Annotated in this window: 59 protein-coding genes and 4 pseudogenes (1 of these 63 only partly in view); 26 read left to right on the top strand and 37 right to left on the bottom strand. The window is 51.7% G+C overall.

The genetic code is table 11. The features are described 5' to 3' along the window. The 7 genes from ACN0R1_RS12460 to ACN0R1_RS12430 all read right to left on the bottom strand — a co-directional run. Nucleotides 1-124, bottom strand: partial view of an acetaldehyde dehydrogenase (acetylating) gene (locus ACN0R1_RS12460; RefSeq protein WP_417583309.1) — the start only. 788 nt of this gene lie to the left of the window's left edge; only the first 124 of its 912 coding nucleotides appear in the window; its start codon is at nt 122-124; the stop codon falls past the left edge of the window. A gap of 99 nt (nt 125-223) precedes the next feature. After that, nucleotides 224-1,801, bottom strand: coding sequence for an aldehyde dehydrogenase (NADP(+)) (locus ACN0R1_RS12455; RefSeq protein ID WP_417583307.1), 1,578 nt, complete (start codon nt 1,799-1,801; stop codon nt 224-226). Nucleotides 1,802-1,817: 16 nt separating this feature from the next. Further along, complete coding sequence (gene araD1, locus ACN0R1_RS12450) at nt 1,818-2,819, bottom strand: AraD1 family protein (protein WP_417583305.1); 1,002 nt, start codon at nt 2,817-2,819, stop codon at nt 1,818-1,820. Nucleotides 2,820-2,848: 29 nt separating this feature from the next. Then, complete coding sequence (locus tag ACN0R1_RS12445) at nt 2,849-4,591, bottom strand: IlvD/Edd family dehydratase (protein ID WP_417583303.1); 1,743 nt, start codon at nt 4,589-4,591, stop codon at nt 2,849-2,851. A gap of 65 nt (nt 4,592-4,656) precedes the next feature. After that, nucleotides 4,657-5,955 (bottom strand): TRAP transporter large permease, encoded by a 1,299-nt coding sequence (locus ACN0R1_RS12440; RefSeq protein ID WP_417583301.1) that lies wholly within the window; start codon nt 5,953-5,955, stop codon nt 4,657-4,659. A gap of 19 nt (nt 5,956-5,974) precedes the next feature. Next, nucleotides 5,975-6,568 (bottom strand): TRAP transporter small permease subunit, encoded by a 594-nt coding sequence (locus ACN0R1_RS12435; protein ID WP_417583299.1) that lies wholly within the window; start codon nt 6,566-6,568, stop codon nt 5,975-5,977. 51 nt (nt 6,569-6,619) lie between these two features. After that, nucleotides 6,620-7,648: a TRAP transporter substrate-binding protein gene (locus ACN0R1_RS12430; protein ID WP_417583297.1), complete on the bottom strand. Its 1,029-nt coding sequence runs from the start codon at nt 7,646-7,648 to the stop codon at nt 6,620-6,622. Nucleotides 7,649-7,809: 161 nt separating this feature from the next. On the opposite strand from ACN0R1_RS12430, the gene ACN0R1_RS12425 reads away from it, so the two are divergent. Next, nucleotides 7,810-8,904, top strand: coding sequence for a LysR substrate-binding domain-containing protein (locus ACN0R1_RS12425; RefSeq protein ID WP_417583295.1), 1,095 nt, complete (start codon nt 7,810-7,812; stop codon nt 8,902-8,904). A gap of 112 nt (nt 8,905-9,016) precedes the next feature. Then, on the top strand, nt 9,017-9,151 hold the full coding sequence (locus ACN0R1_RS12420; protein ID WP_417583293.1) for a hypothetical protein: 135 nt from the start codon (nt 9,017-9,019) through the stop codon (nt 9,149-9,151). 6 nt (nt 9,152-9,157) lie between these two features. Here the strand turns inward: ACN0R1_RS12420 and ACN0R1_RS12415 are convergent, their stop codons facing one another. The 3 genes from ACN0R1_RS12415 to ACN0R1_RS12405 all read right to left on the bottom strand — a co-directional run bounded on the left by ACN0R1_RS12415 (nt 9,158) and on the right by ACN0R1_RS12405 (nt 12,191). Next, a complete protein-coding gene (locus ACN0R1_RS12415) occupies nt 9,158-10,426 on the bottom strand; it encodes an MFS transporter (protein WP_417583291.1) in 1,269 nt (422 codons plus the stop codon). Nucleotides 10,427-10,473: 47 nt separating this feature from the next. Then, nucleotides 10,474-11,067 carry a TetR/AcrR family transcriptional regulator gene (locus tag ACN0R1_RS12410; protein ID WP_417583289.1) on the bottom strand — a complete coding sequence of 198 codons (594 nt, stop codon included), beginning with the start codon at nt 11,065-11,067 and terminating at the stop codon, nt 10,474-10,476. A gap of 245 nt (nt 11,068-11,312) precedes the next feature. Then, a complete protein-coding gene (locus tag ACN0R1_RS12405; protein WP_417583287.1) occupies nt 11,313-12,191 on the bottom strand; it encodes a GntR family transcriptional regulator in 879 nt (292 codons plus the stop codon). 507 nt (nt 12,192-12,698) lie between these two features. Here ACN0R1_RS12405 and ACN0R1_RS12400 point away from each other — a divergent pair. Next, nucleotides 12,699-13,667 carry a Bug family tripartite tricarboxylate transporter substrate binding protein gene (locus ACN0R1_RS12400; protein WP_417583285.1) on the top strand — a complete coding sequence of 323 codons (969 nt, stop codon included), beginning with the start codon at nt 12,699-12,701 and terminating at the stop codon, nt 13,665-13,667. On the opposite strand, the gene ACN0R1_RS12395 is transcribed toward ACN0R1_RS12400, so the two are convergent. The 6 genes from ACN0R1_RS12395 to ACN0R1_RS12370 all read right to left on the bottom strand — a co-directional run bounded on the left by ACN0R1_RS12395 (nt 13,590) and on the right by ACN0R1_RS12370 (nt 19,659). Further along, the gene (locus ACN0R1_RS12395; protein ID WP_417583283.1) at nt 13,590-14,537 is read right to left on the bottom strand and encodes an IS30 family transposase; all 948 of its coding nucleotides are present in this window, start codon (nt 14,535-14,537) and stop codon (nt 13,590-13,592) included. The two genes, ACN0R1_RS12400 and ACN0R1_RS12395, sit on opposite strands and share 78 nt — an antisense overlap. A 270-nt stretch (nt 14,538-14,807) precedes the next feature. Beyond that, a complete protein-coding gene (locus ACN0R1_RS12390) occupies nt 14,808-15,668 on the bottom strand; it encodes an alpha/beta fold hydrolase (protein ID WP_417583281.1) in 861 nt (286 codons plus the stop codon). A gap of 64 nt (nt 15,669-15,732) precedes the next feature. Further along, nucleotides 15,733-16,284: a flavin reductase family protein gene (locus ACN0R1_RS12385; RefSeq protein WP_417583279.1), complete on the bottom strand. Its 552-nt coding sequence runs from the start codon at nt 16,282-16,284 to the stop codon at nt 15,733-15,735. Nucleotides 16,285-16,371: 87 nt separating this feature from the next. After that, nucleotides 16,372-17,568, bottom strand: a complete 1,197-nt coding sequence (locus tag ACN0R1_RS12380) for an acyl-CoA dehydrogenase family protein (RefSeq protein ID WP_417583277.1) — start codon at nt 17,566-17,568, stop codon at nt 16,372-16,374. Nucleotides 17,569-17,615: 47 nt separating this feature from the next. Further along, nucleotides 17,616-18,554, bottom strand: a complete 939-nt coding sequence (locus ACN0R1_RS12375; protein WP_417583275.1) for a 3-carboxyethylcatechol 2,3-dioxygenase — start codon at nt 18,552-18,554, stop codon at nt 17,616-17,618. 295 nt (nt 18,555-18,849) lie between these two features. After that, entirely contained in the window at nt 18,850-19,659 is an 810-nt protein-coding gene (locus tag ACN0R1_RS12370; RefSeq protein ID WP_417583273.1) for a DNA-binding transcriptional regulator, read from the bottom strand. Between the two features lie 122 nt (nt 19,660-19,781). Between ACN0R1_RS12370 and ACN0R1_RS12365 the strand changes: the two genes are divergently transcribed. The 5 genes from ACN0R1_RS12365 to ACN0R1_RS12345 all read left to right on the top strand — a co-directional run bounded on the left by ACN0R1_RS12365 (nt 19,782) and on the right by ACN0R1_RS12345 (nt 23,985). Beyond that, nucleotides 19,782-20,003: a hypothetical protein gene (locus ACN0R1_RS12365; protein ID WP_417583271.1), complete on the top strand. Its 222-nt coding sequence runs from the start codon at nt 19,782-19,784 to the stop codon at nt 20,001-20,003. Between the two features lie 48 nt (nt 20,004-20,051). Beyond that, nucleotides 20,052-20,849: a 2-keto-4-pentenoate hydratase gene (gene mhpD / locus ACN0R1_RS12360; RefSeq protein ID WP_417583269.1), complete on the top strand. Its 798-nt coding sequence runs from the start codon at nt 20,052-20,054 to the stop codon at nt 20,847-20,849. 22 nt (nt 20,850-20,871) lie between these two features. Further along, nucleotides 20,872-21,804 carry an acetaldehyde dehydrogenase (acetylating) gene (locus tag ACN0R1_RS12355; protein WP_417583267.1) on the top strand — a complete coding sequence of 311 codons (933 nt, stop codon included), beginning with the start codon at nt 20,872-20,874 and terminating at the stop codon, nt 21,802-21,804. Nucleotides 21,805-21,815: 11 nt separating this feature from the next. After that, a complete protein-coding gene (gene dmpG, locus ACN0R1_RS12350; protein WP_417583265.1) occupies nt 21,816-22,838 on the top strand; it encodes a 4-hydroxy-2-oxovalerate aldolase in 1,023 nt (340 codons plus the stop codon). Between the two features lie 100 nt (nt 22,839-22,938). After that, nucleotides 22,939-23,985 carry a TRAP transporter substrate-binding protein gene (locus ACN0R1_RS12345; protein WP_417583263.1) on the top strand — a complete coding sequence of 349 codons (1,047 nt, stop codon included), beginning with the start codon at nt 22,939-22,941 and terminating at the stop codon, nt 23,983-23,985. Between the two features lie 530 nt (nt 23,986-24,515). Here ACN0R1_RS12345 and ACN0R1_RS12340 read toward each other — a convergent pair. Then, nucleotides 24,516-25,583 carry a site-specific integrase gene (locus tag ACN0R1_RS12340; RefSeq protein ID WP_417583261.1) on the bottom strand — a complete coding sequence of 356 codons (1,068 nt, stop codon included), beginning with the start codon at nt 25,581-25,583 and terminating at the stop codon, nt 24,516-24,518. 1 nt (nt 25,584) lies between these two features. After that, on the bottom strand, nt 25,585-26,109 hold the full coding sequence (locus tag ACN0R1_RS12335) for a hypothetical protein (protein WP_417583259.1): 525 nt from the start codon (nt 26,107-26,109) through the stop codon (nt 25,585-25,587). A 218-nt stretch (nt 26,110-26,327) separates the two neighbouring features. On the opposite strand from ACN0R1_RS12335, the gene ACN0R1_RS12330 reads away from it, so the two are divergent. From ACN0R1_RS12330 to ACN0R1_RS12320, 3 genes are all read left to right on the top strand, one after another. Continuing rightward, nucleotides 26,328-27,071 (top strand): DNA-binding protein, encoded by a 744-nt coding sequence (locus ACN0R1_RS12330; RefSeq protein WP_417583257.1) that lies wholly within the window; start codon nt 26,328-26,330, stop codon nt 27,069-27,071. Nucleotides 27,072-27,091: 20 nt separating this feature from the next. Next, nucleotides 27,092-27,304 (top strand): hypothetical protein, encoded by a 213-nt coding sequence (locus ACN0R1_RS12325; RefSeq protein ID WP_417583255.1) that lies wholly within the window; start codon nt 27,092-27,094, stop codon nt 27,302-27,304. 218 nt (nt 27,305-27,522) lie between these two features. Further along, entirely contained in the window at nt 27,523-28,077 is a 555-nt protein-coding gene (locus ACN0R1_RS12320) for a hypothetical protein (protein WP_417583253.1), read from the top strand. A gap of 1,237 nt (nt 28,078-29,314) precedes the next feature. On the opposite strand, the gene ACN0R1_RS12315 is transcribed toward ACN0R1_RS12320, so the two are convergent. Next, complete coding sequence (locus tag ACN0R1_RS12315) at nt 29,315-30,100, bottom strand: aspartate/glutamate racemase family protein (protein WP_417583251.1); 786 nt, start codon at nt 30,098-30,100, stop codon at nt 29,315-29,317. 17 nt (nt 30,101-30,117) lie between these two features. On the opposite strand from ACN0R1_RS12315, the gene ACN0R1_RS12310 reads away from it, so the two are divergent. After that, nucleotides 30,118-31,002 carry a LysR substrate-binding domain-containing protein gene (locus tag ACN0R1_RS12310; RefSeq protein WP_417583249.1) on the top strand — a complete coding sequence of 295 codons (885 nt, stop codon included), beginning with the start codon at nt 30,118-30,120 and terminating at the stop codon, nt 31,000-31,002. 222 nt (nt 31,003-31,224) lie between these two features. Here the strand turns inward: ACN0R1_RS12310 and ACN0R1_RS12305 are convergent, their stop codons facing one another. Together ACN0R1_RS12305 and ACN0R1_RS12300 are read right to left on the bottom strand one after the other, a co-directional pair. Further along, a complete protein-coding gene (locus tag ACN0R1_RS12305; RefSeq protein ID WP_417583247.1) occupies nt 31,225-31,533 on the bottom strand; it encodes an AzlD family protein in 309 nt (102 codons plus the stop codon). Further along, complete coding sequence (locus tag ACN0R1_RS12300) at nt 31,523-32,239, bottom strand: AzlC family ABC transporter permease (protein ID WP_417583245.1); 717 nt, start codon at nt 32,237-32,239, stop codon at nt 31,523-31,525. Before ACN0R1_RS12300 ends, ACN0R1_RS12305 begins: the two co-directional genes overlap by 11 nt. A gap of 136 nt (nt 32,240-32,375) precedes the next feature. On the opposite strand from ACN0R1_RS12300, the gene ACN0R1_RS12295 reads away from it, so the two are divergent. Both ACN0R1_RS12295 and ACN0R1_RS12290 read left to right on the top strand, forming a co-directional pair. After that, nucleotides 32,376-33,212 carry a LysR family transcriptional regulator gene (locus tag ACN0R1_RS12295; protein WP_417583386.1) on the top strand — a complete coding sequence of 279 codons (837 nt, stop codon included), beginning with the start codon at nt 32,376-32,378 and terminating at the stop codon, nt 33,210-33,212. A gap of 229 nt (nt 33,213-33,441) precedes the next feature. Then, entirely contained in the window at nt 33,442-33,699 is a 258-nt protein-coding gene (locus ACN0R1_RS12290) for a type II toxin-antitoxin system ParD family antitoxin (RefSeq protein ID WP_417583243.1), read from the top strand. Nucleotides 33,700-33,817: 118 nt separating this feature from the next. Here the strand turns inward: ACN0R1_RS12290 and ACN0R1_RS12285 are convergent, their stop codons facing one another. After that, nucleotides 33,818-34,369 carry a hypothetical protein gene (locus ACN0R1_RS12285; protein WP_417583241.1) on the bottom strand — a complete coding sequence of 184 codons (552 nt, stop codon included), beginning with the start codon at nt 34,367-34,369 and terminating at the stop codon, nt 33,818-33,820. A gap of 374 nt (nt 34,370-34,743) precedes the next feature. Further along, a pseudogene (locus tag ACN0R1_RS12280) lies at nt 34,744-34,889 on the bottom strand (IS30 family transposase); the annotation flags it as partial. A 582-nt stretch (nt 34,890-35,471) separates the two neighbouring features. On the opposite strand from ACN0R1_RS12280, the gene ACN0R1_RS12275 reads away from it, so the two are divergent. The 3 genes from ACN0R1_RS12275 (at nt 35,472) to ACN0R1_RS12265 (ending at nt 36,902) form a co-directional block, all read left to right on the top strand. After that, nucleotides 35,472-35,720 carry a type II toxin-antitoxin system RelE/ParE family toxin gene (locus ACN0R1_RS12275; protein WP_417583384.1) on the top strand — a complete coding sequence of 83 codons (249 nt, stop codon included), beginning with the start codon at nt 35,472-35,474 and terminating at the stop codon, nt 35,718-35,720. 129 nt (nt 35,721-35,849) lie between these two features. Then, nucleotides 35,850-36,050, top strand: a complete 201-nt coding sequence (locus tag ACN0R1_RS12270) for a HigA family addiction module antitoxin (RefSeq protein WP_417583239.1) — start codon at nt 35,850-35,852, stop codon at nt 36,048-36,050. A gap of 357 nt (nt 36,051-36,407) precedes the next feature. Next, on the top strand, nt 36,408-36,902 hold the full coding sequence (locus tag ACN0R1_RS12265) for an antitoxin Xre/MbcA/ParS toxin-binding domain-containing protein (protein ID WP_417583237.1): 495 nt from the start codon (nt 36,408-36,410) through the stop codon (nt 36,900-36,902). A 107-nt stretch (nt 36,903-37,009) separates the two neighbouring features. Here ACN0R1_RS12265 and ACN0R1_RS12260 read toward each other — a convergent pair whose 3' ends face one another. Next, on the bottom strand, nt 37,010-37,240 hold the full coding sequence (locus ACN0R1_RS12260; RefSeq protein ID WP_417583235.1) for a helix-turn-helix domain-containing protein: 231 nt from the start codon (nt 37,238-37,240) through the stop codon (nt 37,010-37,012). Nucleotides 37,241-37,256: 16 nt separating this feature from the next. After that, nucleotides 37,257-37,496: a DUF2442 domain-containing protein gene (locus ACN0R1_RS12255; RefSeq protein ID WP_417583233.1), complete on the bottom strand. Its 240-nt coding sequence runs from the start codon at nt 37,494-37,496 to the stop codon at nt 37,257-37,259. Nucleotides 37,497-37,594: 98 nt separating this feature from the next. On the opposite strand from ACN0R1_RS12255, the gene ACN0R1_RS12250 reads away from it, so the two are divergent. Continuing rightward, entirely contained in the window at nt 37,595-37,771 is a 177-nt protein-coding gene (locus tag ACN0R1_RS12250) for a hypothetical protein (RefSeq protein WP_417583231.1), read from the top strand. Between the two features lies 1 nt (nt 37,772). Here the strand turns inward: ACN0R1_RS12250 and ACN0R1_RS12245 are convergent, their stop codons facing one another. After that, the gene (locus ACN0R1_RS12245) at nt 37,773-38,021 is read right to left on the bottom strand and encodes a type II toxin-antitoxin system Phd/YefM family antitoxin (RefSeq protein ID WP_417583229.1); all 249 of its coding nucleotides are present in this window, start codon (nt 38,019-38,021) and stop codon (nt 37,773-37,775) included. Nucleotides 38,022-38,861: 840 nt separating this feature from the next. On the opposite strand from ACN0R1_RS12245, the gene ACN0R1_RS12240 reads away from it, so the two are divergent. The 4 genes and pseudogenes from ACN0R1_RS12240 to ACN0R1_RS12225 all read left to right on the top strand — a co-directional run. Beyond that, nucleotides 38,862-39,698 carry a Fic family protein gene (locus tag ACN0R1_RS12240; RefSeq protein ID WP_417583227.1) on the top strand — a complete coding sequence of 279 codons (837 nt, stop codon included), beginning with the start codon at nt 38,862-38,864 and terminating at the stop codon, nt 39,696-39,698. A gap of 120 nt (nt 39,699-39,818) precedes the next feature. Beyond that, nucleotides 39,819-40,615 (top strand): annotated as a pseudogene (locus ACN0R1_RS12235) (IS5 family transposase); the annotation flags it as partial. A 681-nt stretch (nt 40,616-41,296) separates the two neighbouring features. Next, the gene (locus ACN0R1_RS12230; RefSeq protein ID WP_417583225.1) at nt 41,297-41,524 is read left to right on the top strand and encodes a hypothetical protein; all 228 of its coding nucleotides are present in this window, start codon (nt 41,297-41,299) and stop codon (nt 41,522-41,524) included. 66 nt (nt 41,525-41,590) lie between these two features. Further along, nucleotides 41,591-41,871: pseudogene (locus ACN0R1_RS12225) on the top strand (transposase); the annotation flags it as partial. A 177-nt stretch (nt 41,872-42,048) separates the two neighbouring features. Here the strand turns inward: ACN0R1_RS12225 and ACN0R1_RS12220 are convergent. The 8 genes from ACN0R1_RS12220 to ACN0R1_RS12185 all read right to left on the bottom strand — a co-directional run bounded on the left by ACN0R1_RS12220 (nt 42,049) and on the right by ACN0R1_RS12185 (nt 47,231). Beyond that, complete coding sequence (locus ACN0R1_RS12220; protein WP_417583223.1) at nt 42,049-42,258, bottom strand: hypothetical protein; 210 nt, start codon at nt 42,256-42,258, stop codon at nt 42,049-42,051. Between the two features lie 118 nt (nt 42,259-42,376). Then, complete coding sequence (locus ACN0R1_RS12215; RefSeq protein WP_417583221.1) at nt 42,377-42,793, bottom strand: NIF family HAD-type phosphatase; 417 nt, start codon at nt 42,791-42,793, stop codon at nt 42,377-42,379. 85 nt (nt 42,794-42,878) lie between these two features. Further along, nucleotides 42,879-43,094 (bottom strand): hypothetical protein, encoded by a 216-nt coding sequence (locus tag ACN0R1_RS12210; RefSeq protein ID WP_417583219.1) that lies wholly within the window; start codon nt 43,092-43,094, stop codon nt 42,879-42,881. A gap of 288 nt (nt 43,095-43,382) precedes the next feature. After that, nucleotides 43,383-43,664, bottom strand: coding sequence for a hypothetical protein (locus tag ACN0R1_RS12205; protein WP_417583217.1), 282 nt, complete (start codon nt 43,662-43,664; stop codon nt 43,383-43,385). 94 nt (nt 43,665-43,758) lie between these two features. Next, entirely contained in the window at nt 43,759-44,010 is a 252-nt protein-coding gene (locus ACN0R1_RS12200) for a helix-turn-helix domain-containing protein (protein WP_417583215.1), read from the bottom strand. A gap of 104 nt (nt 44,011-44,114) precedes the next feature. Then, a complete protein-coding gene (locus ACN0R1_RS12195; protein ID WP_417583213.1) occupies nt 44,115-45,383 on the bottom strand; it encodes a HipA domain-containing protein in 1,269 nt (422 codons plus the stop codon). Next, entirely contained in the window at nt 45,359-45,670 is a 312-nt protein-coding gene (locus ACN0R1_RS12190) for a helix-turn-helix domain-containing protein (RefSeq protein WP_417583211.1), read from the bottom strand. Before ACN0R1_RS12190 ends, ACN0R1_RS12195 begins: the two co-directional genes overlap by 25 nt. A gap of 400 nt (nt 45,671-46,070) precedes the next feature. Continuing rightward, complete coding sequence (locus ACN0R1_RS12185; RefSeq protein ID WP_417583382.1) at nt 46,071-47,231, bottom strand: UvrD-helicase domain-containing protein; 1,161 nt, start codon at nt 47,229-47,231, stop codon at nt 46,071-46,073. 427 nt (nt 47,232-47,658) lie between these two features. Between ACN0R1_RS12185 and ACN0R1_RS12180 the strand changes: the two genes are divergently transcribed. Both ACN0R1_RS12180 and ACN0R1_RS12175 read left to right on the top strand, forming a co-directional pair. Beyond that, complete coding sequence (locus ACN0R1_RS12180) at nt 47,659-48,270, top strand: hypothetical protein (RefSeq protein WP_417583209.1); 612 nt, start codon at nt 47,659-47,661, stop codon at nt 48,268-48,270. Between the two features lie 149 nt (nt 48,271-48,419). Continuing rightward, nucleotides 48,420-48,980 (top strand): hypothetical protein, encoded by a 561-nt coding sequence (locus tag ACN0R1_RS12175; protein WP_417583207.1) that lies wholly within the window; start codon nt 48,420-48,422, stop codon nt 48,978-48,980. On the opposite strand, the gene ACN0R1_RS12170 is transcribed toward ACN0R1_RS12175, so the two are convergent. Continuing rightward, a complete protein-coding gene (locus tag ACN0R1_RS12170) occupies nt 48,965-50,290 on the bottom strand; it encodes a UvrD-helicase domain-containing protein (protein WP_417583205.1) in 1,326 nt (441 codons plus the stop codon). The genes ACN0R1_RS12175 and ACN0R1_RS12170 overlap by 16 nt on opposite strands. A gap of 278 nt (nt 50,291-50,568) precedes the next feature. On the opposite strand from ACN0R1_RS12170, the gene ACN0R1_RS12165 reads away from it, so the two are divergent. Further along, complete coding sequence (locus tag ACN0R1_RS12165) at nt 50,569-50,880, top strand: NINE protein (RefSeq protein WP_417583203.1); 312 nt, start codon at nt 50,569-50,571, stop codon at nt 50,878-50,880. 566 nt (nt 50,881-51,446) lie between these two features. Next, nucleotides 51,447-52,196: pseudogene (locus ACN0R1_RS12160) on the top strand (IS30 family transposase); the annotation flags it as partial. Between the two features lie 443 nt (nt 52,197-52,639). Here ACN0R1_RS12160 and ACN0R1_RS12155 read toward each other — a convergent pair. Further along, on the bottom strand, nt 52,640-53,032 hold the full coding sequence (locus tag ACN0R1_RS12155) for an antitoxin Xre/MbcA/ParS toxin-binding domain-containing protein (protein ID WP_417583201.1): 393 nt from the start codon (nt 53,030-53,032) through the stop codon (nt 52,640-52,642). 845 nt (nt 53,033-53,877) lie between these two features. Then, nucleotides 53,878-55,029, bottom strand: a 1,152-nt coding sequence (locus ACN0R1_RS12150; protein WP_417583199.1) for a type II toxin-antitoxin system HipA family toxin, incomplete at its 5' end; no start/stop codon positions are given.

The following is a 55,029-nucleotide window of genomic DNA, read 5'->3' as shown; positions in this document are numbered from 1 at the left end:
CGGAGGTCGGGTCGATACCCACCATCCAGACCGGCTCGATCCATTCGGAACGTTTCATCTTCATCAGCAGGTCGGTGCCGATGTTACCCGGGCCAATAATGGCCGCTTTCAGTTTTTTACTCATCTGCTCACCTCAAAAGGTAAAACGGAGCCTACACACCAGCAATACTGGTGTGTCAGGGTCGTAAAGTTAGGTAGGGCACTGCTTTTGCCCAATGAACTCTCAGGCGATCGGGTCGGTACTCGGTGTGCCGTTAACCAGCCTGAGAATACCTAGGGGGTTCGCGTTTTTCAGCGGTTCGGGTAGGCACACGTCAGGCATATCTTGGAAGCTGACCGGACGTACAAAGCGCTCGATGGCACGTGTGCCCACGGAGGTGGAACCCGCGACGGAGCAGGCAGGGTAGGGGCCGCCATGCGTCATGGAGTCACACACTTCCACGCCAGTCGGCCACCCGTTAACCAGAATGCGCCCTACTTTGTGGGAAAGGTCATTCAGCAGTTGCTGGTAAGATTCGAGCTCGGAGTCAGCGCCCCAGATAGTAGCGGTCAGCTGTCCCTCGAGTTTTTGCGTAGCTTCAACAAACTGTGCCTCATTTGCGGTTTCTACCAGAAGTGAACAGGGGCCGAAGGCTTCCTCGTGAAGGGTTTCATTACCCTCCCAGTCGGCAAGGTCGGCTCCGAAGAGGCTGGCGCGGGCTCGATTTTCAGCGCTGGGGCCTTCACCGATCAGTGCCGCTTCGTTGCGGTATTTATCTTGCTGTTTGTTAAAGCCGCTCAGTGTACCGGCGTTGAGCATAACGCCTGCGGGGGCGTTGATGATCAACTCTGCAACTTTCGCCTTGAAGCGGTTTAAACCTTCACTTTTTGCGGCAATAACTAATCCTGGATTGGTACAGAACTGCCCAGTGCCCATGGTTAGAGAGGTAACGAAACCTTCTGCCAGCTTCTCTGCGTTGACTTCCAGTGCGTGTGGTAGCAGATATACCGGGTTGATGCTGCCCATTTCAGCGAAAACAGGGATCGGCTCAGGGCGGCTGGCCGCAGCGTCGCAGAGCGCACGACCACCACCGAGAGAGCCGGTAAAGCCTACTGCTTTGATGGCAGGATGTTTAACCAGCGCGCCGCCGATATGGTGGCCTTTGCCTTGAATCAGGGAGAAAACTCCGGCTGGCAGCCCGCATTTTTCAACGGCGCGTACCATCGCTTTGCCGACCAATTCTGCGGTACCCGGGTGGCCGGAGTGAGCGCGGGTCACGACAGGGCAGCCTGCAGCAAGTGCTGATGCGGTATCGCCACCGGCTACTGAAAACGCCATCGGGAAGTTACTGGCACCAAACACGGCAACCGGGCCCAGGGCCTGATTGTATTGGCGGATATCCGGGCGCGGTAGCGGTTGACGCTCCGGCATGGCGGTATCGATGCGCGCCTGAAGATAGTCGCCGCGGCGCAATACTTTGGCGAACAGGCGAAGCTGACCGGTGGTGCGGCCTGTTTCGCCGCGGACGCGAGCTTCTGGCAGGCCGGTCTCTTCACCTATGCGGACTACCAGATCATCGACGATGCCATCTATTTCAGAAGCGGCGGTCTCGAGGAAGAGTGCGCGGTCTTCGAGGCTCAGCTCCGAGTAGATCGGGAAAGCCTTGGATGCCAGTTCGCAGGCTTTGTTCACGTCGCTTTCCAGCGCCATGACGAATTCTCCGCTCAGTGTTTCGGTGGTCGCTGCATTTGCAACCTGGAAGGTCTCGTTACCCTCGGCTTGAAATTGTCCGTTAATCAGGTGTCTGCCGTCGAATTGCATAGTTTCCTCCTAGGATTCAGAGCGTTTTTACAGTGACGCAGTCCGGTTCCTGGACCACTTCCCAGTTGTTGCGTAGCGGTTTACCAAATGCATCGGCACGGATTTCAAACTGATCGCCTGCTTCTGTACGCATATCCGCAAAACTCAGGGTCGCGGTACCGAAGTAGTGCAGGTGTATATCGCCTGGGCGGCAGAACAGTTTGTATTTGAAGTGGTGGTGTTCCAGGTTGGCAAAGGTGTGCGACATGTTTGCTTCACCACTGGCGAAGGCCTTCTCCCAGACCAGCTCACCATTTCGGCGGATGCGGCTGGTGCCCTGAATATCCTCGGGTAGCTCACCGATCAGCAGCTCGGGTCCGAATGAACAGACTCGCAGCTTGGAATGGGCCAGAAACAAGTAGTTTTCGCGCTCGGTGATGTGGTCGGACAATTCGTTACCCAACGCATAGCCGATGCGATAAGGCGTTCCGTCCGGTCCATTCAGATAGCAGCCGACCAGCTCAGGTTCTTCGCTCGCATCCAAGCTGAATGAGGGGATCGCGAAGGTGTGCTCAGGGTGCACGACAATGCTGCCGTCACCCTTGTAGAACCATTCCGGCTGAACACCGGCTTCGCCAGTGGCGGGTTTACCACCTTCCAGGCCCATGCGAAACATTTTCATGGAATCTGACTGCTGTATCTCTGCACTGTCGGCGGTGTGCATCTTGTCACGAGTATCGGCGCTTCCGGTATGGGTGAGGCCGGTACCGGTGACATAAAGGTGAGCAGGATCCGGGTGGTCTAAAGGTGCCAACACGCATTTGGCTTCAAGCAAGGAGCTGAGCGAAGCTTCCTCGGTACTGGTTGGGAGGCTTTTGATCAATGTTTCAAGATCGCTGGAATTCTCGATAGCTTGCTGCGCCAGTGAGTAAACACTGACAGCGCCCTGGATTCGCTGAATCTGCTCGCCGCCAACGGTATCGACGATACCGACGCGGCGCTGGTTGTCTGAATCCATATACTGAATAAGACGAATCATTGTGCGTTCCTCGATGTTGGAGTCAGACATCAGTGAGAGTGGCGCGGCACGTCGGAACCGCGGCAACCGACAAGGAAATCAAAGTCGCAGCCATCGTCTGCCTGCATCACATGCTCGATGTAGAGGCTGCGGTAGCCGCCCTGGGCGATTAGTGGGTTTACCGGTTTTTCTGCATTGTGTTTGTCTAGCCGTGCCTGCAGCTCTTCATCGGAGATATCGATGTTGAGTGCGCCGTTGGCGGAATCCAGCTCGATCCAATCGCCGTTTTGCACAATGGCAATCGGGCCGCCAACGGCTGTTTCCGGCGCGGTGTGTAGTACAACGGTACCGTAGGCGGTACCACTCATGCGGGCGTCTGAGATACGGACCATGTCGGTGATGCCACGTTCCAGCAGCTTAGGCGGAAGGCCCATGTTGCCGACCTCTGCCATGCCAGGATATCCGCGCGGGCCGCAGTTCTTCAGGACCATGACGGAGTTTTCATCCACATCCAGATCCGGATCAGCGATGCGGGCTTTGTAATCGTCAAAGTCTTCAAACACTACGGCTTTACCGCGGTGCTGCATCAAGTGCGGGCTGGCTGCAGACGGTTTGAGCACGGCGCCGCGGGGTGCCAGGTTGCCGCGTAGAATACAAAGACCACCATCATCGACCAGCGGGTTGTCGAGTGTGCGGATCACCTCGGTGTTGTAGTTGTCCGCGTTGCAGACGTTTTCCCACAAAGTCTTGCCGTTTGCGGTCAAGGCGTCTTTATGCGGCAGAAGATCGGCATCGCCAAGCGTGCGCAGTACTGCCGGGAGACCACCTGCGTAACAGAAGTCTTCCATCAGAAAACGGCCTGAGGGCATCAGGTCGAGGATGGTTGGGGTGCCGCGGCCGATACGGGTCCAGTCATCCAGTTCCAGATCCACACCGATGCGCCCGGCAATGGCCTTAAGGTGGATAGCGGCGTTGGTGGAGCCGCCGATGGCTGCATTAGTGCGGATGGCGTTCTCGAATGCTTCACGGGTCAGCAGCTTGGAGAGACGCAGGTCTTCCCAGACCATGTCGACGATACGCATGCCGGATAGGTGCGCTAGGGTGTAACGAGAGGCATCAACGGCTGGAATAGCTGCGTTATAAGGCAGAGTAACGCCCAAGGATTCTGCCATGCAGGCCATGGTGGATGCGGTACCCATAGTATTACAGGTGCCTTCTGAGCGGGACATGCTGCGCTCAGCGCTGAGGAACTCTTCAATGGAGATCTTGCCGGCTTTTACCTCTTCATGAAGCTGCCATACCGCGGTGCCGGAACCGATGGTTTTTCCCTTGTGCTTGCCGTTCAGCATCGGCCCTCCGGTGACGAGAATGGCCGGAATATCGCAGCTTGCAGCCCCCATCAGTAGGGCCGGAGTGGTTTTGTCACAACCAGCCAGCAATACAACAGCATCAACTGGGTTGCCGCGGATCGCTTCCTCCACATCCATACTTGCGAGATTTCGGGTGAACATGGCGGTGGGGCGCAGGTTGGATTCACCGTTGGAGAATACTGGGAACTCCACCGGGTAGCCGCCGGCTTCCAGTACACCCTGTTTTACGCGGTCGGCAATACGACGGAAGTGAGCATTACAGGGTGTCAGTTCAGACCAAGTATTGCAGATGCCGATGATCGGCTTGCCCTGGAACTCATGATCAGGAGTACCTTGGTTTTTCATCCAGGAGCGGTACATAAAGCCGTTTTTGTCGATGGTGCCAAACCACTGTGCTGAACGCAGGTCTGTCTTCTTTTTCATGATTATTGCCTCTTATTCGGGATCACCCGCCCGTGCTGGGCCGGGGTAAAAGTTGGGGTACAGGGTTAAAGTGCCCAGGTTGTCATCTCGGGATAGGCGAGCATCAGACCGAGGACGCAGAGCTGGATGACGATGAAGGGCACCATCGATCCGAAGATGTCTTTCAGGGATATGTCTGGTGGCGCCACGCTCTTGAGATAAAAGGCGGCAGGGCCAAAGGGCGGGCTGATGTAGGACACCTGCATGTTGATGGCGAACAAAATGCCGAACCACACCGGGTTGAAGCCAAGCTGCACTACGATCGGTACAAATATCGGCAAGCAGAGCATGGCAATGCCGATCCAGTCCAAGAACATACCGAGTAGAAGGAAGATCAGCATCATTACCATGATGATGAGGATCGGTGCGACGTCGAGCCCAAGAATGGCGTTGGATACAAAGCGGTTACCGCCCATCAGGTTATAGACGCCGACCAGGCAAGCCGCGCCGATACCGATCCAGACGATCATGCCGCAGGTTTCCAGCGTCTGAGTCAGGCTGTCTCTCAGCAGCTTGAAGCTGAACTCGCCGCGCAGTTTCACTGCTGCCAGTACACCTGCCGCGCCCATAGCTGCAGCCTCTGTTACTGAAGCGATACCACCGTAAATTGAACCAAGCACCATGCCAGCAATGATTAGCGGACCGGAGATCCCTTTTACCGCTTCCTTAAAACTGATTTTGGGCTGATCTTCTTCAGTGATGTGAGCTCCGCCCATAGCAGGGTTTCTGGCGCACATAAAAATAACGTAAGCCATATAAGCACCCATCAGGATGAATGCCGGGATAAATGCGGCTTTGAACAGATCTGCAATCGAGACGCTGGAAATCAAGCCGTAAATAATCAGGACGATAGACGGTGGAACCATGGTGCCAAGGGAGCCGCCAGCACAAACTACGCCGATGGCTATCCGTTTGTCGTAGCCTAGACGGAGCATCTGCGGAAGGGCGAGGACGCCCAATAGGACGATTTCACCGCCGATGATGCCGGAGATGGCTGCAAGGAAGAATGCCACTACCAGTGTTTGTACCGCTACACCGCCTGGGAGGCGGCCGGAGAAAACCCGCATAGAGTTGAATAGATCTCTGGCCATGCCGGAACGGTCGAGAAGACCTGCCATAAAGACAAACATCGGTACGGCCACCAGGGAGTACTCAGTGATAAATCCGTAGATCCGGCTGCCAACCAGCGGAATCGCATTAGGGCCGAACCAACCCAGTGTAAACAGAACCGCGACCAAGCCTGTTACGAAGGCCAGCGGAATACCGATAATGAGCAAGCCGAATATCGACGAGATCAGTAGGTAAGTTGCTATTTCGATAGTCATCGGGAATTACTCGCAGCTATCAGGGTTTGCGGCGGAAAAACGCGCCGAACCGGACCAACAGCTGGACAGCCATCAGTACAACAGAAAGAAGCACGATCAATTTGGTGAACGCAGGCAGTGGTGAGTTCCAGGAAGAGCCGGATGTCTGCAGACGCCATTCACCACCCGGTGTGTGGGTTGCGTTCCAGGCAAGTACCCAGGCGGCATAGCCGATCGCCACACAGAAACCGATGCCGAGCAGCAATTGCACCAGCTTCAACCAGCGGCGTCCGCCCTGTGGCAGAATGTCGTGCAGCACGTTGATCTGGATATGTCGATTACGCGCCAGCGTGTAGGGGCCGCCAAGGGCAAAGATCGCTGCGACCAGGAAAGTCGTAGTTTCGTGTACCCAGGTCGTTGGCGAATTGAAGACATAGCGCATGATTACTTCGTAAACGCTGATTGCCATTGCAATCAGCACCAGCCAGGCACAGAGCTTTCCAGCCTTTTCTACCAGCCGGTCCATTGCTGTGATCTCCTGATCAGCATCGGGAAGTGGCGAGTCCAGCTCACTACTGGCGTGCAGGCCGCTCAGCTCCTGCTCCGATTCGGAGGGATGGTGGTATTTACTCATGGGAATTGTCCGGTCAGTGGCCCGCCAACAGGCGGACCGTTTTGCAGAGGTTTAGAGCAGGTTGTTCTGCTTCAGGTAAGCAGTAATGCTCTCCACGGCCTCTTTAGCGGCCGGGGTTTTTTCACGCCAATTGTTCCATTCTTGCTGTGCAGCAGCGCGGAATTTCTTCAGCTCTTCAGGTGACAGAGTGCTGATAGTCACGCCGTTTTCCTTAGCGATCTTGACCTGTTCCTGATCTGCTGCGGTTAGTTTTATATTGAGCGCGTCGACAAACTCATCGACGGAATCCTCCAGCATCTTCTGATCGTCTGCAGAGAGGCTTTCCCAGATGTCTTTGTTTAGGGATATGCCTATCATCGGCATAGAGTGGAAACCCGGGTAAGCCGCTGCTGGGGCGTACTTGTGATAACCTTGGGTGTAGTTGGTGGCAAATACGGTGTAGTCCGCAGCGTCGATGACGCCTTTTTCAAGTGCGGTATAAACCTCTGAGGTGGGTAGGTTCACCGGGGCCGCACCGGCCAACTGGAAGATGTTGGAGACCATGCCTTCGGGGGCGCGGATTTTCAGGCCCTTAAAGTCCTCCATAGTCTCGATTTTACGTTTGGTGATCAATGCTTCGGGAATCATGGCCCCGGCGCGAATCAGGTGAACGTTGTAAGGCTCTATCAGAGCGTTGTAACGTTCTTCGCCACCATAGTTACGCATGTAATCGAGAAACTGATAAGGGTCAGACCAGGCACCAACCATGTTGCCGTAAACGGCGAAGGCAGGGTTCTTACCGGCGAAGTAGCTCGGGTCTGTGATATGGCCCTGAAGTATGCCTGCGCCAACGGCGTCAAGTGTTTCATTATTGCCGACGATTGAGCTGCTCGGTAAGAGCTCAATTTCGATTTCCCCACCGCTTTTTTCAGAAACCGACTTCGCCCAGCCTTCCGCAATCTTGAACTGATCGTCACCTGCATTGAGGTTGGTTTGGAATTTCCACAGCTGTGATGCCTGGGCAGACAGGCTCGTGGATAATGCTATAACTGCTGCAAGCCCGGTAATTGCTGCAACAGGACGGAAGTGATGTTTACTCATCCTTAAATACTCCGATTGTTGTTTTTATCGTGAGACCAGTTTTGGTGAAACCATGAGTCTGGTATGTCGAGAGAGCATGGAGGAGAGTAAGATAGAGAGGTATGTTGAACAAATACTAAATTTGGGCTTAAGTATATTCAAATGAATATATCTGAGTGATTATGCGTACGATTAACACTGACTGGTTTATCAGAGCGAAGCTGAAACACCGGCACCTGCTGGTTCTTGCGGCGTTGGGTGAGACAGCCAATTTAAACCATGCTGCGGAGGGGCTAGGGATCTCGCAGCCTGCTATATCTAAACTACTGAAAGAACTTGAAGAAGGGTTAGATGTAGAGCTTTTTCAGCGCCATCCGCGCGGTGTAATACCGACGATATATGGTGAAACGATGATTCGTTATGCTCGTACGATGCTCACAACATTGGATAATGCATATGATGAAGTTGCTTCGATTCGCCAGGGGTTGAGCGGACATGTTCGTATCGGAACAGTACTGACGCCAAGTACTGATCTGATTCCTGAAACTATCAACCGCGTTCGAGAGACGCACCCCGATCTTGAAATCACTATTCGCACTGGATCCAGTGAGGAGTTGCTGGGGATACTTAAAGATGGTGAGTTGGATATTCTAGTGGCGCGTATCCAGCATGCATTTGCGCATCTAAACTTTTGCTACGAGCCCATGCATCATAAGTCAGCTTTTCCTCAGCCTGAATATCCTGACCCTGTCTATCCGGGTGAGGCTGGAGGCGGATCACCATTTTTTTCTCAGTCGAATTATCCCGATCCGGCCTACCCCCAGCCATATTCGCCTGAGCCGGTAGTTGTGTGTGCACGAAGAGAACACCCGCTAATCAAGCAGGGTGCACGGCTATCACTGGTGGATCTTCAGGATAAAGAGTGGGTACTCCCACCCTCTGGGAGTGTTATGAGGACAGAGTTCGAAGCGATGTTTCAACGTAGCGGTCTGAACCTTCCCAATCATATCGTTACTGCAGAAAACCTCCTGGTTGTTACCAACCTACTTGAAAAAAATGACATGCTTACGTTGCTGCCCGAAGCAGTGGTAGTTCACTACATGAAATATGGCATGGTAGGGTATGTAGCAGTTGAAGCACGTTTGCAGCGTGATCTGTCCAGGATACTCGAACCTTATGGACTGATTCACCGAGGCGAAGACCTTCTATCTCCTGCTTCACGTGCGGTTCTAGCGCTGTTACGTAAGGGAAAAAACTACACTCGAAAGAGGATCTAATGACTACGTCTGAGGCAAAGTAGTAGTCGGCAAGGTATTGCACGCCAAACAGCGGGAATCAATATGAGCCTGTTTCTGGTCTCGCAACTGGAGTCTCTTGAGTTGGCCAAGGATGTTGTCCGCCAAATGGAGTATCACTGGCAAACAAGCAGGTAAGCGTTACTGGTTTCGCCATGATTCGCTGTATCCACACCATCTGGAGTATGTGGATACAGCATATGCACACGACCAGGGTCATCGCCTGTGACAAGGATTAAGCAGTCTGTAGTCGACGGCCATCCTGTGCCCAGGGCATTTCTTTAATCGGCAAATGGATGATGGCTGACAGCAAGCCAAACCCCACACCAATCCACCATACCAGCGTGTAGTTCGCATAGAGGTCATACATACGACCGCCAAGCCACACGCCCAGAAAACCACCCAGCTGATGCGAGAAAAACACGATGCCGTAGAGGGTTCCCATGTATTTGAGTCCGTAGATGTGAGCGATCAGCCCCGACGTTAGCGGCACAGTGGCCAGCCAGAGAGAGCCCATAGCAATCGAGAAGAGCAACACGGTTTCCGGTGTGATTGGATTCAAGATAAAGGCTGCAGCTACGATTGTGCGCAGGAGATAGATGCTGGCGAGCAGGTACTTGCGTGAGTATCGATGGCCAAGCCAGCCTGCGAGCAGGGTGCCACCGATATTGAACAGGCCAATCAGCGCGATGGCAACGGCGCCGAGCATACTGGTAGACGAAATCCCCAGCGATTGAATGACACTGCCGGGTGCAACTGCACTACACATCTCTGAAATGAACGCCGGAAAATGGGCCGTGATAAAGGCCAGCTGATAACCGCATGAAAAGAAGCCAATGAAAATAAAGGCGAAGGTGGGATCCTTCAACGCCTGCTTAAGCACGGTTCCCATTGACGCTTCGTTTTCAGTGCGCTGTTCCACCGGCGGCACTCGCATCAGCGGTAAAGCCAGCAGCGAAAGAATTATAAAACCGGCAAAAACGATGAATACCGACTGCCAATCCATAGTGCTCAGTAGCAGTTGAGCCACAGGTGGGCCAACGATCTGGCCTGCTGACCCCGCTGCAGTTGCAATGCCCAAGGCCATAGAGCGATGACGCTCCGGGGCGGATCGACCTACTACCGCAAGAATGACGCCAAAGCCGGTACCCGCAATGCCGAACCCAACCAGCATCTCCAGCATCTGGTGTTGTCCTGGGGTGATGGCGAAAGATGAGAGAATCAAGCCTGCAACATAGCAGGCAGCACCGACCAATATTCCCTTGCGGTCACCATAGCGTTCTGCCATAGCGCCGAACAGTGGTTGTCCGATACCCCAAAAAAGGTTTTGTATTGCAATGGCAAAGGAAAATTCCTCGCGAAGCCAGCCAAAATCCTCGGCGACCGGGATCTGGAACAGGCCAAAAGAAGCCCGTATGGAAAAGCTGATCAAAATGATGATGCAGCCGGCAATCAAAACAGGATTGAAGAGTGAATCCTGCTTTGCGGTGGTGAGTGTATTCATGGCATTCCTGCTAATGGCGCTCTGGTTAGAGTGGGGGAGAAGCGTCTTTACTGTCTGCGCACCGGCTGACTAGTGGACTCAAGCCAAAGATGAGTTTCGGACAGAAGCTCGTCAGACAGGGGGGTATCTCTGGTTGCACGTGCCAAAATCAGTGCACCCGCCATGCTGGCAAAGCGTCCTATGGCTGCTCGGCGGCGTTCAGCCACATCTGGTTCAGGGCTTGCTTCCGCGAGAATGTTTATCAATCCTTCCAGCCCATCGGCGAATGTCTGGTGCAAAGACTCGTCGCTGGAGCGTCCGACTTCACATCCGAGTGCTGCGTAAATGCAGCCTTGGGAGGGAGTATCTCGATGCGCGGTAGTTAGGTATCGATCGATTAAAGCCCTGAGAGCGTCCTGTGCCGCTGCATCGCGCGCATCACACCAGTTGGTGTCGGTTCTTTCAGCGACTTGTGCGCAGGCTTCAGCTGCCAGGGCTTCTTTTGAAGGGAAATGCCTGTAGAAGCCGCCGTGTGTGAGCCCGGCCGTTGCCATGATTTCGGCAACACTGACCCCATCAAGACCGCGCTCCCGGAAAAGTTTACCGGCGGCTCCAATGATTTTTTCCCTGTTGCGTGTGCTCTCTTCGCGACTGGTTCTCATGTCTGCATACTCGATTAACGATATGTGGGGGCACATGGCCGCTAGCATCAGAGACTAGGGCTTGCACTTTGATGATAGTCATCATCAAAAATAATAGATGATGACTATCATCAAAACAATCCGTCATCAGCAAATTCACTGTGCTGACCCAAAAGGTGCGTTTTAAGGCAAGGCTGGAGATGTCGGAGAAGGCTCTAAGGGAGGAGTCCAGAGAGCCTATGGTCAGGAAAGCAGGCTTAGAAACATTAACTTGCGCGACTTTTGCGTGCAAAGGCGCCAACCAGGTGCTGTCGGAGCTTGTAGGACGCATCTACAACGTTACCAGCTTCAAGCAAATCCAGAATTTCCAGATGTTCGCTGTACTGCTCTTCAAGCCGTTCACGATCAATAGGGGCTTTGTATTCCATCAGCTTACGCATGCGGTTTGCTTGCTGAAGCGCCATCAGAAAGTAGGGGTTGCCGGACATTCGGATCAACTCTTCGTGGAAATTTGGCCCGTAACTGAGGATAACTTCATTGGAGAGAGAGCCTACATCGGCGGCCAGCATCCGTTTTTGAGCGGCGCGAAGTTCTTTGAGGACCTTATGATCCAATTGAAATGTAGGTTCGAGCAATGCGGCAGGCTCAAGGGCTATTCGCAATCGGTAGATTTGGCTGAAAGCTTCGGCGGTTTTGGCGACTTGTAGAAGCTTCCAGCCATAGCCGGGTTTGCGCTCTGCCCAGCCTTCGCGGTTGGCACGGGAAAGCATCGCCGTTGTCTTCAGCTTGGTCCAGTTGTAGCGATCTTTGATGAATTGCTCGGTAAATTCTTCAGGTATGGCGTCTTCAAGCCAGTCGTTTACCAGTGTCTGATATTCATCAGCAGACTCTTCCAGTTGGGTCTTGGCCCAGTCCATTACATCACGCGGTAGCTCGTCGGCAATGAAGTAGCCACGATTAGGTTTACGAATCACAACCGACTTAATTTCCAGCTCTTTTAGTGCTTCACGGATTGGAGTGCGAGACACGCCATAGTGATCGGCCAGGCTGTTTGCATTGATATGTTCGCCGCAGCTGAGGTCTCCAGACAGGAGCTCCTGCAAAATCATCTTGGCTATCTTGCTTGTTACATCACCATTTGCCATTTCGATATCTGTCCTGTGTCCTCTGCGGCCTCTCCAGACTGAGCCGGATTAAAAGCACTAACCGCGTGTGAATGCGCTGCCGCATCTTAGCTCATATTGAATATTCATGCATATAAGTGCAATGAAAGGGAGCTATTTCCTATCTGGTGGCAATAATTTACCACTTTGGTGAAGTGGGTGGAATGTCACATTTGTCTTATAAACAATGGATGTAAAGTAGATGGAAGGGATGAAAAACCAGTCTTGGTGGCTGGATGATGTTGCATTCGAGGCTACATTGAAAACTAAAAGCAGGAATAATGGTCGCGGAAATACAAATAGTAAATTTGTAACTATCTGATTATAAAGAAGTAAATGCATATTTACTGGCTTTTTTAGGGTTCGCTCTTGTAATGGATGGTTGGCTCAGGTGAAAAATTGAAAAATCTTGATTGTATTTGTGTGCTCAAATAACCAATAATGTCCCGCGTAGCGTGCCAAGAAAAATTACAAAGACTGGAGAAGAGCATGATTAAGAACAAAAAAACACTATGTGCACTGACCCTTGCTTCGATTGCGAGTTTTGCAAGTGTAACCGGGGCTTATGCTGCCGAATTCAAGCCTGAAAGCCCTGATTGCATTGCGCCGGCTGGCGCTGGTGGTGGCTGGGATTTCATCTGCCGAAGTACTGCCAAGTACCTGTTTGATCTTGGATTGATCGAAGACACCATGCAGGTCACCAACATGTCTGGCGGTGGCGGCGGTGTGGCATACGCCTACGTTTCCAATGAGCGCAATGAAGACAACAGCCTCATCGTCGCGGCGTCCAACGGTACAACGTCACGTTTGGCACAGGATGCATACCCGGGTTCTACACCTGATGATGTTCGTTGGTTGGCTACATTTGGTGCTGAATATGGTGCAATCGCGGTTGCAAAAGATTCTGAATACAAGGACCTGAAATCGCTGATGGATGCTGTTGTTGCTGATCCGCGCAAGGTTGCCTGGTCGGGTGGTTCTGCCGTTGGGGGTTATGACCACATCAAACCGCTAATGCTGGCGAAGGCGGCAGGTCTGCAGGATGCACGCAAACTCAAATATGTCGCTTTCCCTGGTGGCGGTGAGGCGATGACAGCCTTGTTATCTAATGCCGTTCAGGTGTTCTCGGGAGATTTCTCGGAAATTCGTGGCTTTGCTGAATCCGGTGATGTTCGTGTGCTGGCAGTGATGTCACCTGAGCGTCTGTCCGGTTACGAGCAATTCCCGACTGCAATTGAACAGGGCTATGACGTAATCGGCCCCAACTGGCGTGGTCTCTACATTCCAAAAGGTGCTTCAGAAGAAGCTTACGAATACTGGACAAATGCGGTCAAGAAACTGACCGAAGACGCGGATTCACCTCCGAAGTGCGACACCCGCCTATGCAGCCTGAAGGTATTCCCGAAACACGACTTCAGGCTGCCTGAACCCAAGGCACTTGCGGGGCCTCAGGTTTAAATTTTTCTCTACGCGACGGACATCCTCGTCGGTAATCAATCGCAGATCCGTACCTTTCGGAATGAACTGCCGCAACAGACCATTAAAGTTCTCGTTCAGTCCGCGCTCCCATGATGAGTACGGGTGGGCAAAATAAAACTTTGTCTTCAATGCCTTGGCGATTGCTTGGTGCTCGACAAATTCGCTTCCGTTGTCTGCCGTGATCGTATGTACATGGTCAGCATAGGGCTTGAGCATTGCAATAACTGCGTCACGAACGTCTGTCGCTCGTTTGGAGCCGACTCTACGTACCAGATACAAGCGACTTTTGCGCTCAGCCAACGTCACCAGAGCACCGGTTCCGTGTTTACCCAGCACAGTATCAATTTCCCAGTCACCGAAGCGTGTCCGCGCGTCCACAATAGCAGGGCGCTCATCGATCGAAAGCGGCTCCGGGATAGCCGACCGTTTGCTGTTTCTGCCTTTGCGATAGCGTTTATGTCCCTGGCGCAGACACCTGTAAAGCTTGCCGCCACTAACCTTATCAGCAGCAATATGGCGGTAGATCCACTCATGGCTGACGGGTAGACCAATGAGTTTACCAATACCGCTTATTTGCTCAGGACTCCATAGCCAAGACAGCGTCATTTCAACATACTGTACGACCAGTTCTGACACGCGACGCTTGTGAGAGCTGGTACGGCGAAGCAAGGCTTTCTGATGCGCACTCTCGGGTTCGTACACGCTCTGGTCGCTGTTACGCTTCAACTCCCGATAGACAGTGGAACGGTGGATCTTGACCGCTCTGGCGATCGCTGAAGGGGAATAGCCCTGCACAAGAAGGGCCGATATCTGGTATCGTTTCCCCTCGGTCAACTGCTGATAACTCATGGTGATACTTACTTCTACCTTTGGCGAGATGAAGCGTACCACTGTCAGCAGTTGGCTACCTCTCGACGTTCAACCATGAGTGTCGCACTTATTATCTGAATTCCCGATGACCCATGGATCAGCCTATCCATTCGTCCCATAAATTTCTCCTTACGGGTCTGACGGGGTGTTGCTGAGCTTGCTGTCAGTGAAGGTCAGCAGCTGATCCATTCGAGCATCCCTGTTCCTGAGCTGGTATTATCTCAGGCGAAGGACTTGTTCACACGCTCCCTAGTTCAGTAAAAAATCTAATACCATTCTATTGAACCTTTCCGCGTGTTCCCACTGCGCCCAGTGACCGCACTGATTGAAAATGTGCAGCTGAGAGTTGGGAATACCTGCAACCAGACGCAGACCTGTGTCCATCGGCACGAAGCGGTCCTGGCGGCCCCAGATGACCAGTGTATCCTGCTGAATTTCAGGCAGGCGGGGACTGAAGTCCGGGAACTGTTTGGGATTGGCGGCCATGCTTTTCACAAAGTTTTCCAGATGATCACGACGCTTGAGCATGTTGTCCAGACGCGCCTGGAACAGTTCTTCTGTCAGGTCGCTGGTGTCGAACACGAACACCGACATCATCTTCTTCAAGTTTTCGATAGTCGGCTCGCAGTAGAGCCCTTGCAGTAGCTTGATCCCTTCCGCTGGCATCGGCGTGAATAGACTGGCACCTCCGGTGCCGCCTCCCATAAGCACAAGCTTGCCAACGAACTCAGGGTATTCCAGGGTAAAGGCAACGGCGCTGTGGCCTCCCATTGAGTTGCCCAGAATATGGATATGCTCAAGGTCCAGTGCATCCACGACAGCCTTGAGTGCGCGGGCATTGAGATCCGAGCGTGAGCCGGTGCAGACGATGGAGTCGCTTTTGCTCCAGCCCGGGCAGTCGAGAAGGATGACGCGATATCCCGCAGTAACCAGTGGCTCGATATTACGGTTGAAATTGGCCCAGCCGCTGGCGCCAGGGCCTGAACCGTGCAACATCACCACGGTCTCAGCGCCTTCGCCACAGTCGTTGTAATGCAGCTTGATCGGCTGGCCATCCAGTTCGATGTCGATAAAGCGGCTGCTGTCTGCTTCGGTCAGGTTCATGCTCATTTTGCTCTCCTGCTAAAACTGCTCGCCCCGGCAATTGCCGGGGCATGATAATCTGTGAGGTTTTTTATTGTGGAATCTGACGGAAGCCGCCGTTCAGATAGATAAGAGCTTCACCATCCTGGCGCTCACGGGTGGCCAGTACCTCGCAGAGGAAGGCGTGGTGAGTGCTCTCGTCAAATACCTTGACCACCCGGCAATCGAAATTGGCCAGCGCGTCCTGCAGTACCGGAGCGCCGGTGGCCAGACTGTCCCAGGTGCCGTATTCGAAGCGGGACTCACCCTGTACATCCTTGATCATGCCTGCGAAGGCCTTGGCCACTTCTTCCTGGTCGCCGGCCAGGATGTTGACACACAGAGCGCCGTTCTTGAGGATCAGTTCACTGGCGTAGACACCCTTGTTAACGAACACGACCAGGCGAGGTGGGTCGGCAGTTACCGAGCAGACAGCTGTGGCGGTCAGGCCGGCGCGGGCCTTGTCATCGCCGGTGGTGATGGTGCTGACGCCCATGGCGAAATGACGCATGCCGTTACGGTGTTCGTCGGCACTGACCATCGGCTTTTCACTGAGCTCGGCGTTGGGTGTCCAGTCGAGCAGCTGGTTGATGTGCTGATTCATGATCGTCTCTCTAATAATTCAGGCGGGGCCTTCTGCAGCTATACAGAAGGCCCTTAGGCTCTGGCATTTGCGCCAAAGGTATTTGGCTTATGCCTTAACGCCGAAAGGATTCGGCTGGGGCAGCGGGTTGCCCAGCAACTGACCGCCCAGGAGATCACCGATATTGTCCTGGTTCTGAGTGATGTGGTTGGCACCGACCAGGATGTCGCGCATCTGGCGCTGCATCGGGTTGTTCAACCAGACGCCACGGGTTGAGGTCTTCTTGAAGATCATGTGCGCCGCATCAAAGCAGTCGCCGCCGGTGAACTGGTTGGTGGCGAAGTGACGCACACGTACATCGGTTGGTACCAACTCGCCACGAGAAGCATAGCGCCAGGCTTCTTCGGTGTTGCTCAACACTCGGGCCTCGGCCGCTGTGATTTTGGCTTCGGCTTCACCCAGACGGTATTTGATAAACGGATCGTTCACCGCAGCACCTACCGCCTGGTTCAGGTTCTGGCGCGGCACCATGTGCTCGATATACAGGTCAGACATGCCACGTGCCATGCCGATCAGCACTGAGGATACGGCGGCATAGAACACGAAGAAGAAGGGCACCTTGTATAGATTGGCGACGTTGCCGTGTGATTCCTGATCATAGGCCCCAATCACATGGCTGCGGTAAGCCGGTACGAAGACGTCCTTGATCACCAGCTTCTTGCTGCCGGTTCCCGCCAGGCCAACCACGTGCCAGTCATCCACGATCTCCGCGATCTGATCGCGTTGAACCCAGAAAGAGCGGAATACCATCGCGCCGTTTTCCAGTACGCGGCCACCGAGGAAGGTACCACCTTCGGCATGGTCACAGCCGCTGGAAGTCAGCCACTCTCCGTTCAAACGGTAGCCGCCTTCAACCAGTTCTACGGTGCCGAAAGGTGCGTATGAGGAGGAAACCAGTCGTGTGTTGTCCTCCCCCCAGAGTTCGTCGCCCACCTGTTCCGGCAGCAAACCCACTTCGAAAGGATGCACACCCAGCACCATCACATTCCAGGAGCTGGACGGACAGCCGCGAGCCAGCTCAATCAGTACACGGTTGAGTACATTCGGATGCATCTCGTAGCCGCCCCAGAGCTTGGGTTGCAGGATTTTGAAGAAGCCGGCTTCCTGAAAGGCCTGAATGGTCTCCTTGGAAACCATGCGCGCTTTTTCACAGGCATCGGCACGCTCACGCAGCATCGGGATCATGTCACGGGCGCGCTGTACGATCTCTTCTTCGGTCGGGATTGGGGTAACGATAGCGTTCATATGGGTCTCTCCAGATGAGTCTGTTTTATTGTTCAGCTGTGGTCAGCTCAGGCGGGAGTGGCGCTGACCACGCCGTAGCCCGCAATCCATTCGTTGATGGGACGGTAGTAGTCCTTGCGTGCCTGATAGGGACCGCTGGCAGCCAGTGCGGCGAAGGCGGCAACCCAGGTACGCACCTCGTGGGTAGAGCGTCCGGCTTCGGTGGAGATCTGCTGGATATCGAAGTTATCCACCTGTTCAAGCTCACCGCTCTGCAGCAGTTCTATGAAGGCTTCGTCCCAGGCCGCGTTGAGTGGGGTTTGCTGGCAAAGTTCGGAACCATAGATTTTGCCGGCAGCAACAGTACGGGCTTCACGAGCCGCACGGGCTTCAGGTGTCGGGTTACGACCGCAGATCAGGAACTCCTGAATCTCTTGCGGTGAATCGGCCAACAGGGGCACCGGAGGCTCGTGAGACAGACCACCAGTGCCAAGAATCAGCACACGCTTGTTCAATGCGGCCAGGAAGTGACCCACGGCCTCACCCAGTTGGCGAATACGGCGATAGGGTACAAAGGGGGGAGCCACTGAGTTGATAATGATCGGAATCACTGGGTAGCGGGTCAGGCTGCCGGTCGTTTCTTCCAGAGTCTGGGTGCAGCCATGATCGACCCGCAGCCGATGCGACAAGGCGACATCCAGGTCGTTGTTCATCAGATGTTTGGTCAGCTCCAGTGCCAGTTCGGCATCCACTGATAGGGGGCCGGGCAGAGTGCCGTAGTCACCGACCGACTCCGCAGCTGTAGCGACTACGAATGGGGGCATCAGGTCGTAGAAAAGGCCGTTATAGTGGTCCGGGGCAAATACAATAACCAGTTCAGGATCGAATGCTTCAACTTCTGCACGAGCCGCTTCCAGAACCTTATCCACTTCGGCAACAACATCGGCACCGGGGTCGTTACGGCCACGCAGAGGTGTATGCGACAGGCATTTAAGCATGATGCTCATATCTCTACCTTCTTTTTATCTTTATGCGAGAGCTGAACATTAATATGTTGGCTCCCGGTGTTTGTAAGGGATTTTTGAATACTGTGATGAATTACGATTCTAAATAATTAAATAGGGGGCTTAATCGAAAGGATTAAATTGAATTTATGTAAAGTCTTTCGATTTATTTAGGGTGGATTCTGGACAGGCGAGAAAATAACATCAAGCAAAAACGGACCTTGGGTGCACATAGTGCACAGCAAGGTCTTGTGGTGGTCAGTACTGGAGCAGCGGGTGAGAAGCCTGGGTATTGGCCTCAGCGGATTTTGGGGGACAGGCTATGTTCGATTCGAGTGACCACCGACCGCATGGCTTCAAGGTAGCGTGCAGCCGCTGCCTCGATAGTCATGGCATCAGCGATATAGACTAGATTCAGGCAACCCAGCACCCGCTCTTCATGTCGAATGGGCAGGGCGATAGCGGCGATACGACCCTCTTCACCCCAGTCCCGATAGTTGGAGCCGTAGCCATCTTGCCGGGTTTTACGGATCAGCTTTTCAACACTTTCAGGGTCTCGAGCCAGCGCTCCTTGGTTGTCATCTCGGCTGGCAAGGAGTTGGATGATCTGTTCCCGTTCCTGATCCGGACAGTGGGCAATATAGGCACGGCCTGCGGCGGTCATCAGCATCGGCAGGCGGCGGCCAACCATAGAGCGGTGGAATGACAAGCGACTGAAGCGGTGTGTAGTTTCACGGATAACCATGGCGTCCACATCCAGGGTCGAGATATCGGTGGGCCAGACGACTTCCTGTAACAGCTGCCCCAGCAGTGGGGCTGCAAACTGGGAAACCCAGTGCTCGTCGCGGAAACCTTCACTCAGCTCGCGGACCTTGAGTGTCAGCAGGTAGCTGTCGTCCGACTCGCTGCGGCGAACATAGCCTTCGTGTTGCAAGGTCTCCAGCAGGCGGCGAACGGTGGTGCGGTGCAGTCCTGTCTGTTGTGCCAATTCGGTGATGCGAGCACCGCCATCGCATCGGTTGAGAGCATGCAGCAGCGACAGACCACGCATCAGCCCCTGAACTAGCTTGTACTCGCCCTGGGTTGGGCTCTTGTCCTGTTCCTGCACGGCCTGTCTCCTGCTGCATGTTGTGCACTAGGTGCACCTAGGGTGCGATTTCTGTTGCTGTCGCTAAGAGGGTATTCCTATACTCCGGCCATAATAAAAACATGCTTTCCCGGAGTCCATAGATGATATTCAACGGAATAAGTCATCACGCCATTTTAAATATGGGCAGAATGATGAGAGTGAAAGTTATAAATATAATCCATAACTCTCATTATTATATGACTGCTTTTTCTCTCAGCTTTATACCCGATATTAATCTGCTTGAATCTGCTCAGTTTGATGTCTTTTTAATTCAGGATATCAGCTTGGTTAACGCTCCGCATCGCCTGTTTACAACAGTCTGAAACTGCCCCGTCGCAGCTGTGCGGCGAATTGCCTGGGTACTTAGTCACATGGTGAACGAACAACAGTTACACGAGATGGCCGAGCGCTTGCGCGCGGCTGAACAGCTTAACCAGGCGACCGCGCCGATTCGAGATTGTCTTGATTCTCAGGACGCCGAGTCAGCCTACCGCATTCAGCAGATCAATACCGAACATGCGGTTGCTCAGGGCCGTCGCATCGTGGGGCGCAAGGTCGGCCTGACCAACCACCGTGTGCAGGCCCAGCTGGGCGTGGACCAGCCGGATTTCGGCACCCTGTTCGCTGACATGAGCTTCGGCGACAACGACGTCATCCCCGCCGATCTGGTGATGCAGCCCAAGGTTGAGGCCGAGATCGCTTTCATTCTGGAGCGCGACCTGCCGCAGCAGGATTGCACCCACGCCGAGCTGATGCAGGCGATCGGCTGGGTCGTACCGGCACTCGAGATCGTTGGCAGCCGCATCCAGAACTGGGATATCCGTTTTGTTGATACGGTGGCGGACAACGCGTCCAGCGGTTGCTTTGTGCTGGGCACCCCGGCCCGCCGGCTGGATGGCGTGGACCTGCGCGGGGCCGAGATGCACATGACGCGCAACGGCGAATGCGTTTCCAGCGGCAGCGGTGCCGAATGCCTGGGCAACCCGCTCAATGCCGCTCTTTGGCTGGCACGCACCCTGAGTCGTCTGGGCACACCGCTGAAAGCCGGCGATCTGGTGCTCAGCGGTGCTCTGGGTCCGATGGTGGAGTGCGCCCCGGGAGACCGTTTCGAGGCTGAAATCAGTGGTATCGGCCAGGTGGCCGTTGAGTTTGCGCAGGCAAGCGCCTGAGCCTTTCGCAACAGGAGTCAAAATGAAGAAGATAAAAGTAGCCATCATCGGTTCCGGCAACATCGGTACCGACCTGATGATCAAGATCATGCGCAACAGCGGCTGCCTGGAAATGGGCGCCATGGTGGGGGTCGATGCCAACTCGGACGGCCTGGCCCGTGCGGCCCGTATGGGCGTGGCCACGACGCACGAAGGCGTCGATGGGCTAGTGAAAATGCCGGTATTTGCCGACATCGATATCGTGTTCGACGCCACCTCGGCCAAGGCGCACATGCACAATGACGTGTTCCTGCGTGGTCACAAGGAATCGCTCAGGTTTATCGACCTGACACCGGCGGCGATCGGCCCCTACTGTGTGCCGGTGGTCAACCTAGAGCAGCACCTCAACGAGGGCAACGTCAACATGGTGACCTGCGGTGGCCAGGCGACCATTCCGATGGTGGCGGCAGTGTCACGCGTGGCCAAGGTGCACTATGCCGAGATCGTGGCGTCCATCTCCAGCAAGTCGGCCGGCCCGGGCACTCGCGCCAATATCGACGAGTTTACTGAAACCACCACCAAGGCGATCGAAGTGGTCGGCGGTGCCAGCAAGGGCAAGGCGGTGATCATCCTGAACCCGGCCGAGCCGCCCCTGCTGATGCGCGACACCGTCTACGTGCTGTCCGAGAAGGCGGATCAGGCACAGGTGGAAGCCTCCATCGAGGAGATGGCAGCGGCAGTGCAGAGTTACGTACCGGGCTACCGTCTGAAGCAGAAGGTCCAGTTCGACGAAATCCCCGAAGATCAGCCGATCAACATTCCGGGGCATGGCCATTTCAGCGGCCTGAAAACCTCCGTTTTCCTGGAAGTGGAAGGTGCGGCCCATTACCTCCCGGCCTACGCCGGCAACCTCGACATCATGACCTCTGCCGCGCTGGGTACCGCCGAGCGCATCGCCAAGTCACTGATTAACTGAGGACGAACAAGATGACATTCAATCCCGGCAAGAAACTCTACATCTCTGATGTGACCCTGCGCGACGGCAGCCATGCGGTGTGTCACCAGTACTCGATCAAGAATGTACAGGATATCGCCCGCGCGCTGGACAAGGCCAAGGTGGACTCCATCGAGGTGTCCCACGGCGACGGCCTGCAGGGCTCCAGCTTCAACTACGGCTTCGGTGCCCATACCGATCTGGAGTGGATCGAAGCGGTAGCGGAAGTGGTCGAGCATGCGCAGATCGCCACGCTGCTGCTGCCTGGTATCGGCACCGTGCATGACCTGGAAAATGCCTACAGCGCCGGTGCCCGTATCGTGCGTGTAGCGACCCACTGCACCGAGGCGGACGTGTCCCGTCAGCATATCGAACATGCCCGCAAGCTGGGCATGGATACCGTCGGCTTCCTGATGATGAGCCACATGCAGGCGCCGCAGGGGCTGGCCGAGCAGGCCAAGCTGATGGAGAGTTACGGTGCCACCTGCATCTACGTGGTCGATTCCGGCGGTGCCATGGGCATGCAGGATATCCGTGACCGCTTCCGTGCGGTGAAGGGGGTGCTGGATCCGGCAACTCAGACCGGTATCCATGCCCACCACAATCTGGCATTGGGTGTGGCCAACTCCATCGTCGCGGTTGAAGAGGGCTGTGACCGAGTCGACGCCTCCCTCGCGGGTCAGGGCGCCGGTGCCGGTAACGCGCCACTGGAAGTGTGCATTGCCGCCTTCGACAAGATGGGCTGGGAGCACGGTACCGATGTGTATGCCCTGATGGATGCCGCCGACGACATCGTACGCCCACTGCAGGACCGCCCGGTACGCGTTGACCGTGAAACCCTGGCGCTGGGGTATGCCGGCGTCTACTCCAGCTTCCTGCGTCACTCCGAAGTGGCGGCCGAGAAGTACGGTCTCAAGACCGTCGACATTCTGGTTGAGCTGGGCAAGCGCCGCATGGTCGGTGGTCAGGAAGACATGATCGTGGACGTGGCGCTGGATCTGCTCAAGCGTCAGTAAACCCTGAAGGGCCGGCTTTTGCTGGCCCTCTGTGCATCAAAAGCAACATTACAAACAACAGATAAAACAATAGATAACCATAACAATACAGGTACGACCCATGAAGAAGACGAAATTTGCCGCCCTCGCCCTGGCGGCCGCAGGCACTCTGTTCTCCGCTTCCGCCTGGAGCCAGACCGTGATGCGATTTGCCAGCTGGATGCCACCGACGCACCCGGTCAATGAAGTGGTGCTGCCGACCTGGAAAAAGTGGATCGAAGACGCCACCGATAACCGCGTGACCCTGGCCGTTGAGTACAACATGGGTCATCCGAAAACCATGTTCAACCTGGTTGAGGATGGCGTTGCTGATGCCAGCTGGGGCTACCACGGCTATGTGCCGGGACGTTTTCGTCTAACTCAGATCGTGGAACAGCCATTGCTGGGCGTTTCAGGTGAAGCTGCGTCCGTGGCGCATTGGCGTGTGCACAACAAATACTTCAAGGATGCGCCTGAGTTTCAGGGTCTGGAACTGGTCGCCTTGGTGACTCATGGGCCCGGTCAGATTCACAGTAACTTCCCGGTTACAAGCATGGCTGACCTTCAGGGCAAGAAGATTCGTGTCGGTGGCGGTGTCCAGTCTGTGATTGGTGAAAAAGCGGGTCTTGTGCCTGTAGCGGCTCCGGCACCCAAAGTGTATGAAATGCTGCAGCAAGGTGTTATTGATGGTGTTTTTCTGCCGGTCTGTGATGTTAAAAACCTGCGCCTGAACGAAGTGATCACCGACAGTACTCAGCTGCCGGGCGGTATGTATCTGGGCAGTTTCTCTTTCTTCATTAGCCCCGATTTCATGGAAGAGTTGGACCCGAAAGACGCTGATGCCATTCGTCGAGTATCGGGCGAGAAATTGTCGGCGCTGGGCGGTTGGGCTCAGGATCAGTCAGATGTGGCAGGTCTCAAGTTGGCTCGCGAAAGTGGCGTAACCATCAATACCGTGGGGGTGAATGACCCGCTGGCGCAGGAATACCGGGCGTTGGCTGAGGGGGCCGATGAGGCCTGGATTCAGAGCGTATCCGATCTGGATGTGGATGCCCGTGGTGCGCTGAACGAGCTGCGCCTGGTCGCCCGTCAATATGAAGCCGAGAAAACGTCATCCGCTCAAAATTAGAATATTAGCTGCCTATGAACTTGACGGCATCTTCTGCTCTTAGTTGGTATTGCTATTCTAAATAGAGAATGCTGTTCTCATAGTGAGTATTAGTAATTAAAGAGGCATAGCCTTAGTTTTTTCCAGTTTAAGCCAATCTATTGCTGGGTACCAAGGATGGTTCCCATCAATAGTGTAAGAATCACCTGTACTGGTTCAGCTTAAATCGCCCCGAGTTTCTTAGACTCTCTTTTTTTGGTCAAATACTGCATTTCAAACGCTACTGGCGACAGTCAGTGATTGGAATCATGGGCTGGCAGGGGTGTAGAACATCTCGATATATAGACGAACATATCGCTCTGCGCTTCAGATAGGTTTGGATAGCACCTGTACTTAATCTGTTCACGTTTGAGTTGCTGGGAATAAGCTATCTGTAACTATGTAATCATGGCAGCAAGCAGCTGCCGGCCCAGGTGCACTGATCTCCATCCGTATAATTTTCACGGCATTACACTACTTTCTTATCTTGTTACCTGTGGGCTTTAGATCTCCTACCCCGGACCACGACTGATCACTTTCCCCATGGTTAGCTGCCCTGCTACATGCTTGCGCTTCTCGTTTCCTCGTCGGTCATATCTGGCTGTTGTGTCGAACGAACTATGCCTAGCCATATCCATAGCTGTTTTGGGATCTATGCCGGGTACATCAAGCACATTTGAGCAGTAAGTACGCCTTGAATCATGGGGTGTCAGGTTATTGATACCTAACCTCAGACAATAATCTTTGAACAGGTATCCAATGCCTGATGGGGATATCCGTCGACTGAGAATCGGCCTATCTGCTTTGCTAACAGCTGTGAACAGTGCTCCAGGCTCAAATCCTCTGTGCTGAAGCCACCCCAGTATGGCTTCAGTTGTTTCGGGTGCCAGTTCCAAAGTGGCAACTTTCCCCCCTTTTCCTAGTACCGTGATTTGTTCTGTTTGCGGCTTGAAGCTGTCTAGGTTAAGTAACGAGAATTCATGGCGACGAATCCCGGACAGGAATGCCAAACGGAATATAGCGCGGTCGCGTGCCGCTTTTCCGGGTTTCGTCTCGGCTACAGCATCGCAGCCCGCCTCCAGTGCTGCGGTTTCGTGAGAATCGGCCATACGGCCTGTAAGCTCCAGCCTCACTTTGAAGGCTTTAATGTCGCTGATGCCTTCGTGTGTATCCCGATTGATCCACCCCATTTTAAATGCCTGGCTCATCACGCCTTTCAATGTAACCAGTAGCCCATTCATGGTGTTGGGCGATCGGCGTTTGTAATCGCCGTCCTCAACATAGGGCTCGTATAGTGCCTGCAGCATTGCCTGAATTCGATGGGCATTGAACTCCGCCCAGTTGAGCCATTCATAGTCCCCATTTGGCGCACCTAGTCGGGCCGCACATTGATTTAACCGATTCCGGTAAGTCACGGCCGTGGTACCGCCATACCGCATGAGGTATACGTTGGCCGGGTTACGCTCACCTCTCAATGGAGCGTCCAATAAAGGGTTGGCGCCCTCACCCTCTGCGGTCAGTCCATTTTGGGTGCCGAGTTGCTGCAGCTGGCGTTGCGCTTGTGTGATGAGCCCACTCATATCAGAACCATTCAGGATACTTGGCTTTGTCGGCAGACATAATTGCTTCCAGGTTGGCCATTAGTTCAGGTACTGGAATTATGGCGCCCGGGTATAGGATCGGCTGGGGTCGCAGTACGCCACCAGGATAGATCATCAGAATGAAGTGCATCTGGTCCTTTTCGCCAGTATGCGCCAGCCATACCAGATAGGCCTGGGTCTGCGGGATATACGCAGTGATAGCCGCGGCCAATAGGCGCTGGCCCTCCTTAGTTTGGGATTCAACGCCAAGTACCCGTGAAACGATCTCGCTTGCGCATTCCTCCGGAGCGATCCAGGCACCTGAGTTCATTTGGCCAAGCTTGTCGAAGATGGCGCGATTAACGCCCATCGCCTGTATGCTGCTCCCCAGCGTATCGACCAGGTAAAACCAGTGTTGATCGACCGGTGATCCGGCGTCATCCATCCCCAGCCGCCATTCATTAGCCGACATCTGCGCCAGGCTGATTTCATGGTCCATCCATTCGCGGCCGTGTTTCTCGATCATCGCCCTTTCCTTCCTGTTTTGGCAGCCAGCATCTACCAGCTTCAACTTCGGTTCCGATTGAGATTAGCACATTACTATTAAGATTGTTGAATCTTTACAGTTATATATGTCGTATATGTATTAGTGTAATACACTAATACAATATATTATTAGTTGAAGTTGTAGCGCCAAAATCTTCGAAGAACAGGGCAGGGGGCGCAATGAATGAGGTGAGTGCCATGAATGAAGAAACTCGGCCGAATGGCCGTAAAAGCCAGTACTGGGATAAAAGCGTTGTTTTCAAAGCCTGCCGTGAGCTTAAGGCCCAAGCGATTCATGCAACGATTAGAACGATTCGTACCCACACAGGCATTTCAGGTGGCAGTGATGCCACCGTGCAGAAATACATAAACGAGTGGAGGGACGAGGAAGAGTACAGCGTTGACCCGGCATCAATGCCGCCAGCCCTGAAAACGTCACTTGAACTGTTGTGGGAGAATGCGCTGCTTGCCGCTCAGGAAACCGTTGTTGACCAGCAACGCGCCGTAGAAGAAGATCGAAGAAGCCTACGCGCGGAGCGGCTCGAATTACACGCAACACTCGAGCGAAATGAGTCTGAAGTAGAAAATAAGGCCCACAAGGTTCTCGAATTACAGAAGTCTCTTCAGGAGAGTGAATCGACGATCGCACAACAGATCGATGCAATGAGCAGCCTTGCCGGCGACAAACAGAAGCTAGAAATTCAAATGGCCCAGCTGCGTGGTGAGCTGTTGGAGGCAGAAGCCACGATCAAGGGTCTTAAGGATGAACTGCAGCGTTCTTCAGCGGAGGCTCAGGAAAACCGGATCATGCTCAAATCATTTAAAAATGAAATGAAAGATGAGATGTCAGAGCTTCTGCGCCAGCAACGTGAAGACTTAATTGCTGAGTTTAAGTCGCAACAAAAGGGTGATTCTAAAGACAGTGATGAAGCATACTCATAACCTGGGAGAAGTGATCAAAGATGCACGATGAGCGTTCTGTTGATTTTTTGATGTCGTTACAGCCTGAGCAGTTGGACATGCTAGTGGCTCAGTTAGAAGTCATGGTTGTTGCAAAGAGAGCTGAGAAAGCAAACAGTTTCGCCCCTCCTTCACCGCCGAGTGATATTGGACGACTGGCTGACAGTCTCGGGCTTGACCTATCTGGCATCATGAGAGAGATAAGCCGCAAGTAAGGATTTCGGTCTCATATGATCTCGATGAGATTTTTTCCTGATGACCTGGAAGGCAGCTCCATTCTCACTTACTAGCCTATCCTTCTGTTTGCTTTGAAGTTTGCATCTTTTGCCGATGTTTTTAGAAACGTGCCGTACAATAGGGAAACAATGCTTCAACCCTTGTGATTGTCATCTAGTCACTCTCACACCAATGGGAATGTAGATAAGGATCCCAGATGCATCACCCCCAGTACATCATATTCAATGGTCAGCGTTATGATCTGCGCCACCTATTCCGCATGAAACATACATTTACTCTACGATGCGGAACTGAAGTGCCTACTGGAATAGTCTTTAGTAACCATTGTTATACTGAGCCCCATGCAGACGGTGAGCCTGAGGAAGGGCATACGGTTTTACATGATCACTATGGTAATAAGCGGATATTTTGTCCTATTCGGCACAGCTACACGCTTGATGCCAGACAGTGGATTGCTGGCTGGACATCCCAAGTCTGCTATCTATCGAAAGATCGGAAGCACAGCGGGGAAAACTGGCTCATAGTGGAAGACAAAGATGGCATGCCAATAAAGGTCGCGTTCTCTGCTCAACAGAGTAACCAAGAAGAAAATGGCTTGTTCATCCGGGTGAAGACAATTCATCCGTACGATAAGTCTAAGCCACCACCTTCTGATGCACCTAACATGCCGTTTACTGCTCTGGCACACAGCTTGGCAGTCAAAGGAGTCAAGCCCAAACCGCCGAAATCAAGAAACAAGAGAAGGCGGTAAGTGTGTTTATTGCAGAAAGCAAAAAGGCCCTTTCGGGCCTTAGTGCTAATCAATATCGGGTGCTCTTTATCCCAGGTCATCTAGGGCCCCCACAAGTGAGGTCGGCAAATGGAATTCCTCATATGCTGTAAAGCTAGCTGTGTTGGCATTACAACTCACTTACTTTGCAAAAGAGTCCCCGCGCACATCCATCTGGTACCAATTATAGTACGAACACTCTTAGTGTAAAGAGGTAAACGCTCAATAGGTAAAGGCGACTAGCGTGATTGCCCTGTAGCTATTGGATAGTAGCGACAATAAGTAGCATCAGCAGTACCTTACGTCAGGCACTCGTACGATTACAGCACGTAGCTTAATCACTGACCTGCAAAAATTGCTTAACCAGGTAATTTTTGCTATCCAACACAAGCAAAGGGGATTTTTAGGAAAGCCCTGTAAAGGGACATTCCAACCAGCACCAGCTGTTGTTCGATTTCATGGAGCTGGTACCGCCATTGCTGCAGCATTTTCCTCTCAGCTGTGCCGATCCCCCAACTACATAGGGTTTTGGCTACTGATCTCCACAAGGCAACATCGACATGGGGATCGTTTTGGAGTATGTCTGACCTGCCTTCCAGCGTGAAACTCTGTTGCTCTTGAGCAAAGCCTAGAGCCAGAAGTGCGCATTCCAAGGGTGTATCCACTTGATAGACAGGGTACCCGACTATGGTATGCCCGTCCCATAAGGCTGAAATGATGCTTGGTGGGGGAACTACATACTCTGTCCCACCAGTTTGTTTGGTGATTAACCGTGGTGATGTCATTGGAGGTCTCAACTTTAAAGAACACCGACAAAACATCTCGGTACCTAATAAAATACACGTCGCCAGTTTGCCCCCAAAGCATAAAGCTCTAGGTGCTCCATCGCGACTTTATGGTATTCACCTGTGAGTTAGGTCAAAGCTACCCGATTCCGCTGCGCCTGTGTGGGCTTATAGGCTTGATCAGGTCTTCCGTCTGCTCATGGCCCAACTCTGACCTTAAGGATCTCCTAATCAATCCGCTAAGCAGACGTTCATTCAAGCGGGTCACCGTGATCAAAACTGCCAGCTTCGACCCATAGCGTACATTGGTGAACCGGAAACTGCTCTGCTTGCAGCATCAATATCAGCGTTTCTGCTCGTTATTTGCGGCTGCTATAGCCTTGTCGTTAACCCGGACCGACACCGCAACTTTGTTCTTTCATTTTCAGTCGACATCAATCCCCAAACGCGAACTCGACCGCTGCTTCAGCGTGAATAGCAGTGGAATCGAAGCCTGGCAAAGGCAGCTTGTCCGTCTCTAGAATCAAGCAAATCTCTGTGCAGCCGAAGATAACGGAATCGGCGCCTTCAGCCTTCGCCGCTTCTATCATCAAGATTAGGTCATCTCGCGACTGACCCAGCACCTTACCGACGCTGAGCTCATCGAAAATAATATTGTGAGTACGCTCTCTTGCTTCAGCGTCCGGCACCATCACATCGATGCCATGCGGCCGAATCCGAGTCTGATAGAACCCGTTCTCCATCGTATAACGAGTCGCTAGCAAAAGAGGCTTGTAGCATCCCGCAGCCTTGAGACGTCGCGCAGTTTCATCAATGATATGGATGAAAGGCACATCAACCGAGGCCTCAACGGTATCTGCAACGAGATGCATCGTGACCGCACAAATCATTACAGACTCTGCACCGGCCGCCTCAAGGCCTCGAGCGACATCGGCTAGACGTTCGCCAGCATCATCCCAGCGGCCACTTTTCTGCATGTCGACGATCGTCTGAAAATCGACGGAATGTAAAAGCAATTCTGCTGAATGGAGACCTCCAAGACGCTCACAGACCGCCTCATTGATCTTACGGTAATATACCGCCGAACCCTCGAAACTCATCCCGCCAATCAGGCCAATCTTACGCACTCGTACCGACTCCAGTTGATAAAAAATTGAAATAGCTAATAGAACCTGCCGAAGTGTAGCTTGACCAGAACCCAACAAAAAATGAATAATCATGATATTTGGTTCTCAAAATGAGAAACATAGATCTTGATTCGCTCCAGATCTTCAAGGCTGTGGTGGACTTCGGCGGCATTACTAAGGCGGCGGCACACCTCAACCGGGTGCAATCCAACATCACCACCCGAGTCAAGAACCTGGAACAGCGGCTGGGCGTAAAACTGTTCCTGCGCCAGAGCGGCAAATTGGTTCTCTCGGCCGAGGGAAAACTTCTTCTCAGTTATGCAGAGCGGCTATTAAGGCTATCGTCAGAAGCCGAAGCCGCGGTGCGCAGTGGCACCCCAAACGGTACGTTGCGCATTGGCACATTGGAGAGCACTGCTGCCGCACGCCTGCCGCCGCTTTTGTCGAGCTACCACGAACACTTTCCTGATGTCCGGATCGAGCTGGTAACCGGCACTTCAACCTCACTGATCACCCGCGTCCACCGCTTCGATATTGAAGCGGCATTTGTCTCCGAACCTTTCCAAACCACCGAGCTGGAAACGCTTGGAGCGTTTGATGAAGAACTGGTCCTAATCGCCCCTAAGAGTGCCAAGCAGCTAAAAAGTGCGGATGAGTTGCAGCAGTGTACAGTGATCGCTTTCGCCACCGGTTGCTCCTACCGACGTATTCTGGAAGATTGGCTGGCGATGCTGAAAGTGGTGCCTGATCGGATATTGGAGCTAGCCTCCTATCACGCAATCGTGGCGTGTGTAGCAGCCGGCTCCGGCATCGCCATCGTATCGCGCTCTGTACTGAAAGCGATGCATGCGGAAAAACAAGTAAAGGTATTGCCTCTGCCGCCGGAAATTGCGACTACACGCACACACTTGATCTGGCGAAGCGGTCACCATTCGGTAATTCTTGAATCTTTGAAGGGAGAGCTTCGGCGCTACTGCTCGGATAAATATCAGTAAAGACCATCCGTTTCTGACAGGAGTACCGAAGGGAGTTCCGGGGGCAGTATACTTATTTATTTGCTCCTCAATGTCGGCTCTGTGACGATTGTGCCTGCTGAACCGGATCCTGAAAAATGTCCGCTTTTCGGAGACGGCGAAATTGGCCTAACTTCTGCTTGGTGCGCTAAAGAGCTACCTGGTACTCAGGCACGTGTCTAGATAGCTAGTACCTGTATACAGTTAAATACTCCTTATCAACGCTGCCACCACTATGCCACAGGCAATAGCAGGCAATGGTTTTTTTAACAGCAGCATGGTTACTGCCGTAGCCAGCAAGGCCATCCGGGTGCCATAGTCGCCGGTCAAAGTCATTGGGGCGATTAGGGCAACAAGTACGGAGCCGGACATTGCGTTAATAAATAGTTTCACCCGATAATTAATAGGAGCGATGGACATCACATAGACGCCACCCCAGCGAGTGGCGACAGTGATAGCCACCATCAGCAGCACAATTGCGAGGATTCCGCTGTCTGAGGTTTCAATGCTCATCGCTGTCGGCCCCCTGGATCACTCCGACGACGCCGCCGGCCAAAGTGCCGACAATGACATAGCTGTTCTCGGGCAAATAGCAGTAGGCTAGTAACGATGAAGCGGCCGCAACCGACCAGATGATCAGCATGCGCGTACTCTTGTCTCCGCCCACAACCATAGCCAGCAGAAAACAGCCCACAACCATATCCAGCCCCAAGCGCTTGGGATCGTTGACTATCGTGTCGAAGTAGATGCCGAGCCAGGTACCCAATACCCAGAACAACCAGATCGCTAGCCCGCCACCCAGTAATAACCCCAGTCCCGGCTGACCACGACTGAAAGCTTGCATAGACATCGCCCAGTTGGCATCAGACGCAACCAGCATAACGCCATAACGTTGTATCCAGGGGAGTTGGCGAAGCCAAGGATAGAGTGTCGCGCCCATCAGCAAATGGCGCGCGTTGATTGCAAAGGCGGTCAACAGCATGGCCATCAGCGGAATTTCTGTGCCCCATTGATCTAGCAGCGCAAATAGCGCATAGCCCGAGAAGACCAGCGCACTTAGGGAAAGAATGACTGTGTTATCCAGCCCTGTCTGCTTGGCCGCAAGGCCGAATGCAACCCCGAACAGGGTGACAAAGATTGAAATCGGGGTGAGTTGCTTGAAGCCGGACCACACAAGCCCGCGGTCAAGTTGATGGAGTTCTATAGTGGTGGTAGTCATCTTGAAGCCCTGTTCTGCATCTGCGTCGTAGCACTATAAGATTGACCGTATTGTTTTTAAAAACGCATAATTCGATTCGCTACTATTCGATAAATTGATAATTAGGATAAATGCTTTGGCATACCCAGATTTGCAAGTGGACTGGCTCAAATGTTTTGTGGCGGTAGTGGACTCAGGTTCCTTATCTTCCGCTGCGCCAACTGTACATCGGTCACAGTCGGCGATAAGCATGCAGCTGAAAAAGCTGGAGGCGGCGCTGGGGTGTCGGCTATTGTTACGGGGCCCACGGCAACACCAACTAACGCCGGAAGGGCAAAAATTATTGGGCTATGCTCGCCGCATGCTTGATCTTCATGCCGAGACGCAGGCGGCGTTTCATGGTACCGAGCTAAAGGGGCGAATTCGACTGGGTGTTCCTGATGACTATGCTTCTAAGTACATCACCCCAGTGTTAAAGCGGTTTGCCCCCTACCATGGGTCAGTAGAGATTGAACTGGTGTGCGAGCAGTCGACACTACTTATTCCTAGTGTCGAGCGTGGCGATTTGGATATGGCATTGATCTCGCGGGAAAACCCAAAACAAGGGCCGGTGCTATTTTATGAGCCACTGGTGTGGGTAGGGTCAACGCAATTTGAAATTTGGCGGAGAACCCCGTTACCCATCGCGGTCTATGAAAGCACCAGCCTCGCTACGCGCAGTGCTATTAACACCTTAGCATCGCAGGGGCGGCGTTATCGGGTGGTGTATGAAAGTTCTAGCGTGACCGGCCAGATTGCTGCCGTCGATAGTGGACTGGCTGTAGCCGTATTACCCCAGTGCAGTATCCCGGATCACTTGGAAGTGCTAGGGGCTGTTCACGGCTTGGGAGCGTTGGAGCCGATGGAGGTATCAGTCTATAGAAGTCAGGTGTCAAACGGGGACGAAGCTGTGGATCGGCTTTACGAGCTACTGGTACAGACACTCCGGGCTTAAAGGGCTTTATAGGCACGGTGCGATCCGTTTTCAATTACCGCAAAGTGCGCTAAACAGCTGCTTTGTGCGCGAAGGGGTTACCTGGTGCTCCGGCAACTGTCTAGGTAGCAGACCAAAGTCGAAGTGGCGGACAGGCAAGGCGGCTTAGAGGATTCGACATACAGTCATTGATAATCCTTGTAGGATTACCTAGCATTTTTTAAGGGTATATCTACCTTTGGAGGTTGCCATGCATATATCACTGACACCAGAACTCGAGTGCCGCGTTAAAGCCAAGGTGGAAAGCGGTCTTTACAACAATGCCAGCGAAGTGATTCGTGAAGCACTGCGATGTATGGATACCCATGAAGATTGGATTCACGAGGTCAAGTTAGCTCGTTTACGGGAACAGCTAAGATTTGGCACCGATCAGTTGGACCGTGGCGAGGGTATTGCCATTGAATCTAAAGCAGCACTCGATTCTCTTTTTGACGACATCAAGAGCTAACAGTAGTGCCAACACACCTGTTGACTATTGCGCCAGCTGCGAAGGCCGACCTCAAAGACATAAACAAAGCCCATCCGGTGTTGGGGCCTTGCACGTTATAGACAGAAGGTTGATTGAATCACACAGCCTCGTTTACGAACTCGTTCAGGGTATGCACCAAGGTCAAAACTTGATCGCACTTTTTTGGCTCTCGTAGCTCGAGGGCCAAGTTAAAATTCTCAATAATCTGTGCATTGTGCGCTACTTCGCTGTCAATGCGATTGTGGGCGTACAGCCATTGAGCCACTTCCCCCCACCGCCAAAGCGGTTGTTGACTGGTTAGGCGCAGAACCGGGTTAGGAAACTGACCGGGACCTCGCTTGCCGTCTTTTAGCAAAGCGATCGCTTGTCTGCTGGAGTCGGATAAAGCGGCTATGTCACTTAAGCCCACATAGTCACCAGCATCAACAGATACTACTTTTGCACCTAAGCCGGCAGATTCGATATTTTTAATTGCAGATAGTATTGCGTCTTCCAGTGAAGATGAGTTTCGATCAAATTCCAAATATACCGTCTTGCCATAAAAGCACAGCAGCGCATCATCGCAGCCAGCCTCAAAAAGGCGGTCTTCCAAGCCAGGTGTGTCGATGCTGACATTGCTCAGCACCAGAGAAAACATATATCTTTTCATTATTCTCCCCAAGAAAGGGCTGCGTACTGCCCTTTTTTATTCGCAGCGGTCCACATTCCGTCGAATTTTATTCGCATGATTCTCTGGCTTTTTAGGTGTTGACCAAACGCTAAACAGATTTCAGCCCCAGGGGCCCCGCATCGTAGACGGCAATAAGGGTAGTTTTTACTCGGTATGAATTCCCATCCTTTGGAAATTGCACATTCGATAGCGGCCTGAACTTCTTTATTCGTGTGCGATATTTTTAACCGCCTGTCATAACGTGTAAAGCAAGTATGCCCCCACTGTTGACAGCTGTCAACAGTGGGGGCATTACACACTTGCAATGCTTAAATTCGCTGGCCGCGGATTCAACTCCGAAGTGCGACACCCGCCTATGCAGCTTGAAGGTATTCACGAAACACAACTTCAGGCTGCCTGACCCCGAGACACTTATGAGGCCGCAGGTTTAAGCTTTCTCTGCTAGACGGACCTCTTCATCTGTCACCCGTCGCAGGTCCGTACCTTTCGGAATAATCCGCGGATTTCAGTGTTTGATGCAACTCGCTGCGCCGGCGCACCGATGGTATTCATGTTTCGGGCTGAGCTGGCTGGTGTTGGTTCAGTGATGCGCTGGGATGGAGATTGCCCAGGTTGATATGTCTGCCCGGGCCCTGGTGATCGGTGCGCCGGCGCACCGGTGCTCTTCTGCTTTTAACAATCCAAGTAATCGTAGGTAGAGTGTTCCACTGCCAACTTTCTTAGCCTCGTGCGCAACGGACCGTCATTCGCGGCTTGGCCTGATTGACCTACGTCCAGTCGACAGAATCGTAAATTTGATGTCCAGCAACCCAATCAGGTCTGGTGTGGTGATATCAAGGTTCTTGTTGGTCTTAACTTGCGGTTGTTCTGGATCTTTACGCGAACAGGGTTACTGGCTGGTCAGTCTCCAATTTGTCAGACAGAGAGCTGTGCGCAAGGACTTTGCATGGTACTTGGCAACGGTAAGGACTGTTAGATCAAAATAAAGTCAGTAACTGCTGAGAATAGTTGGTAACTACATATCGCTTAGCTCTTTTTGTGAAGTGTAATGTTATAAGATAAAAAAAACCATGATCACCGGATTTCGACACAAGGGTTAGAATCCTTTTATACTGCAAGGAAGAGCCGAAGCATTCAGACGGCACATGCCGTAAAGCTCCGGGGAGTCCTGGCGTTATTGAATGTTGCCGTTACCTCCGCAGACCTGAACATACCATTTTTCAAGCCGCTCCCGTTGAATGGCGAGTTGAACGGGCATTGGTCAATATGGGTGAACGGCAATTGGCGAGTGGCTTTTCAATTTATTGGCGTGGATGTCGAATTGGGCTAACTATGTTAATTAGCACTAAAAGAGAGGCCGCCATGATAATGCAACCACCGCACCCTGGAGAACTGCTGAAAGAGGACGTGATTACCACACTTGGTCTTAGCGTGGCAGAAACCAGCTGATCGGCTGGGTATGTCCCGAGTTGCCCTGTCGAGTGTCCTTAATGGCCGTGCTGCAGTAAGTCCTGATTTGGCATTACGCCTTGAAATGGCGGGTGTAAGTACCGCTCGCGCTTGGCTTGTCATGCAGGTGAATTATGATTTAGCTCAAGACAAACTGCACCCTCAGCCGCTGGTCCGCGCCCTACAAGCAGCAGTGGCAGATAGCAATTAATGGAATCTAAACCTGAAAGCTCACCTATCACGTTCGAGCATTTGTCACCAGAACCTTGACTGGACGGACCACGACTACCAGTGTTTGAATGTGACTTAGCCATAAGAACTTCCTTTCAGTTTTTTACTTACCCTTGAGTGGGTAAGTCAACGATAGAGATTCCAGACTAATTCGTCGGCTAAGTGAGAGGCGGGAAAAAATGAAATCATATAAAAAATGAAATTACATTAATAAAAACAGAAGCTTAAAAGGCCTGGCTAAGCAAAATCTGCTCAGTACCCATCGGATAGGCTATTCTGTCCTGCTGGCAGCCACCCTGAAAGTCCCCCGCTATTTAATCCGTATCTGCAGGAGACAATGAATATATATCCATATAAACCACCCAAAATTGCAGACGAGACAACTTCCCTCTCTCGAGGTAGTCCAGACTCGTCCCTTCGTGAAAAGGATAAGCTATTCGGTGCTATCCCTCAGACAGTTATGGTTAACCCTGCAGCATTTATTGCCTGCAGCAAGAAAGGTGTTCCTGGGGTTTGGGTCAAGCACATTATTAACGCCACCGGACAAAAAGCCCTGTTCGCGGCCTTGCTCGATGTATCGGAGGAGGGCTTATTCCAAGTGTATCGCCGTCCCTACTTGACCACCCATGAATCCGAAAGGGTCCTTGATGCAGCACGTGTACTACTAAAAGCCATCAGGGTTTGGGAATCCAATACATTAGCTTTTGAGTGGCTCAATAGTCAGGTACCGGCACTTGGTATGGCACAACCGTTCATATTGTTCGATACATTTGAAGGACGGAGGTGGGTCAGTCAGGTACTCGAGCATATTGAATACGGTGACTTTAGCTGAGATGAAATTTCTCAATTTATTTTGGCTATTTGCATTCTGAGGCTGGAATAGCACCAGCAGTAACATCAGCTAAATTCGATAGATGGTTGCAGTTGCGGTGAGGCTATTTAGAAGAGGTCGTTGGTTTGTGCCTTGATTCCGTTTTCAAGGAGCTTGCCGATAAGCCGAGAGAGTGAGCGTTGATCAACCCCGTACCTACTTGCTATCTCGGTCTGCTTGCCTCCTTCAATAAGGTACTCTCGCACAGCAGCCCTTACTGTCTCAGAACCCCGAATCTTGCGGGTCTCGGCCAGCAACAGGCCAACGTATTCTGCGGGTTTATTGCCTTTTTCGATCATCTAAACCTCTTACCTGCTACTGAGTGCCCTTAACCTTTCGGTAAAGCGTATCAGGCGCTAGGTCAGCTTCATTGGGCCAGCAAACGACCCCATGCGCATCCACGCGCACCTGGCGAAAGTACGCGGGGTCTTTAAGCGGCAAGAACATGGGGCCGAACAGACGGTCTGCGATGGACACCTCGCCTTGGGTGCCGTCATTGAAAGTCAGTGCCAGCACATAGCCCGGCTTCGCTACTACGTTTGTTACTCGGTGCATGTCTTTACTCCAGTGGCTCAATCTTGTTGAGTGGTTTGTGCTGCTCCACCAACTCCCAGTCCCTGGCCAGATTGCTGCGGTGCTCAACGGCCTATTCGATGGCCAACGCTGTGGCTCGTTTGGGCAAAGTGCTTTCAAGCACACCGTCGCAATTCGATGTTTTACTTGAAGCTATTGCCAATCTCAATAATGCTTGGCATGAGGAATTCATGCTCATTGAGGCGATGCTTTGCAATAGCTTTCCATTTATCCGGCGCACCTTCCCGAAACGCTAGCTTATAGGTCATGCAGATCGACCTCAATAACTGGCTGATCCTTACGAGGACCTGCAATGGAATTAAGTTCTATATCCTCAAGCCGATCCAAAATCTCTTCCCAAGCAGAAGCAGGGACACAGTAAAAAACAGGTTCTTTGCGATTTAACACGGCAACAGGGAAACCTTTGCCTTGCGCCACAGCGACACTGGGGTTTTTCTTCAACTCTGAGATACTGACACAGGTATCAGCTAATATATGACGGGGCATAACAACCTCCTGACCTCTTTCTAGGTCTTTAGGTGTTGAAACAAACGATAGAGAGCTATTGAGAGCACCCTTTTTGGTCCTGACGGCTCCCGAGGCGCACTAGATATGAATACTAGACAACTTGCTCACACAGCTTCGGTATTCGAGATAACGGTGGTCAATTTCCGATACTGCCATGCGGGCAGTCGTGATTGTAGTGATTATCTTCTGCAGGCTACATATTGAAGTCTCGGCAGTTGAAAACTGCTTCGCGTTGTAGATCTACCTCACTATATGCGCCGATCAGAGTTAGTTTATTTTTGAGCACTCTTAGTGCTGTAAAAACATATATTTTAAATGTACTCATAAAGCTGTTCTGGAGTAAAAATAGATGAGTATACGCAAAAATCAAATGCGCAATTATTCCGGCAACTATTCCGGTATTTTTTGACTATTTCTTTGCTAAACATCTTATAACTAAAAGAGTTAAGAAATAAATTATTGCGAAAATTATGATCAGCATAACACCCTACATATCACAGGAAAGAGTCCCCGGCGAGATGCAAGATTTGATCGTCGAGATATACATGAGGGATCGATCGCTCAATGAAAGCATTCCACCGGCTTTGCGGAAGCCTATGGAGTGCTTGATTCGGATGGTGAACAGCTACTATTCAAACAGGATAGAGGGCAATCTTATAATGCCATCTGAAGTGCTACATCTTCAGGAAGAATTTGATACCCATAGGGTTAGAGATGAGTTGCTTGAAGTTAAGCAGCACCTTGAAGTGCAGTTTCAACTAGCAAAGGGAAAAACTGGTAGAGGCCGGATTTGCTCACCGGACTTCTTTCGCTTAGTACATGAAGCCTTTTATGAGGGCTTGCCGAGGTGCGCGCTTTGTTGAACATCCAGAAACAGGGGAAATGATTGAGGTTCTGCCAGGAAAATTTCGGCATCGCGGAGTGAAAATTGGTCAGCATTTTCCACCTGATAGCGACCTGATTGGAGGATACTTAGACTGGTTTGAGTACCAATATCAACCCGACCGTATTCACGGTATCAATCGACTGCTTGCTGCTGCCGCCTCGCACCATAGGTTCGCTTGGGTTCATCCATTTTTGGATGGTAATGGTCGTGTAGGTCGAATATTCACCGATCTATATATGAAACAAGCGGGTCTATCCGGGTATGGATTGTGGTCAATGAGTCGAGGATTTGCTCGAGACACAGATGCTTACTACGCAGCATTGAGTCGGGCAGATATGGAGAGTCAAGGAACAAGCGATGGACGTGGGATACTGTCTGATAAGGGGTTGCTGTTTTTTACTAAATACTTCTTAGATAGCGCACTAGACCAGGTCACGTATTTCGCTTCATTGTTGCAGATGGAGCATCTTCGCACCCGAGTGAATTATTACTTCGATATGCGTGAAGCGGGATTGTTACCGAATGATCGCGGCGTCCTTATGCCAAAGTTGCGAATTGAGGCTAAAAAGGTATACCAGCTTTTGATGAATGATGGCCCATTACCGAGAACTAGCTTGCGCGAGGCGGTTGGTCTTGGTGAGCGAACATTTCAAAAACTACTTGTGCAAATGGCGGACGAAAAACTGGTAATTGCTCCTCCTCATCAGCAGCTGGTTGAGTTGGCACTTTCTCCTGAGTCGATAGGCATGCTGTTTCCGAAGCTTTGGTAAAACAGGGGGAGGGCAACTTACCATCCTTAATTTTGGGGATATCGACTCTGGTACTAAGGTTACTGCGAATAAGTCCGCCAGCATGAGAGAATCCATGCTCTAATGTATAGAGGACGACCCATGGACCACCAACTCTCCATCGCTGACAGCGCGTTCAACGGCAAACGTCGCCAGACACGAAAAGAGAAGTTTCTCGGTCGCATGGAGAAGCTGATTCCATGGGATCGTTTGGTTGCGGTGATAGAGCCTCACTATTCCTAAGCTGGCAACGGTCGTCGCCCCTATCCGCTGGCTACCATGTTGCGGATCCACTGCATGCAACATTGGTACAACCTGAGTGACCCAGCCATGGAAGATGCTCTCTACGAGATTACATCAATGAGGCTTTTTGCCGGCCTGTCTCTCGACAAGGCGATACCGGACCACACAACCATCGTGAACTTCCACCACCTGCTGGAACGCCATGACTCGCGCGGAAAGTTTTTGAAGAGGTTTCAGCTTGGTTGAGTGAAGCTGGCGTATTGGTAAAGGAAGGCACACTGATGGACGCTACCATTATCGAAGCGCCCAGCTCTACCAAGAGCCAGTCAGGTGAGCGTGATCCGGAGATGCACCAAACGAAGAAGGGCAATCAATGGCATTTTGGCCTGAAAGCCCATATCGGTGTAGATGCCAGAACCGGCCTCACTCATAGCTTCACGACGACCACCGCGAATGAGCACGATCTCAATCAAGCAGAACATCTGTTGCATGGTGATGAAACCTTCGTGTTTGCAGACAACGGCTACCGAGGTGCAGATAAACGAGAGACCCTTCAAGGGGTTGCAGTCGACTGGTATATCGCTGAAGCGCCCAGCAAGGTCAAAGAACTGAAGAAGCATCCCCGTATAAATAAGGCACTGCTGAGGACTGAATACCGGACTTAATCGCAGTAACCTTAGCCAATGCACTGCGCACTTTCACGCCAATCTACGCAGCACAATTTTAGCCATTGAACAGCGATGAAAATTTGGTAGCATCAACAATGGGCTACGGCTGGTTAAAAGTGGCCTATTAGAAGAGGTTCCCCCACGGGCGTGGGGGCTAACGGCGACTGAGCGGCCTGGAGTCGTCTGCTTTTCAGGTTCCCCCACGGGCGTGGGGGCTAACGGTATCGCGCGTTGTTTTATGCAGGGCTAATGATGGTTCCCCCACTTGGGGGCTAACGGAATGCCCATCAATTCCGAAAAAAAGCACTAGAGGTTCCCCCACGGGCGTGGGGGCTAACGTGTTGTACAGGACTGAGTTCCCTCAGAGCCTGAGGTTCCCCCACTTGGGGGCTAATGGAATGCTCATCAATTCCGAAAAAAAACACTAGAGGTTCCCCCACAGGCGTGGGGGCTAGAGGTGCTATCCTACCAATAGTTTTAATGTAGTTTGGTTGGAGGGGGCTGGTTCTCAGTTGCTCTAAGAAAATCCGGTATTCAACATTGAATACCTAATCGCGAATTCAACTCCGAAGTGCGACACTCACCTATGATAACTATCATACAACTATAAAATTGCCCTACTTTGGCTTCTCATAAAGCATTGAGCATAAGGTAAGGTGGTGGGATAAGATGCGATTTTCCAAAAAGCTTGATGGCCATGTGATGCAGTCAGATATTGATGCAATTGACCAGGCGCGTGTTAGCTTTTTGACCGATATAGCACATGACATGCACTGCACTCCTTCCGACCTTAAAGTTCTAACATCTGAACTAGCCCTCCATATCCGATGCCTTGTTGGTGATATAGATGTGAATCTGGACGCCCCATTACCAATGGATGATGAGGCTGAATTGTAATCAGCCTAAGAAGTAATTGGGGCTATAAGTAGAGCGTTTTTATGATCAGGAGATCAGGAGCGATCTATGAAGAAGTCACGTTTTAGCAAAAGCCAAATCATAGCGATTTTGAAACAGCACGAGAACTGTGTATCCGTGCCGGACCTCGCCCGAAAGCACAGCTTCAACGGAGCTACGATCTGCCAGTGGCATACCAACATTGATGAAACGTCTGAGGGAGCTCGAAGCTGAAAATGCCCTGCTCAAGAAGATGTATCTGAAGTCGGATATTCGTGAAGAAGCCGGTTGTAAAACCACTTCAGCGCCGGGCGATGACACTAGCTGCCGTGACAATTCACGGGGTCTCGAAACAAATGCTCCCGCCAGCACACGCTGATGTCGGTGCTACCTAAGTGACCGGCAATAGGATTGGTGAAAAGGCGGGCACTATCGCCAGCAGACAACTAGGGGCTTAAAATAGGTTCGGCGGACGGTTGTGGTTAATCTGACCTTCAGTCACACTCAGAAGTGAAGCAATAAGTTACTTACAATTCGATGAAAATTCCGTCGTCTTCCCTCATTTTAGTTGCTATGGTAAGCAAGTCAGGGCTAATTAAGGGGGGATTTGTAATCGCTTCAAGGATTTCAGCTTGCCCTTTAGGACTCAATTCTAATTTTTCATGAACACGATCATATAGCCTATCAGCAGCAGCTTCACCAGATACAACACTTGAAGATGGTTCTATCACTGACATGCTTCCCCCTTTTTGGTTAAGTGCAGAAGATGGTTAGTCATGACTGCCTGCCAAACGTTGATAGTCTTGACTGCACTCTCCAGCGGAGCCCCCAGACATCAGGATAGTGCAATTATTGCTAAAGCACACGCTGAGAAATAACATCAAGTACAGCCTTAAATGCTTGGTCAGTTTCGGAATATGGGGGCAGATACTCAGGAATGGCAATCCACCAGCTCTCCTCCCCCGGCACAATGACCGAAGGTTGATCATCTAACAGAAAGGCCCGGTCCCTTCCGCAGCAAGACTTTGGCTTCAGGTTGCCCGTGGATACCATGACCGCTAGATCCGCAAACCATTCAGGCACGACTCCTTCAGCTACAAGTAGGCTCTGTATTGAGGTAACACGTTCTTCGCTGACACTTGTATAAATGAGCAAATCGCACATTTCACCAACTGTAGATAGGAACTCGTGCAAACCCGGCCTTGGAATCTGACTCACTGCATTGCTGATCAGAGTGCCTTCTAAGTCCAGACACAACAACGGCCTATTCATCTTCAGTATCCCTAAAATCCTTCTTGATGCCTAATGGGAAATCTACTCACATCAGCAAAGCACAGGGGGACATGTTAAAACAATCTCATTTTACAACCAGCTGTCTATCTATGTATTCGCCAGCCTTTAGACGAGCTATAGCTTGCAGCAAGCGTTCTGCATTTTTGGGGTTAGCCATCAAATAAGCGGTTTCTGCGTAGCCTTGTATGCCGTCGTGATCTATCACTGCAAACTGCTGGTTATTATCATTACCCAATGGAGTCTTCGACTCAGAAGAGGAGGTGTATTTATTCACATTCATTATTTTTCATTTAGATTGAATAGGGCACCAGTCAATCCGATGTTCCCTCACCCTAGCTAGTGGCTTCAAGCCCTCACAGGTCTCTTGAAGTTCATTTTCGCTGCCTCAGACTGGATAGTTTAGCGCTTCCCCCCAATTAATCGACTACAGATACCTTCTCCCCTGAATGAGCTCTTGTCATTGGACCAGCATTTTCTTCGTGGGCCTGTTGCACATAATAATAGTCGCTAAGGCGATTCACCGGAAAGGTCCAGGGAGGTGGTTGTGCTTCAACTTACCGGATGGCAGCTACACACGGCCAAAATCATCGACCCCATCTTTTTCTGAGTCGTCATCTAGCATGTGGCACGCACTACGCTCTGCCTTAAGTGTTGCCAAAGCCGAGAAAAAACAAGTTTCACACAGGTGCAGCTCGTACTGCTCTCCGTCATGCTGGGAACCATACCCCCAATCAGCCTGAAGAACACCAAACTCAGGCTCATGAGCGCTATTATTTGACGTACTGGCACCACAGACATCACAGCGAACATCCTCAACCACATCACAAACCTTCTTAGCTATGACTCTCATGATCATTTTCCTCAATTGAAGTCGACTTTTGACTCAGTCGCAGACTTGGCTGGACCGGCGCTGCAAGTTAGTAAATTCTAGATTCGGGCTTGAATCACAAACCAACTCCGGACCAACAGGCCATCAGAGCATCAATAGAGAAATTATCGATCTTGCCACTGAGCAGGTCGTTAACACTCGGTTGAGTTAGTCCCAGATGATCGGCTGCCTCTTCCTGTGTCCAACCCTTCTCTTCAACGATAGAGCGAATTATGATCATCAGGTCAGACCGGCTTTGCAGCTCTGACGCCTCTTCAGGGTCGTTGGTCACTGCATCAAAAATGCTGTTGAACACGAGTGAGCTCATAGTGGTAACTCTCTATTTTTAATAAACGACCGATACCAGCGCACTAAATGGCCGAGTTAATAACGAAATAGATGCCGGAATGACAAAAAAGTATCGAGCACACGTCAGACTGCCAATCGTGCTGCCATATCTGCTACCACTCCGTGCCGTATCTGCTGGAGCAAACGCAATTCGCCTTCCCTACTGACCCCTGCCGGACACGGGGTTGCCTCGACTTCTTCATAGATCACGGGGAGCTGCTGCTGAACTGCTTTGATCATATGACTAACTGTTTGCTTTTGTAAGCGTGGAGGGACTTTGAGAACACGACCCAGTTCTGCCAGATAGGCGGGACTCACCTCCCCTAAAGTCCTCACCGAGCCAATCTTCCACTCCAGTCTTGTATTCAACCAACCATTCTCAGGCTCATACACCGCCGTACAGAGCAGGTCATAATGTGGGGTCAGAACCACTCCTTCTGGCGACATATAGAACGACAGGTTCTTGAGATGGCTATCGGTGTTACCAATTAATAGACAGAACACAAACCAATCGAACAACAATTTCCTCGTTAACGCCTTGGTTCGACACTGCTCCACTATCGCCGTAAGCGTTTCCGGCAAACACTGCGTGTACTTGAATGTTCTGTCCAGAGACAACAGCTGGCAAGCATCAATGACATGCATCCGCTTCGCCACATCGCCTTCAAATGATCGATCGAAACGCATTACCAGGTAGGCAGGTTCCGGTACGCGAATCAGATTGACCTCCGGCACGATAAGCCCTGCGGCACGCGCCAGCTTCATCATCACAAATTCATTAATGGCACTATGCGGATACTGGTTAGGTTTGCAGTGATCGGGTTTCAGAATATGGGTAGACGGCTCAGCGGCATCAGGCTCAAACAGTTCCCCGTTATCGAAAATGATGGGCAGCTTATGCTGGGCACCAGCCAGTGACATACGCTTACTCCCACCCTGAGACAGCGGGACATCCGGAAGGGCTTTGATACGGGCTGAAAGGTCCTCACATGAAAGCGGATGTCGTCCTCCATGGCCGGGAGTCTCTTCAGGGCCTAAAAGGGTCAGCGCACCTGCTGACTCAGCGCCGAAGTGAGAGAGAAGTCCAAAGGCATCAGCCTCACTAATTTGTGCATCTGCCGCCAGCAGCGCACGTGCGCCCTCTTCAGGGAGCAAATTATCGAAGAACCACTGTATTGGTCGCCTACTCGATCCATCCTCAATGCTGCCTGCTGAACGCGGCAGCATTGGGCACAAGTCAAACATCGTCCATTTTGGATCGTAATCAAAAGCCCATAGGTTGTTATGCTCCCGAAGTGTGCCGACTCTGGTGTGGTTCGACCAAACCACTAACGTGCGATCTGAGACAGCCATTTTTCACGCCTATGGTTGGAAATAGCTGTATCTGGAGAAAGCAGCGCATTCTTGAGTAGATCGGACGCATCACCGGGTAAATCAACGGTTACCTCGATACCCAGCTCTTCCAGTAATTTCAGCAAGAGCCCGGTTTGGATCGTAGCTTTGCCCTTTTCGACATCCACCACATACTTGTGACTGCACCCAGCCATGGCTCCCAAGTCATCCTGACGAAGCCCTTGGGCTTTACGTGTAAGCCGGACAAGTGTTCCGATGTCCTCCACGCTCTCGATTTGCAGCTTCATACCGTCCTCCAAAATAACCGTACGGTTATAGTATATAGGACACCAGAACCTTTTGATGAAAATGTAACCGATCGGTTATAAAGATAACTTGCTGGCGTATGATGAATAAAAAAATAACCGATTGGTTATATTCAGTACTGATGTTAGCAGCAAGGGGAATTCAACACGGTCTGTCCTACGAGTCCATCTTGAGCCCTTTGCGCTGAACACACGTTTCCGTCCTAACCAAGCCAAGCTCCTCTCCTCAACAATGGCTCGAATTGCGGCATCAGAACAGATCGAGCTCCGGTGCTTGTTCAGGATTATCGGTTACGTCCTCTCCAACCATATAGCCAACGTTCCCCCTCTTTAGGACTTACTTCGGTGGGGTGGAAACCTCTAGCGTATATGAAATTACAGATTAATTACTGGCAGTGTATTGGCATGTTGGGTACTCGCTGCACCCCTCGAAAGTATTGCCTCCTTTCCCCACGCGACTCACCAGAAAGCCTTTCGTGCAGGCTGGGCACTCTTGCAGTGGGTGGCCGTCTAAGGTTTCCAGGCTGACTTCTTCTCCCCCAATCTGTTTCAGCTCGTTAATGTACCTTGATGGCTTACTTTGGTTCGTCAGAAGGTACACGCCTCTGCTAGCGCGAGTGATGGCGACGTAAAATAGTCGTCTCTCTTCAGCATGGGGGAAGGTTTCGGGTGATGGGATTACTAGTTGTAGCAGCTCATCATCCTCTATCCGGCTGGGTACACCAAAATTGCCTTCGCTAACGTCCAGCAGGACCGTGTAGTCAGCTTCAAGTCCTTTTGAGCGGTGAAAGGTCATGCTGCGGACTTCAATATGTGAAAACTCAGAAGATCCGCTTCGATACGGGTTTTGTATATTGTATCGTGACAGCACCAACACACTGAGTTTGGGCTTCGTTTCCGATTGCCATTTCGTGGCAATTCTTGCTGCAAATCCATTCAGTCGATTGAGGAGTTGCTGACAGGCACTTTCCATGCTGGGCTTCTCCCATTCGACCTTCACAGGGATCACTCGAATCGACCGTGGAATCTTTGGTCGGAGAGATTGAACATCCTTACTCATTTGCCCCGGATTCCGCTGCACAAAGTTAGCGGCCACCTCTGCGATCAGTTGGTTGCATCGATAAGTTTGTTGGAGTTTTCCAATCCAGCAAGAGCCAAAGTGCTGTGCGAACTGAGTGAAAAGAGTTATATCAGAGCCGGCAAACCGGTAGATGGATTGCCAATCATCACCAACGGCAAATACTTTGGTAAAAGGGCGCTGTGAGCGCAGTGCTTTGATCAGGTTTGCTCGTGGTTCGGAGATATCCTGAAATTCATCAATCAGAATTAACTTGAATGGGCTTGAGTAGTGACCATTCTCGATGAGTTTAGTGGCGTTTCCAATCATGCCTTCAAAGTCGATGCACTGTGCTTCATTCAGCTTGCTGGAGTATGCTTCAGTCAGCAACCAGACAGCGCGTGCGAAACGATCAGCTCGTGCCTCATGCCAGAGAGCTTTTGCACGTTCTAGGAGCATATCCGATGTCAGTTGTGCTGATCGAATATGTTTTATGCAGACTCTGACCAGATTGTGATACCGCCGTATGACATCCGGCTCCAGCGCATTCAGGATTTGATCTGGACTGCGTGGTGTTGGTTTAAGGCCACGTTTGCGTAGCTGAGCTTCGAGGACTTCTAGTAAGCTATCATCATTGGCTTGGGCACTGCTGGTTTCAAAAAAACTGATCCCGGCCTGGCAATATCCCTCTCGCTTCTGCTCTGTGTGTTCGACGTAATTCTCAAACGGCGACGTACCATCCTTGTTGATGGCAAAGTGCTCGTGATAGGTGTCTATCTGTGGGTAGTAGAAATCTGGTTGAACATTTGCCCGCGCATTCTACGAGTCAATTTCGCGTAGCGGAATGACTCGTTAGTCTAGCGGGACCGCCCCTCCTTTACTCATTGGGCGTCTATGTTAGCCTGAACCCACAATGAAGATTACCCGCACCGAAAAATGGACATTACGCCCTGTGGCAGACGACCGACAGGCACTACGCGACACGATAACGCTGTACCAGCGTTACGTGCGTGCCCTGTCGTCTGTCTGCATGGCCCACTGGCCGAATATCGGCGTCCTGACCGGTAATGACGTGATCATGATGGTGGAAGGTCTTATACACCCGACGACCAATCGGCCGTCGGTGCGCTACGCCTACTTCCAGCGGGTGTTTTACAAGTTCCCGTCCTACCTTCGGCGTTCTGCGATCATGGATGCTGTAGGGCAGGTGCGCTCGTTTCTGAGCCGGTACGATCAGTGGCAAACCGCCACTGATCGACGGCACAAGCATGAGCGCCCGCCGACGTTCGGGGTCAGCAACAGCTTCCCGTCGCTGTACAAAGGCCAGTGCATCAAGTACGCCGACGATCTCAGCTTCGCTGAAATCAAGGTGTATAAAAACAATGACTGGGTGTGGCTAACGGTACCAATCAAGAAGACCGGTAAGCGTGCCGCTGACGTGAGCCAGAAGCGGGCCTCCCCACTTCTGGTGGTACGGATAAGCAAGTCTCGCTCGCTGTTCCGTTCGAACAAACAATCACCCTGAGTCCCAAGAATGCAGAAGTTGTCTGCGCTGTAGACCTCGGTATCAACACATCGATCACGGCTTCGGTTGTGCGCTTAGACGGCACTGTACTGGGACGGCGGTTCATCCGCCGCCCCAGTGACATAGACCGTTTGCACAAGCGACTGTCGATGATCCGTACGGCAGCCAAGAAGACCAAGCGAATGTCACGCGGCTTCGCCGCCAAGTGGTATCGCAAAGGGTTCAATATTGCCAAGAACAGCGCCCACCAGATGACGCGAGAGCTTGTCAAGTTCGCCGCCTCACTGGGTGCGACCACCCTGGTGTTCGAGAACCTGAAGGGCTGGCGCCCCAAAGGCCCTCGTTACGGTCTTCGAAAGAAGTTCCACACGTGGCTTCACCGTCGAATTGTCGAATTCACTGAATGGAAGTGGCGCGAGCACTCAGGCCGTATGGCCTTCGTACCTGCACTCGGCACCAGTAAATGGGCCTGCGACGGCAGCGGCGAGGTGACGCGAAGCGTCAACGGGAACTACTCTGTCTGTAGATTCAAAAACGGCAAGGTGTACAACTGCGACCTGAATGCAACCTACAACATTGCCGCTAAATTTTTTCTGAGAGGCCGTGAGGCTGATCAGTTGGAGCCGGGCCAAAGTCCCGACTCCAAGCCGAGAATACCGGCCACGTTATCTCTGCTTTGGACGGCTCCCGCCCTTCAAAGCGCAGCGTAACCTAAGATACCGCGATTCAATTTTGCACAGCGAAATGAGTCGTCGGAGTATTCATCATAACGCCGTTCACCGCCCTTTTCTCCGATGGGTATCTGAAGCTCGTACTCGAAAGGTATAGAGTTCAACCAAAGCCAGTTAGCAATGCGTTGCTCTTGCAGGGATTTTACATAAATACCCGACAGCGTGGAGATAGTTGCTCCGTTACGGCGATTACGATCACTGATATACCGGCGAAAATCCTCCTCGGAATCAAATACTTCAACCGGAGCATCCGCCTTGGGATAGAGAACCAATAGTTGTGTCCAGAGCTTCTCAAAAACAGGGTTACTCTGCCGCAATTCGTTGATCATCTGGTCGATAAGCTTGGACTCGCCGGCAGGATGGTCAACCCAATTGGCCAGTTGAGGTGGTTTTCCTTCAACCTGTTGAATGATACTTCGACCCAGCGCATGAAAGGTTGAAACCTGACAAACAAGGTTAGCTGCGTTTACCTTGAGCTGTTCTGCCAGACGTTCACGGAGTTCTTTGGCAGCATCATTATTAAAGGCCAGTACCAGGATCTCTTCCGGCCGGCACAGCCCTTTATCCAACACATAGGCCACCTTTCCTACCATCGTAGCCGTCTTGCCGGAGCCTGCTGATGCGATGAGCAGATTGTTGTTTTCTAGTCGAATACAGGCTTCACGCTGTTCCTGTGATAGTGAGCGGCCATCAAGATCACTGAAAAACATATCGTAGCGGGTTAGTTCTGATGCGATAAATCTTGAGTTGTAGCGCTGGCGCTCATCACGATCGGCCAGCATGGATAGGGATGCCGGGAACTGATGAACAATTGCCTGTGGCACTCGCTCAATATCGAACAACGGGTGGGCAATGGCTTTGGCTGCATTACCGGATACGGAAGCAATCGTCTGATTGATGTCACCAAGGGCCAGGTACTGGTGTCCGCTCCGGGTTAGCGTCTGGATCGCTTCGTCGATCTCAATCAGCTGCGCTTTGTCGCTCTCTATCGTGGAAACCAGATAATGATTGATTGCGCAAAGTAGTTGTTCAGAGAGGGTAACCGCCGCCTCGCTACTTAGCCCTCCAAGGATGTCTGTGCGCCCTGTAGAGCGAATCTCAATAGCTGACCAGAGGAGACCTTTACGGGTGGCAATGGCTGTGATCGTGGCGAACGGCAGTTCAGTGGACTGTTTGAGTGAAAGCCTTAGCCGGTCAGGGATCTTGGGTGTGAAGGCTAGTTTCCATTTTCGGGGTAGAAACAGACTTGCCCAGAATCCTGGCTTGGCGGTGAACTGCTTTGATCCCAAAAGGTAACCCTTCATCCGTGCTGTAAAGCGCCGATAATATCATTCGTAGAGGTTGTTGTTCATCGGGGAGCTGTTTTTTGAATTTGGCATTTTTCAACGGATCCAAGGCTCACTATACCCATGGTTATTAGCGTAAGGGTCCGCGAGTTCGAATAGAAACAGCACGATGTGATCTGGTTTTTTTGGTATTTTATCTGTATAAATAAACAGTATTTTTGATGCGTGGCCTAGACGGTCAAATACTCGGAACGTTGATACAAATAGCACCGGATTGAAACATGCGCGATACCCTAGCATTCCAAAATGAAGACAGGTTACGTCGAGAAAGCATCGCTTACATGCTGCTATTGCTGGCGGGTGTTGTCGGTGCTCATCGGTATTATCTAGGAAACTGGGCCTCAGCGGTCATCATGACCATTCTGGGCGTGGCGGCGGTGTATTTTTTCGTGAATGAGATATCCAAATGGGAATACTTAATCTTCGCCCTAGCCCTTTGGTGTCTGCTGGATCTAGTCTATATCCATCGTGTAGTGCAACAGCGCCGGCAACAGGTATACGATTTGAAACCAGTTATGCAACTTTATCGTTAGAGGTTTGAGGGTTCTGCGGTATTGATAGGTTGTTCTTGGTGAAATGTTAGCAATGATAGGGCATTCAGCCCAGTTGTATGTTGCCCACCACTCCCTGTGTGTAGCTCACCACCGGGATCTGTATGTTGCCCACCACTGGGATCTGTATGTTGCGCACCACCGGCAGCTGTATATTGCCCACCAACGTCCTCTGAGTGCTGCCCACAACTTTTCGTAGTTTTTTGATATTCAACTGCCCTCTAGGAAAAATATCGAACCAGACTGAATAGCCCGCCGTTTCTGGTCTGTAAAGGTCCTAATTGCGTTTACGCATTGTTTTCTACCCTACCAGCAGTTCCAATTTTGAGACTTTGCTTAAGATAGTATATTCATACTGCCCATACAGGCTTGGTGGGCAAATCGGCCAAGTTGCAAATACAAACGTGGTGGGCTAATCGGCCAAGTTACACATACAGACGTGGTGGGCTAATCGGCCAAGTTACACATACAGACGTGGTGCGCAACGTATCCGTAATACATACACAACTGTGTGGGCTAGTAGTAGGGAATAGCGGTTCCGTTGTTAATCTCGCGGGCTATCCCCCGCAGCGATCGCAAGAGCAGTTAAGGTCCACCGCTCCACTGCCTATTGGGAGTTAAGCGTAACGGCGACCAGAACATGTACGAGCCAGAGAATGCGCATCAGAGAGCCTGCGTCGCCGTGCTAGCTCCCACAAACGTCGCGTGTCAGAACTGGTCGTAAGGTATGTTGAAATGACGCTTTCTTGGTTATGTAGCCCTGAGCAAATCAGCGGTATTGGTAAACTCATTGGTCTACCGGTCAGTCATGAATGGATCTACTGCCATATTGCCGCTCTCGGTCGACGAGCGTCCCGCTATTGTGGATGCACAGACACGCTTTGGTGGCTGGGAAATTGATACAGTACTGGGTAAACACGGAACCGGTGCTTTGGTGACGTTGGCTGAACGCAAAAGCCCCTTGTATCTGGTACGTAGAGTTGAGTCCACACGAGCGACATTCTTGAGTGAAGCGGTTGTCGCCATGTTCAAGCCTTATACTGATCATGTATATACGATCACGGCAGACAACGGAAGCGAGTGTGTAGAGTACCAAACAATCGCCAAGGCATTGAATGCACGGTTTTATTTTGCTCATCCTAACTCCTCAATGGAGAGTGCTGAACGAAAATTTTAACGGTCTACTACGTCACTTCATCCCGAAAGGTACGGATCTGCTATTAGTTACTTACGAGGATTTTTGCCAGGTAGAGAAAAGGTTAAATCTAAGGCCCCGTAAGTGTCTCGGGTTCAGGTAGCCTGAGGTTGTGTTTCGTGAATACCTTCAAGCTGCAAAGGCGGGTGTCGCACTTTAAAGTTGAATCCGTGCTTAGCAAAATTCCGCGTAAACCCTCGCCTCCGAATGGGCGGGGATATAGGCGGACAGTGCGAAGCAGCGTGGCAAACTCAGGTGTATATCCGTTCCCCTTTGTGGTGCTACCACCGCAAAGATCGCAGACAACATCGCTGACAGCTTCAATGGTTTGCGGGGTCATGACTTTCATAGTTGTTCTCCAGATGTATGCAGGTTGTGACCAGATCTCATTCGTTCAGGCTGCGCCGACCACCATGGCGGTCATATGTATTATTCCTTGGCTTAATACCTAGATATCACTGAAATGATGTCATAGGGGCGCAGTGCTTAGAGGATTTCCGAACTGACGCCAGGCAAGCAGAGTGGATGCCTTGAAGCCGAGATGCATTAATCTAAGCTCAATCTCTGCATTATTTCATATAGATCTGCGACTTTACCCTGAGTCATCACGTCCATAGCGCTACGGCCATCAAAGAAAGGGGCGCTGTTTGGCTTCTTTACCCACCTATAGACAGAAGCCGGATCTGAAAACTGTGTTCTCAGCAGTGCATGGATATTGAGCAGATATGAAAGTCTTTCCATGGTATCCAGTGAAATATCTATCGTAACTGGGTCGCGTAGGTAATCGTCAAATACGGCTTCGGTTTCAACTCCCAGCAGTGCCATCTGCTCCTCTGTGGTGCACCCCCATTTTTCTAATATGTTTAACACTGCTAGCAATGCGGCATGACGCTGTTGCTGGGGTATGTGGCTGTTAGCTGTAAATGTTGATTCACTCATGGCTCTTGCTCTTCAAAGTGGCCTTCCCCCTGAATTGGATCCAATCAGCTGGATGAGCCGGGTGGGAGTTCGTGAACGATGAACCAGTTTTAACTTGGTCCCGCTGCAAAGGTGTTTGGTAAGCAAGAGTCTGGTTGATATACCGAAAAAATAGGTGGAATACCTGCTTCAATGCCAACCATCCTTCTATGGCAGCAAAGTGGATTGAGCCGTGCTTAACGCTGCGCCAGACTTTGTCCCACGAATATGTTGTCATATTAGCAACCTTTGCAGATCATGGTCAGAGTTCTGTGCTCTTAGAGAGCGTTTGTAAACACCACTGTCATTTAACAGTGCGCTCTGATCAGTGTTGAAAAAGTCTGGGTTTCCGATTTTTGCTCATCACCGTGTAGGTACTTCTGACTGCCGTATGAAGTGCTGCCCTGTGCGGGGTCAAACATTGTCAAAAGCCGCAATTACATCCTTAATGTTGAGAAACATGCGGTCCTCCTCACCATCAAAGTACTGAAAACCGAACTTCTCGTAGAATGAACAACGACCGCACTCATCACTGGGCTATCAGACCCCTCTGGAGTTCGCATCTGCGTTCCGGCAGCAGGAAATAGACTCAACAACCAACAACATTACTAGAAGCCGGTTGGATTAAATGCCGAGGGCAGGTCAGGGCTACCTAGAAGTGAATCGATATGCCCGAACGGGTCTGCCATGATTTACTTGAGTCCTCGTGATTTTTTCGCTGTTCCCTGAAGCTGCATGATCGATAGTCACCCTATAGCTCATGCTGGATTTCATCCAAAGTGAGACACCCTTTTCCCCCAAATATTGCTTCCGTGCCACACTTACCTTCAAATTGGTATGCTGCGCTGGTGCCGCTCGATAGCCTCGATCATGGATTGGGTCAGGGGCAAGTGCGCTTTTTCTTTCGCCCAAACTTCATTGAAGCCTGCAACGGTTTCCTTGGCTATTTCCAACACCCACTTTTCCGGCAACATGGCTTTCGCGGCCAAGTGTGATAACTCATCTAACGTGAAGTCGCTGAACTTTTTACTGCGGCTGACCTTTAGGGCCGCGCTATCATCGGGGATATAGGGTACGGTCGAAACAAAGTCATACGCGGGGGCAATCGATGCTGTGTGCTTATCTTTGTATATCACCGACCAATTTTTCAGGTGCATATCCGCATTGCCTATGAGCGTATTGAAGACCAATCGGCGGGTAAATTCGGCAATGTCTTCATCTTGACCTTCTATGCCCAGCACCTGAGCAATATTACGCATACTGGCTTTTTGGTACTTGTCGTGAGGGTATACGCCAAACACCTGGGCAAAGTCCTCAATATGTATGGCACGGCCATCCGCACGATCAAAACGCTTGATCACAAAGGCACTTTCACCAAACTGTCCGATCCCTTCCGGGATATTGGCAATCTGATTAATCGGCAGCAGCTGGGTCTCTGGCACATCGATTCCCAGCATACGTGCCAATTCCATCATCGAATATTCATTTTCGGGTACAGCTTCGAATCGAGACGACGGCAATTTCACGATCCATGAGCCGCCCTGACCTGTTGCCGGGATCGTTAAACCACCCTTTGTCTGTTGCACGGCGGAAAATTTCAACTGCACACCCGCTAATGAAAAGCGCATGGGTGCCTCACGTTTCGGATCACCTTGCGTTTCGTTGTGATAATTTGGTGGGAGCACTTCACCATTGGCTGGCTCTACTGTGATCGCACCTGGCAAGTCTTGTCCGAGTGCCCACAATAGAAAAAATTCCCGAGCCGGGTTCACGCCTGCACGCTCTGCCAAGTAGTGGCGCATCCTTTCTTCTGGCAGTAGATTAGAGAAAAATGGAAGCAATCGGGTTTGGGTTGGTTTGAAATCAGTCAGCAAGCCGCCCAGCGAATCTTTAAAGCCAAGCCCTAACACCGGTCGCGATTCATCATTGATGTAGCCATCTGTAAAAGCAAATAGCGTTCTGTCATGACCCACGTTGGT

This window comes from Nitrincola sp. (genome assembly GCF_048264025.1).
Classification (GTDB): domain Bacteria; phylum Pseudomonadota; class Gammaproteobacteria; order Pseudomonadales; family Balneatricaceae; genus Nitrincola.
This window is presented reverse-complemented; position numbering and strand designations above follow the sequence as displayed.

Coding starts and splice junctions, on each gene's coding strand:
- ACN0R1_RS12285 (WP_417583241.1), bottom strand. CDS start 34,369: ATGAAAAGATATATGTTTTCTCTGGTGCTGAGCAATGTCAGCATCGAC.
- ACN0R1_RS12320 (WP_417583253.1), top strand. CDS start 27,523: ATGCATCACCCCCAGTACATCATATTCAATGGTCAGCGTTATGATCTG.
- ACN0R1_RS12340 (WP_417583261.1), bottom strand. CDS start 25,583: ATGAGTGGGCTCATCACACAAGCGCAACGCCAGCTGCAGCAACTCGGC.
- ACN0R1_RS12305 (WP_417583247.1), bottom strand. CDS start 31,533: ATGAGCATTGAAACCTCAGACAGCGGAATCCTCGCAATTGTGCTGCTG.
- ACN0R1_RS12260 (WP_417583235.1), bottom strand. CDS start 37,240: ATGATCGAAAAAGGCAATAAACCCGCAGAATACGTTGGCCTGTTGCTG.
- ACN0R1_RS12215 (WP_417583221.1), bottom strand. CDS start 42,793: ATGAATAGGCCGTTGTTGTGTCTGGACTTAGAAGGCACTCTGATCAGC.
- ACN0R1_RS12240 (WP_417583227.1), top strand. CDS start 38,862: ATGAAGCCTTTTATGAGGGCTTGCCGAGGTGCGCGCTTTGTTGAACAT.
- ACN0R1_RS12220 (WP_417583223.1), bottom strand. CDS start 42,258: ATGTCAGTGATAGAACCATCTTCAAGTGTTGTATCTGGTGAAGCTGCT.
- ACN0R1_RS12270 (WP_417583239.1), top strand. CDS start 35,850: ATGTCCCGAGTTGCCCTGTCGAGTGTCCTTAATGGCCGTGCTGCAGTA.
- ACN0R1_RS12205 (WP_417583217.1), bottom strand. CDS start 43,664: ATGAGAGTCATAGCTAAGAAGGTTTGTGATGTGGTTGAGGATGTTCGC.
- ACN0R1_RS12315 (WP_417583251.1), bottom strand. CDS start 30,100: ATGATTATTCATTTTTTGTTGGGTTCTGGTCAAGCTACACTTCGGCAG.
- ACN0R1_RS12400 (WP_417583285.1), top strand. CDS start 12,699: ATGATTAAGAACAAAAAAACACTATGTGCACTGACCCTTGCTTCGATT.
- ACN0R1_RS12290 (WP_417583243.1), top strand. CDS start 33,442: ATGCATATATCACTGACACCAGAACTCGAGTGCCGCGTTAAAGCCAAG.
- ACN0R1_RS12200 (WP_417583215.1), bottom strand. CDS start 44,010: ATGAGCTCACTCGTGTTCAACAGCATTTTTGATGCAGTGACCAACGAC.
- ACN0R1_RS12300 (WP_417583245.1), bottom strand. CDS start 32,239: ATGACTACCACCACTATAGAACTCCATCAACTTGACCGCGGGCTTGTG.
- dmpG (WP_417583265.1), top strand. CDS start 21,816: ATGACATTCAATCCCGGCAAGAAACTCTACATCTCTGATGTGACCCTG.
- ACN0R1_RS12425 (WP_417583295.1), top strand. CDS start 7,810: ATGCGTACGATTAACACTGACTGGTTTATCAGAGCGAAGCTGAAACAC.
- ACN0R1_RS12390 (WP_417583281.1), bottom strand. CDS start 15,668: ATGAGCATGAACCTGACCGAAGCAGACAGCAGCCGCTTTATCGACATC.
- ACN0R1_RS12415 (WP_417583291.1), bottom strand. CDS start 10,426: ATGAATACACTCACCACCGCAAAGCAGGATTCACTCTTCAATCCTGTT.
- ACN0R1_RS12445 (WP_417583303.1), bottom strand. CDS start 4,591: ATGAAAAAGAAGACAGACCTGCGTTCAGCACAGTGGTTTGGCACCATC.
- ACN0R1_RS12230 (WP_417583225.1), top strand. CDS start 41,297: ATGCGATTTTCCAAAAAGCTTGATGGCCATGTGATGCAGTCAGATATT.
- ACN0R1_RS12255 (WP_417583233.1), bottom strand. CDS start 37,496: ATGCACCGAGTAACAAACGTAGTAGCGAAGCCGGGCTATGTGCTGGCA.
- ACN0R1_RS12180 (WP_417583209.1), top strand. CDS start 47,659: ATGAAGATTACCCGCACCGAAAAATGGACATTACGCCCTGTGGCAGAC.
- ACN0R1_RS12455 (WP_417583307.1), bottom strand. CDS start 1,801: ATGCAATTCGACGGCAGACACCTGATTAACGGACAATTTCAAGCCGAG.
- ACN0R1_RS12405 (WP_417583287.1), bottom strand. CDS start 12,191: ATGGCAAATGGTGATGTAACAAGCAAGATAGCCAAGATGATTTTGCAG.
- ACN0R1_RS12395 (WP_417583283.1), bottom strand. CDS start 14,537: ATGAGTTATCAGCAGTTGACCGAGGGGAAACGATACCAGATATCGGCC.
- ACN0R1_RS12365 (WP_417583271.1), top strand. CDS start 19,782: ATGATATTCAACGGAATAAGTCATCACGCCATTTTAAATATGGGCAGA.
- ACN0R1_RS12155 (WP_417583201.1), bottom strand. CDS start 53,032: ATGAGTGAATCAACATTTACAGCTAACAGCCACATACCCCAGCAACAG.
- ACN0R1_RS12375 (WP_417583275.1), bottom strand. CDS start 18,554: ATGAGCATCATGCTTAAATGCCTGTCGCATACACCTCTGCGTGGCCGT.
- ACN0R1_RS12420 (WP_417583293.1), top strand. CDS start 9,017: ATGTTGTCCGCCAAATGGAGTATCACTGGCAAACAAGCAGGTAAGCGT.
- ACN0R1_RS12410 (WP_417583289.1), bottom strand. CDS start 11,067: ATGAGAACCAGTCGCGAAGAGAGCACACGCAACAGGGAAAAAATCATT.
- ACN0R1_RS12440 (WP_417583301.1), bottom strand. CDS start 5,955: ATGACTATCGAAATAGCAACTTACCTACTGATCTCGTCGATATTCGGC.
- ACN0R1_RS12380 (WP_417583277.1), bottom strand. CDS start 17,568: ATGAACGCTATCGTTACCCCAATCCCGACCGAAGAAGAGATCGTACAG.
- ACN0R1_RS12330 (WP_417583257.1), top strand. CDS start 26,328: ATGAATGAAGAAACTCGGCCGAATGGCCGTAAAAGCCAGTACTGGGAT.
- ACN0R1_RS12190 (WP_417583211.1), bottom strand. CDS start 45,670: ATGAAGCTGCAAATCGAGAGCGTGGAGGACATCGGAACACTTGTCCGG.
- ACN0R1_RS12385 (WP_417583279.1), bottom strand. CDS start 16,284: ATGAATCAGCACATCAACCAGCTGCTCGACTGGACACCCAACGCCGAG.
- ACN0R1_RS12195 (WP_417583213.1), bottom strand. CDS start 45,383: ATGGCTGTCTCAGATCGCACGTTAGTGGTTTGGTCGAACCACACCAGA.
- ACN0R1_RS12245 (WP_417583229.1), bottom strand. CDS start 38,021: ATGCCCCGTCATATATTAGCTGATACCTGTGTCAGTATCTCAGAGTTG.
- ACN0R1_RS12335 (WP_417583259.1), bottom strand. CDS start 26,109: ATGATCGAGAAACACGGCCGCGAATGGATGGACCATGAAATCAGCCTG.
- ACN0R1_RS12355 (WP_417583267.1), top strand. CDS start 20,872: ATGAAGAAGATAAAAGTAGCCATCATCGGTTCCGGCAACATCGGTACC.
- ACN0R1_RS12265 (WP_417583237.1), top strand. CDS start 36,408: ATGAATATATATCCATATAAACCACCCAAAATTGCAGACGAGACAACT.
- ACN0R1_RS12430 (WP_417583297.1), bottom strand. CDS start 7,648: ATGAGTAAACATCACTTCCGTCCTGTTGCAGCAATTACCGGGCTTGCA.
- araD1 (WP_417583305.1), bottom strand. CDS start 2,819: ATGATTCGTCTTATTCAGTATATGGATTCAGACAACCAGCGCCGCGTC.
- ACN0R1_RS12325 (WP_417583255.1), top strand. CDS start 27,092: ATGCACGATGAGCGTTCTGTTGATTTTTTGATGTCGTTACAGCCTGAG.
- ACN0R1_RS12175 (WP_417583207.1), top strand. CDS start 48,420: ATGATCCGTACGGCAGCCAAGAAGACCAAGCGAATGTCACGCGGCTTC.
- ACN0R1_RS12310 (WP_417583249.1), top strand. CDS start 30,118: ATGAGAAACATAGATCTTGATTCGCTCCAGATCTTCAAGGCTGTGGTG.
- ACN0R1_RS12210 (WP_417583219.1), bottom strand. CDS start 43,094: ATGAATGTGAATAAATACACCTCCTCTTCTGAGTCGAAGACTCCATTG.
- ACN0R1_RS12345 (WP_417583263.1), top strand. CDS start 22,939: ATGAAGAAGACGAAATTTGCCGCCCTCGCCCTGGCGGCCGCAGGCACT.
- mhpD (WP_417583269.1), top strand. CDS start 20,052: ATGGTGAACGAACAACAGTTACACGAGATGGCCGAGCGCTTGCGCGCG.
- ACN0R1_RS12250 (WP_417583231.1), top strand. CDS start 37,595: ATGGCCAACGCTGTGGCTCGTTTGGGCAAAGTGCTTTCAAGCACACCG.
- ACN0R1_RS12165 (WP_417583203.1), top strand. CDS start 50,569: ATGCGCGATACCCTAGCATTCCAAAATGAAGACAGGTTACGTCGAGAA.
- ACN0R1_RS12435 (WP_417583299.1), bottom strand. CDS start 6,568: ATGAGTAAATACCACCATCCCTCCGAATCGGAGCAGGAGCTGAGCGGC.